Origin of the sequence: Halopseudomonas oceani (assembly GCF_963677335.1) — a bacterium.
GTDB lineage: Bacteria > Pseudomonadota > Gammaproteobacteria > Pseudomonadales > Pseudomonadaceae > Halopseudomonas > Halopseudomonas oceani.
This window is the reverse complement of the sequence record NZ_OY781932.1, coordinates 1,237,501-1,293,652: the sequence shown is the minus strand read 5'-3', so window position 1 is coordinate 1,293,652 and position 56,152 is coordinate 1,237,501. Positions and strand designations below refer to the sequence as shown.

The following is a 56,152-nucleotide window of genomic DNA, read 5'->3' as shown; positions in this document are numbered from 1 at the left end:
TTTTCATGAACCTTGTTGATGAAGTACTGCAGCATCTTTTCACAGACACTGAAATCGGCGATGACGCCATCCTTCATCGGGCGGATCGCCTGAATGTTGCCTGGGGTACGACCGAGCATGCGCTTGGCGTCGGTACCGACGGCCACGACACTTTTCTGATTGCCACTAGTGGTACGGATCGCGACCACAGACGGTTCGTCCAGTACAATACCGCGGTCCCGAACGTAAATAAGCGTGTTGGCTGTACCCAGATCGATGGACAGATCACTGGAAAACATGCCACGGATTTTTTTGAACATGCGTTGACTAGACCCCGAAGACGCGTGGGTTAATTGGAAAAAGTACGGATAAGCCACCTGCCCTGTACGCTGTTGGATTGGAAACTGGTGGCTAAAGGCCTTGATTGGCGGCCTTCTGCGCAGCGTCAGCAGGTGACTGATCGGTACTTCCAGAAGTGTCGCAACTCTAACAACGGCGGGGTTTTTGGGCAAGGCACGACTGTGGTAAATTCGCGCCTTTGCCCGCATTTTCCGTGGCGAACCACCAAACGGCGCCCGGCGCCAGCAGACGACCGGAAATCACCGGCAACATGGAGCACACGTACATGTCCCTGGATCGCACCGATGTGGAAAAGATCGCGCATCTGGCCCGAATAGCCCTCAGCGAAGACGACATCCCGGCAACCACTGCCAAACTCTCCGGCATTCTGGAGCTGATCGACAAGATGCAGGCGGTGGACACCAGCGCCGTCGCACCGCTCGCCCATCCGCTGGAAACCACCCAGCGCCTGCGCGCCGACGAGGTCACCGAACACAACCAGCGCGAGGCCTATCAGGCCATTGCGCCGGCCACCGAAGCGGGCCTGTACCTGGTTCCCAAGGTCATCGAATAATCCTGCCGCGCCCAGACAAGAGACATATCCATGCACGAGAAAACTCTGGCCGAACTGTCAAAGGCCTTGCAGAACAAGACGCTTTCCAGCGTCGAGCTGACTCAGCACTATCTCAAGCGCATCGAGCAGCTTGATGACCAGCTCAACAGCTACATCACCGTTACCGCCGAATCAGCCCTTGAGCAGGCCGCAGCAGCAGACGCCCGTATCGCTGCCGGCAACGCCACCGCGCTCACCGGCATCCCGCTGGCGCACAAGGACCTGTTCTGCACCCAGGGCCAACGCACCAGCTGCGGCTCGAAAATGCTCGACAACTTCGTTTCGCCGTACGAATCGACCGTCACCCAGCGTTTCCTCGACGCTGGCGCGGTAAGCCTCGGCAAGACCAACCTCGACGAATTCGCCATGGGCTCGTCCACCGAGTCCAGCTTCTACGGCCCGACCCGCAACCCGTGGGACACCGACCGGGTACCCGGCGGCTCCTCCGGCGGCTCTGCTGCCGCTGTTGCCGGCCGCCTGTGCGCTGCGGCAACCGGCACCGACACCGGCGGTTCAATCCGTCAGCCGGCCGGCTTCACGGCTCTGACCGGCCTGAAACCGACCTACGGACGGGTTTCGCGCTGGGGCATGGTCGCCTACGCGTCGAGCCTGGACCAGGGCGGCCCGATGGCCCGCACTGCCGAAGACTGCGCTCTGATGCTGCAAGTCATGGCCGGTTTCGACGCCAAGGACTCCACCAGCGTCGACCAACCGGTACCGGACTACAGCGCCAGCCTGAACGACTCCCTCAAGGGCCTGCGCATAGGCCTGCCGAAGGAATACTTCGCCGCCGGCCTGGACGCTGCGACCGCCGATGCCATCAGTGCTGCGGTCAAGCAATTCCAGGCGCTCGGCGCCGAGGTCAAGGAAATCAGCCTGCCGAACGCCGAGCTGGCGATTCCCGCCTACTATGTCATCGCCCCCGCTGAAGCCTCCTCCAACCTGTCACGCTTTGACGGCGTGCGCTTCGGCTACCGCTGCGACAACCCGGCCGACCTGACCGATCTGTACAAGCGTTCGCGTGCCGAAGGCTTCGGTGCCGAGGTTAAGCGCCGCATCATGGTCGGCACCTACGCGCTGTCGGCCGGTTACTACGATGCGTATTACCTGAAAGCGCAGAAGATCCGTCGCCTGATCAAGAACGACTTCATGGCCGCCTATGAGCAGGTCGATGTGATCCTCTGCCCGACCTCGCCGACCCCGGCGTTCAAGATCGGCGAGAAGATCGACGATCCCGTCAGCCTGTACCTGACCGACATCTACACCATTACCGCCAACCTGGCCGGGGTCCCGGGCGTCGCCCTGCCCGCCGGGTTCGCCAACGGTCTGCCGCTGGGCATGCAACTGCTGGGGCCCTACTTCAGCGAAGCCCGTCTGCTCAACATCGCGCACCAGTACCAGCAGGTTACCGACTGGCACCAGCGCGCTCCGGCCGGCTACTGAGAGGATTGACAGCAATGCAATGGGAAATCGTCATCGGGCTGGAAATCCACGCCCAGCTCACCACCGCGTCGAAGATCTTCTCCGGCAGCGCCACCACCTTCGGCGCCGAGCCCAACACTCAGGCCAGCCTGGTTGATCTGGGCATGCCGGGCACACTGCCGGTGCTCAACGCCCAAGCCGTGCGCAACGCGGTCAAGTTCGGCCTGGCGATCGACGCCGAGATCGGCATGACCAACGTTTTCGCGCGCAAGAACTACTTCTACCCGGACCTGCCCAAGGGCTACCAGACCAGCCAGATGGATCATCCGATCGTCGGCAAGGGCTATCTGGACATCACCCTGGAAGACGGGACCGTAAAACGCGTCGGCGTGACCCGCGCGCATCTGGAGGAAGATGCCGGCAAGAGCCTGCACGAAGACTTCCACGGCATGAGCGGCATCGACCTCAACCGCGCCGGCACCCCGCTGCTGGAGATCGTTTCCGAGCCGGACATGCGCAGCGCCAAGGAAGCCGTCGCCTACGCCAAGACCATCCACTCGCTGGTGCGTTATCTGGGCATCTGTGACGGCAACATGGCCGAAGGCTCCCTGCGCTGCGACTGCAACGTCTCGATCCGCCCCAAGGGCCAGGCCGAGTTCGGCACCCGCTGCGAGATCAAGAACGTCAACTCGTTCCGCTTTATCGAGAAGGCGATCAACACCGAAGTCCAGCGCCAGATCGAGCTGATCGAAGACGGCGGCAAGGTGGTACAGGAAACCCGCCTGTACGACCCGAATAAGGACGAAACCCGCTCCATGCGCAGCAAGGAAGAAGCCAACGATTACCGTTACTTCCCCTGCCCGGACCTGCTGCCGGTCGTGCTGGAGCCGAGCTTTATCGAGGAAGTCCGCGGCGAACTGCCGGAACTGCCGCAACAGAAGCGCGAGCGTTTCGAAAGCCAGTTCGGCCTGTCGACCTACGACGCCAGCGTGCTGTCTGCCAGCCGCGAACTGGCCGACTACTTCGAGCAGGTTCAGCAGACCTGCGGCGACGCCAAGCTGGCCGCCAACTGGGTGATGGGCGAGCTGTCCAGCCTGCTCAACAAGGAAGGCCTGGAGATCGAGCAGTCGCCGGTCAGTGCTACGCAACTCGGCGGTATGATCCTGCGCATCAAGGACAACACCATCAGCGGCAAGATCGCCAAGATGGTGTTCGAGGCACTGGCTGCCGGTGAAGGCGACTCTGCCGATGCGATCATCGAAGCCAAGGGACTCAAGCAGGTCACCGACAGCGGCGCCATCGAAGCCATGCTGGACGAGGTACTGGCAGCCAATGCCGCACAGGTCGAGCAGTATCGCGCGAGCGACGAAGCCAAGCGCGGCAAGATGTTCGGCTTCTTTGTCGGCCAGGCGATGAAAGCATCCAAAGGCAAAGCCAACCCGCAGCAGGTCAACGAACTGCTGCGTAAGAAACTGGAAGGCTGAACCTGAAAGCGGCGGAGCGGTCAGAGGTCGCTCCGCCCACTTTCCGGGAACTCGCCATGTTTCGCACGCTACTGATCGCACTGCTGGTGCAGCTGCCATTCAGTGCTCACGCCACCGAAGCACAGCTGCTCGGTGAGCCCGGCTGGACCCAGACCGGAAAGGCGTCCTACTACTCCTCCCGACTGCATGGCAGGCGCACCGCCAGCGGCGAACCCTACGACGAAACCGATCTCACCGCCGCGCATCCGGCGCTGCCGTTCGGCACCCTGGTGCAGGTCACCAACACCTACAACAATCGCGCAGTAGTCGTCCGTATCAACGACCGCGGCCCCTTCGTCGGCCATCGCATCATCGACGTTTCCCAGCGTGCAGCAGAGCAGCTTGGCATGGTTCGCGCCGGCAGTGCCCGGGTGCAGATCGAGGTCCTGGACCCGGACCAGCACAGCGAATAAGCGGAACCTTTGGCCCTGATGGCTATCCTGTATCAGGTAACGAGCGAAAACACTGACCGACATCGGCGCCCCGAGGTCCGCGTGTAGGCCAGCTGCTGCTCGCCAAAAAAACGGCCGATCAACCGACCGTTACACGCAGGACAAGGAGATCTGCATGACTGACGCCAAGCGTGGCTGGCAATCAACCGTACTGGTTCCCGTGTTTGCCCCTGCCGTGATTGTGACTCTGCTGCTGGTTATCGGCACCATCAGCAACCCCGAGCTGGCCGGCTCGCTGTTTTCGAGAACCCTGGCCTACATCACCGAAACCTTTGGCTGGTTCTACATGCTGGCGGTCGCCAGTTTTCTGCTGTTTGTGGTGCTGGTGGCCTGCAGCAGTTGGGGCAACATTCGCCTCGGACCGGACCACGCCGAGCCGCAATACAGCTTCCCGGCGTGGTTCGCGATGCTGTTCTCGGCCGGCTACGGGATCGCCCTGCTGTTCTTCGGCGTCGCCGAGCCGGTTACCCACTTCGCCAGCCCGCCTGCCGGCGCACCGGAAACCCTGGATGCGGCCAAACAGGCCATGCAGATTGCCTTCTTCCACTGGGGCTTTCATATCTGGGCGATCTACGGACTGGTCGGTCTGGTGCTGGCCTACTTTGCCTTCCGCCACGGCCTGCCCCTGTCCATGCGTTCGGCCCTCTACCCGCTAATTGGCGAGCGCATTCACGGCCCGATAGGCCACACGGTCGATGTGGTAGCGATTCTCGGCACCCTGTTCGGTATCGCCACGACGCTGGGGCTATCCGTCGCGCAGATCAACGCTGGGCTCAATTACCTGTGGCCGAGCATTCCGGTAGCCAGCAGCGTGCAAGTCGTGACCATCGCCGCCGTCACCGGTCTCGCCCTGTTCTCCGTGGTGGCCGGGCTGGACAAGGGGGTAAAGAACCTGTCGATCCTGAACATGGTGCTGGCGGTAACCCTGATGTTGTTCGTCTTTCTGGTCGGCCCATCCATCTTCATTCTCGAAGCCTTCCTGCAGAACACCGGTAGCTACCTGAACAACATTGTCGAGCGCACCTTCAACCTGCAGGCCTATACCCATAGCGACTGGATTGGCAACTGGACGCTGTTCATCTTCGGCTGGACCATTGCCTGGGCGCCCTTCGTCGGCCTGTTCATTGCCAAGATCAGCCGCGGCCGAACCATTCGCCAGTTTGTCTTCGGTGTCATGCTGGTGCCAACCATGTTCACCTTTCTCTGGTTCTCGGTTTTTGGCGATACCGCGCTGCACCTGATCATGAACGAGGGTTACACCAGCCTGATCAGCGAGGTCCAGGCAGATAAGGCGATTGCGCTGTTCAAGCTGTTCGAGCACTTGCCGTTAACCAGCATAGTGTCGTTCGTTACCGTGGTGCTGATCGTCACCTTCTTCGTCACCTCATCGGACTCCGGTTCGCTGGTGATCGACTCGCTGGCCTCCGGCGGCGTGCTGCAGACGCCGGTATGGCAGCGCGCCTTCTGGGCGATCCTGGAAGGCGTGGTTGCTGCGGTGTTGTTGATCGCCGGTGGCCTTGGCGCTCTGCAGACCATGACCATCGTTACCGCCCTGCCCTTCGCCATCATCATGATCATTGCGATGCTCGGCATGTGGCGCGCACTGGTCATCGAGGGCCACCGTGACGTCAGTCTGCTGCATCACATGCAGGTCAGCCGCTATAGCGACAACAGCCTGGCAGCCAACTGGAAAAAACGCCTGGCCAGCATCGTCCACTTCCCGGATCGCGCCGCGGTGGAAGGCTTCATCCATAATCGAGCGATGCCAGCCATGCAACGCCTGAGCGCGGCGCTGGCCGAGCAGGGTTGGCCGGCAGAGGCAGAACTGGATGCTGAGAACGGCCGCGCCTACCTGCAGATCAACAAGCCAGATCAGCTCGACTTCATCTACGAAATTCGCCTGCGCGAGTATCTGCGCCCCGACTTTGCCTACCCGGAGATGCGACGCACCGACAACGACGCCCAGCAGCATTATTACCGGGCTGAGGTTTTTCTGCGTCGCGGCGGCCAGACCTATGATGTCTACGGCTACGATGAGCAGGAGATCATCGGCGACACCCTCGACCACTTTGAAAAGTATCTGCACTTCCTGCACATATCTCCCGGCGTGCTGCCCTGGAACATGACCGAGCACGACGAAATGCTGCAACCCCCGCCGGCTTGAATGGCGAGCAAAAAAAAAACGGCGCATAAGCGCCGTTTTTTTTGCTGTTGAGCCTACTGCTGCAGCGTTTGCAAAATCATCGGATCCTGAAACACCCGGGTCAGAGCATCACTCATCACGTCGGTCACCAGCTTGGTATTGGTTTGCTGGTTCGGCGCATAACCAAAGCGCTGCTGCAGCGAGGACGTAAAGCGTCCCTGATAGTTGCGATTCATGTTGCTGGCTTCAGCAACGAAGGTGGCGCTGATATCGGCCTGGGTCACGTAAACCGAGTCCTTCGGCGACTGGTAGCTTAGCTCGGCCAGATTCAGGGTCAGGCTGTTGGCATTGGGTGACCCTTCAGGCACCACATTGAACCCCAACTGGCGTAACGCCTGCTCGACCTGCTGACGGATCGCCGGGAGCGCACTGTCGCTGATGGTAATGTTACTGGAGTCAGGGTAAATGCCTCCGCGCGTCCCCAATATCTTGTTCTGGCGGGTATCCTGCACCTTCACGCTGACCGGCTGCTGGCGGGCAACCGGGCTTAGCGGCTTGTTGATCTGAGGTTGCACCGTCAACTGCTGCGGACTGTGAGCACAGCCCACCAGAGCCGCGGCCATCATGGCCAGCAGCAACATGCCTGAACGCTTGAGCATAAGTACCTTACTCCTGCCGTCTGTCGGGATTGGAAAGGGAAACGTGGTCAGAGCCACCTTGGACAGGCGCAGCATACTCCGGTTCCGGAGGGGCCAACAGAGGGCGTTACGCCCTGTCATCAAGCTGACATGCCAATCAGCGATCCTGCGCGCAGATTCAACAAAGGAAGACTGTCATGATCGCCAGCCTGTTCAAGCGACGCCGCTGCTACGCCCAACTCAACGCACAGGGGATATGCGTTGCGCTATGGGAGCTGCCCAGACAGCCACAGCAAGGTCACTGGGTCGAGGTCAACGAGCTGCAACCTCGCTGGATTGGCAAGTCCCTGCCGACGGCAGCTCGCGTCAGCCGGCACGCTAACCGCACCGGCTGGAGAATGCTGCCCGCTTAACGGGCGCCAGCCGCTTCCAGTACTGCGACGTAGTCTTCGCCCTGGGCATGCTCACGCACAGTGGCCAGGAATGTACGACCATCAGCACCGACCGCGTTCAGGTCATGCCCAGCGGCCTTGAACATCACCAGAAAACGCTCGAAGTCTTCCACACGCAAGCCGCGATAGGCGCGCACCAGCAGATGCAGTTCAACCGATTCGTCGCTGTTATAGGGGCGTGCGTTCAGAAATACCGCAACCTGTTCATCGGTCATCGGCTCACCGATCACCTTCTGCTTGTCTTTACGCATGAAACTTCCTCAGAGAGTCCAGGGCGGGCATTGTAACCATCCCCCGGGCGTCTAACCAGTTCAGTACTCAGTCCGCGGCAGCAACCGGCTCGGAGTGCAGATCAGCCCAGATCAGACCATTGCCGTAGAAACGCCCCTGCACATAATCCGTCCCGGGGCTGTCGAGCATCTGGCGAATGGCTGGCAGCAAGGCTAGTGGATAGTTGATGACAAGCAGCGTACCGTCATCGACCAAACGCGCCCCGCGCTGCCCCCCAGTGCCCTCGGCAAACTGCAGACGCGCGCGACGGACCGGCGACCCAGTCAGCGTGCTGCGCCCCTCCAGCAGAATGGAAACGCTGGCCTGCGCGTCATTCGGGCGGGCGCCCGGACGCAATTCGCTACCAATGGTCAAGCTGTATCGCTGCACCTCGAACAATACCTGTTCGGGGCGATCCTGACGCTGTCCGTAGATATCTTCCGGCAGATATTCATCGTGCGGCAGCGAGACCTGCGCGGCCGCGAGCGGCAGTGCCAGCAACACACCCAATGTCAGCACAACCGCTCGACGCATCATGGTATCAATGCCCCTTGAGAGCAAAAATGCCGGCGGCGTTACGCCAGTATCCCTTGTAGTCGAGGCCGTAACCGAAGATATAGCGGTCCTCAACATCCAGGCCGGTAAAATCGGCACGCATGCCCGGATAGGCCTTGCGATCATGCTGCTTATCCAGCAGCACCGCAGTGTAGACATGTTCAGCGCCAGCATCACGGCAATACTCGACAATCGCAGCCAGCGTATGACCCTCATCCAGAATGTCGTCGATGATCAATACACTGCGGCCAACGAGCGAATGCTCGGCACGCGCTTTCCAGAACAGTTCACCGCCGGACAGCTTGTTGCGATAGCGAGTAGCGTGCAAATAGCCCACTTCCATCGGGAACGGCAGCTTCGGCAGCAACTTGCCACTGATGATCAGACCGCCATTCATCACGCTGTAGACAATCGGATTGCTGTCGGCCAGACGCTCGGTGATTTCGCTAGCCATGCTCTGCAGTGCGCCTTCGACGTCTGCCTCGGTGAACAGACAGTCGGCCTCTGCCATGACCTGTTTGATGTGATCCAGCTCTACCGCCATGCATGACCTCCGCCGGTCCCGGTATGGAAAAAAGGGGCGAAAAATACCCATGTCGTCGCGAAAGCACAAGTATAGAGGAGCTTTTCCGACAGACGAGCCCCTGCTGTCAACGTCTGGGCTGTGCCATAATTGCGGCGCCCTTCCACGCAAGAGAGAAGTTCCAGCATGAACGTCAAAGAAATCCGCCATCCATTGATTCGACACAAACTGGGGCTGATGCGCCGCAGCGATATCAGTACCAAGAATTTCCGTGAGCTCGCGCAGGAAGTCGCCGCGCTGCTGACGTATGAGGCAACCCAGGACATGGCGGTCGAAACCCACACCATCCAAGGCTGGTGCGGCGATGTGGACGTTGAAAAGCTGAGCGGCAAGAAGGTCACCGTGGTACCGATCCTGCGTGCCGGCCTCGGCATGCTCGACGGTGTGCTCAGCCTGGTGCCCAGCGCCAAGGTCAGCGTCATTGGCCTGGCCCGCAACGAAGAGACTCTGGAAGCCGACACCTATCTGGAAAAACTGGTCGGTGAACTCAATCAGCGCATGGCGCTGATCATCGATCCAATGCTGGCAACTGGCGGCTCCATGGTTGCCACCATCGACATGCTGAAAAAGGCGGGTGCCCGAGACATCCGCGCACTGGTGCTGGTCGCTGCCCCCGAGGGTATCCAGCGCGTCAACGACGCCCACCCCGACGTGCAGATCTATACCGCATCAGTCGATCAACGTCTGAATGAGCACGGCTACATCATTCCTGGTCTGGGCGACGCCGGCGACAAGATCTTTGGTACCAAGCAGAAGGATATCGAGTAATGGGAGGCGTTCACACCCACGGCTGGCGGACTGCGCTGGCTGGCTCGCAAATGCTGTTTGTGGCCTTCGGTGCGCTGGTGCTGATGCCGCTGATCACCGGCATGAACCCAAGCGTTGCGCTGTTCACCGCCGGTATCGGCACCCTGCTGTTCCAGTTCACCACCCGCCGGCAGATCCCGATCTTCCTGGCCTCCAGCTTCGCCTTCATCGCGCCAATCATGTACAGCAACCAGACCTGGGGGCTGCCCGCCACCCTCGGCGGCCTAGTCGCAGCTGGTGTGGTATACATCCTGCTCAGTCTGCTGATCCGCCTGCGGGGCCCCGGCTTCATTCAGCGCCTGCTGCCGCCAGTGGTGGTTGGTCCGGTAATTATGGTCATCGGCCTGGGACTGGCCTCGGTTGCCGTTAACATGGCGATGGGCAAAGCGGGTGATGGCAGCGCCCAGTTGGTCGAGTACAACACCGCCATTCTGATCGCCGGCGCCTCGCTGGTTACCACCATCGTGGTTGCCGTGTTTGCCAAGGGCATCTTCCGCCTGGTGCCGATTCTGGCTGGCGTACTGGTTGGCTACACCCTGTCCTGGCTGCTTGGCATCGTCGATTTCACCCAGGTGGCGCAGGCACCCTGGCTGGCCATGCCCGAATTCGTTACCCCGGAGTTCCAGCTGGCAGCAATCCTGTTCATGATCCCGGTCGCGATTGCACCCGCTATTGAGCATATCGGTGACGTACTGGCCATCGGTGGTGTAACCGGCAAGAACTATCTGGAAAAGCCCGGCTTGCAGAACACCCTGCTGGGCGACGGTATTGCCACCTCGGCAGCAGCCTTCTTCGGCGGCCCGCCGAACACCACCTACTCCGAAGTCACCGGTGCGGTCATGCTGACTCGCAACTTCAACCCCAACGTCATGATCTGGGCCGCCGTGTTTGCCATCATCCTGGCCTTCATCGACAAGTTTGGCGCCATTCTGTTGGGCATGCCGGTACCGGTCATGGGCGGCATTCTTTGCCTGCTGTTCGGTTCCATCGCGGTCGTCGGTCTCAACACGCTGGTGCGCCATCAGGTAGACCTGGCCCAGGCCCGCAACCTGTGCATCGTATCGGTGACGCTGGTATTCGGTATCGGCGGCATGGTTATTGGTAATGACAGCTTCAGCCTGCAGGGCATCAGTCTCTGCGGAGTCGTTGCCATCCTGCTCAACCTGATCCTGCCCAACGGTCAGGAAGCAGCACCGGCTGCTCACTGAGACCCGCTCAGCGACGCCAGCAGCGCTCGTCTGCTGGCGTCCTCTGGCCAAGCTGATTCAGGCTGTAGAACGCACAGACGTCCCCCTCCATCGCACTGCCAACCAAAGCCTTTGCCGTCAGTACAAACTGCTGCGACTGCCGTTGCACAGCCAACTGATAGACCGCCCTCCCCTGAGCCGGACTCTGCTGATGCAGGTTGCCAACCACGCCCTGATCATAACGCCCAGCAAGCGCATAATGGCGTTCCAGACGCTGTGCATTCTCCAACAGCAAACCACTGACCTCCACGCGCTGCGCCTTGCGCACATGCGCCAGATATGACGGGTAGGCAAGGCTCGCAAGCAGGCTGGCAATCACCAGTGCGATCAGCAGTTCAATCAGGGAAAAGCCCCTCACGCAGCTCATTGCAACTGCCGCCAGTGGATACGCACCAACTGGCAGCGACCTTTCGCCAGCAGCTCAGCCGAGCCAGTACTGCCTGCAACCTGATAGCGCTCCCCTTCGCAGCTCAAAGGCTGTTCCGCATGTTCCGCCACACCCGGCGCCAGCCTCAGCTCCGCTGGCAGCCCAACGTCCAGAGCAATACCCGCAACACGGGAGTCGTCACTATCCAACTGCCAGTCACCGTCGCTATCCAGTGTCGCTGCGGGTGGCATGACACCGTCGTCCAACGTCAGCATCATCAGCCAACCACGCACCGTCGGAAGGCACGGATCGCTTTCCTCAGCCAGCGGTGCCAGCGATGTGAAAACCACTCTCCCACCCTGTACCAGCGCTGGTTCAACCACCCGCTCCGAAGAACGAGCCCCTGCCGGTAGCGGCAGAAACCAGCCTGCTTGCCGACGCCAGTCCACCCGTAGCTCGGTCACCTGACGGCTGCTCGAATAGGGGCTCGGCAGCACCCGTTGCGCTTGCAGGTCACGGGGAGTGAGCGTCTGGCCAGGCTCGAGCAGCCGGTTACGCACCGCGTAGAATGCTTGTACTGCGGTACTGGTCGGATCACCTTGCGCCAATAGTCGCCCGCTGCCGAACAATAACAAGTCCGCCCGAGCCGCAGCGCTATAGTGCAGAACGGGAGCTGCCGTCAGCGGCTGTCCCGGCTCGGCCCTGAATAGAGGGGCCCCATCATTTGCCAGCCGCCACTGCAGCGGGTCCTCTGCCGACAGGTCAAATTGCCATAGCTGGCCATGCAAGTCCCCGGCATAGGCTGCAACCACCCGCCCGGAGGCATCCCGCTCCAGAGTCAGCGCAGACAAGCCGTTCCCCCTTTTCAGGTCTTGCCGGGCCGGCAGATCCAGTTGCAGCACCATATCCCCGCTGATGGCATCAACAACCAGCAGAGCAGCCTGCCCACTCGCGCTGCCGTAACCATTGCCAGTCAGCAGCAGGCTACGACCATCCTGCTCAAGGAGCCGTGGTTCGGCATAGATGTGGCCCAAGGCAGCCCAGCCAGGCTCACTGGCACTATGCTCCCAGAGTACCCCCGGCGCGGCCTCGCCCACAGCCTGGCCATACAGTCGCAGCATGAGCAGCCCGCGACCGCCGGCACCAAGACCTGTCGCAGCGAGTGTTCGCCACTGGCCGCCCTGCGCCAGGTCCGCCAGAGCAATACGCCCATCCACGCCCGCTCGATGCGCGAGACCAGACACATAATTCAAGGCCGCCCGCTCTAGTACCGTAGCTAGCAGGCTGCCGGGCAGATAGCTGAAGTGTCGCTTGCCCCCCGCACCGACCACATGGAAAAAACCGTCGTTACTGCCAAGCAGCATCAGGTCACCGAGCTGAGCGCGCTCGCGCCGATAGCGCTCATAGGTTTCGCTGTTCTGCTCGGCCAGCGCCGCTCCGGCTGGCAGCACGCGCGGTCCGAAACGCCCCAGATCTCCCAGCAAACGCTCGCGCGTGCGCAAGCCTGCAACAGAATCTCCACGCAGCCAGTCCAGCAACTGCGAGCCGCCGTCATGCTGACCCGGCAGCAAGACGGCCGCAGCGCGCTGTAGCGCCAGCTGTTGCTCTGTGCTCAACTGCGCAAGGGTATTCATATCAAGGGCCAGAGGCCCCGCGCCAGCCGAGGTATCGGCCAACCGCCAGGTTTGCATTGGGCCACGGGGAGCCCCCGGGGCAAACGCCTGATCGCTGGTCCAGCGCATCTGGGTTGGCTCACCGGTGTCATTGATGCCCCAGAGCTGCACTTCCCCACTGCCGTCCTGCGGATGCTGATAAACGCGCATCAACGCCGCTTCGTTACCGGTGAGCTGCAGCCCATCAAGGCGCCTGTCGAGCACCAGACGCGACGGCTCCAACTGATTCACCATACGTGTCAGCGCTGCGTCGAGCTGCTCGGCATCGTCGACCGTGCGATAGAGCCCGCCGCCAGCGCGCGCAGCCGCCTGCAACCGTGCGTCGTCAACACCAAAGCCAAGCACGTGAGTACGCACCTGCTGATAAGCGAAGGGGGCCTCATCCCAGCTCACGCCAGCCGCATCCAAACCGCCGGTGCGCAGATCCAGCGCGCCGGCAAAGCCGGCCATATCGTCGAGATAAAAGGTGCTACCCGGTTGCTGCATATCTTCGCCGCTCACGTCATTACTCGCGTCCTGATCCCAATCGGGCAGTTCAAACGGGTACTGCTGCAATGCAGGCTCCTGCTCTACCGAGGAAGGAAACTGGCTGTCGTAGGTCGGTAGGCCGTCGGTCACCACCAGCACTGCGCTGGGCTGACAGCGCCATTGCAGGGGACTAGGGTAAGTTGGCGTCCCCGGGTTGTAGAACGAGTCCATACCACGCAGATAGCGGCTAATCTCGTAATGGGTTTCAGCCAACGGGGTCCAGGTGTAGCGATCAGGATTAGTGCCTGTATCCGGTGCCAACTGATCCAGCGCCTGCTCAAGTCGTTGCAGATGCAGCTCTCCGGCCACACCCGGTGCAATTCCGGCAACGTCGACCAGCAACCGACCACCCGCAGTCTCCCGCGCAGCGCCGTACCCACGCGACGGATTGAAGCTGAACAGCCCAAAGCGAGTATTGCGTTGCCGATAGAGCAATCGCCGGATGGCCTCGCGGGCGACCTGCAGGCGACTCAGATCACCCACCGGGGTCATCGCCATGCTGCTTGAGCTGTCGAGCAGAATCACGACATTGGCTGGCACAGATGCCTGCGTCGCATAACCACTGCTCAGCGGTTCAAACCCGGCTGCCGACGCGCTAAGCAGCAAGCCGAAGCTGGCGACGAGATACCGCGAGTTAGTGCAGCGTATAGGCATAAGTAGCCTCCAGCAGCTGGCGACTGCGCCCCAGCCGCGCCTCTATCTGCACTCGGTAGAGCCGACTCTCGCCACTCGCGGCGAGTTGCGCCGGCGCAGGGCTGCGCCCTAGCCAGTCGACGCGATACCAAAGCTCCACCTCCCCCATTGACTGTCGTCGGTGCCAGCCGAAACCATCCTGCGCTGCATTCGACGCTGCCCACGCCGCGCACCGGGAGCCAAGGCATGGTTCATCGGGGACCACCAGCTCGCCCGACGCCAATTCCCCTTCAAGCGTGCGCAACACGCTTTCTGCGGCCTGAAAACAGCGCGTCGCCAGCAGCAGATTCGTCGCCTGTTGCTGCTGCAGACGTGCCGAGCTACTTGCCGCAAGCGCGCCAATCGTCACCACCAGCAGACCAATGAGCGTCACCGGCAGGATGCTGCCAGATTGCTGGTTATTCATCGCTCCCCCAGTCTGGCCGGTTGCGCACCTGTGTCACCTGCCGAAAGACTAGCGTTCGCATGCGCTCGCGGCCGGTATCCGCGGACCGGTCACTAAGCTCCAGCGCTATCCGCACGCTGCGCAGGCGCTCCTGTTCAGCTTCGTCGAGACCCGGCTGATAGCGACCAGATACGCCCGCCGCCGATGCGTCGGCGGCCAGCGCAAAACGTGGCTCGAAGCGAGTCACTCCCTCAATCAGCGTCTCGAAGTTGCCATTCCCATTGAGCCTGACCTGGACACGGTCATCCTGCTGGCGGTACTCAACCAGACGCAACGGCAGTAACCAGTCCCCCGGCATGACCGAAAGCGCCTGCTCGTCGGCGAGCCCCACCCGCTGCTGACAATCGCCCGCCAGTAGCCAGCGCGCACCGAAGTCAGCCGCGCGCATCGGCTGAGGCTCCTCAACCGCCACCTGCACCGGCAGGCCGGTAATCAACGTCAATACCCCCTGATCAAAACGCACCGGCTGGGCCAGATCTGCCGGCAAGCCCTGCGGTAACAGCCGCTGTAGGTCCAGACAGCCATAACTGCCGGCGGCGCGGATATCACGTGCCAGCCGCCCCAACAGATAACGGGCATCTTCCTGCTGTCGCGCGCTCAGCTGTTGCAGCAACCAGGCGTCCCGACTACCGCCTAAGTACTGCAGCAGCGCCAGCACCAGCGTCAGCCCCAGAAGCATGGCGACCATCAGCTCGACCAGGCCGAAGCCACGAAGTGGCGCCCTCACGCGCCACGTCCCAACCGCACCGAGACCACGAGCTCGTCCTCAGCGCTATCGTCCACGCGCGCCTGCGACCAGTTAAGCTGCACTCGCACTCGCCCGTCTTCAACGCTCACCTGAGCGCGCCCGTCTGGCAGATGGCAGGTTACAGCGACGGCAAAATCGGCCTGATCCTGCGCCAGCACGGAGAGGGAGTCGGAGGGTGCAGCGACGCAGTCACCAGCGACTGAGCCAGCGTAGGACGCTATTTGACTGGGGTTGGCACGCATTCGCTCCAACAGGTCGGTTGCAAGCAAACCGGCCTGGACGCGATATGCACTGTCCTGAGTAAAACGCAGGGCGTTGAGCTGCAAGGCCGCAGCACCCAATACGCCAAGGGCAACCAGCAGCAACGCAACCAGCACTTCAATAAGAGAAAAACCGCACTGCGGCCGCGCGGACACAGTGCGAAAGGGCAATGCCATGACGGCGGAATCCTTGTGCCAAATCCATTTGGCGGATTCGCCAGCCCCGTTGGGGCGCGGCGAACGTCATCCGTTGACGTTCACCAGCTTAGGTCGGCACGGCCTATGCGACTTCACCCGAACGGGTGGGCGTCGCGACCATGATGTGATGGCGATAACACTCAGTCAGCAGTTGACCTGACGCTGGGGAGCACCGGCGATGAAACTGCACAGGTTGGCCTCCAGTTGACCGACGATGCGCTGACGCGCCTCTCGACTCCCCCAGGCGCTATGCGGAGTGATGACCAGATTGGGCAAGGAGTCATCGAGCAAAGGGTTGCCCTCAGCTGGTGGCTCTGCGCTCAGCACATCGCAGGCAGCGCCCCCCAGATGGCCGCTACGCAACGCCGCCGCAAGGGCTGTTTCGTTGACCAGACCACCGCGCCCAGTATTGATCAGCAGGCTGCCCGCCTTCATCAGTGCCAACTGCTGGGCACCGATCAAGTCTCGGGTTTGCTCGGTCAGCGGGCAGTGCAGGCTGAGTACATCGATCTGCGGCAACAGCTCGGCCAACGCAGGGCGTCCAGCCTGCTCACGACCGGGCAAGGCGCCGACCAGAACCCGCATGCCAAACGCTTCGGCCAACCTGCCAACCGCCTGCCCCAACTCACCATAGCCGAGAATGCCCAGGGTACGACCCGACAGCTCGCCAATCGGATAGTCGAGCAAACAGAACTGACTGCTACGTTGCCAGGCTCCATCGCGTACCGCCTGGCGATAGGATTCAAAGCGGGTGATTAAAACCAGCATCAGCATCAACGTATGCTGGGCCACCGCCGGTGTGCCATAGGCCTGACAGTTGCAGACAACGACCCCCAGCTCGCGCGCCGCCTGCAGGTCGACGTTGTTGGTGCCGGTGGCCGCGATCAAGATCAGTTTCAACTGCGGATTGGCCTGCATCATGGCCCGATCAATCACCACCTTGTTGGTGATCGCCACCTGCTGCCCGGCGAGCCGCTCGAGGGCCTGCTCGGGCGTGGTACCTGGATAGCTGGTCAACGAAGCGCAGGCCGCTTCCAATGCGCGCAGATCGAGGTCGCCCAGATCCAGCGTCGCGCGATCAAGAAATACCGTAGAAAGAGAGTGCTGCATGCTGGTCTGTACCTGTCTGAAGACGCCTCAAGCGGTTAAAATCGGCCACCCAGAGGAGAATGTACATGTATTTGAATGAGTTTCTGCTGGTTGCACTGGTGCACCTGCTAGCGGTGATCAGTCCCGGTCCGGACTTTGCTGTGGTGATTCGCAATAGCGTCAGCGGAGGTCACCGCGTTGGCCTGTATACGGCTGTAGGGGTCGGTACCGGTATCTTCGTGCACGTTGCCTATTCACTGCTGGGCATTGGCTTGATTGTGTCGCAGTCAGTCTGGCTGTTCAATCTGATGAAGCTGCTGGCCGCCGCCTACCTGATCTACATTGGCGTTCGCGCGCTGCGGGCCCAGCCAGTATCTGCGGACCAACCGCTGACAACCGCCAGCCAGCTATCCGCCCGCCAGGCGTTCATTCAGGGTTTTATCACCAACGGTCTGAACCCAAAGGCGACACTGTTCTTTCTGTCACTGTTCACGGTCGTTATCAGCCACGACACCCCGCTACCGGTGCAAGCAGGCTATGGCGTCTACCTGGCCTTCGCGACGGGCGCCTGGTTCTCTCTGGTCGCGATGCTGTTTAGTCGAGATGCAGTAAGGCGCGCATTCAACCGCCTGGGTCACTGGTTTGACCGCCTGATGGGGGGCGTTCTGATTGGGCTGGGCCTGCACCTGGCACTGTCGCAGTGGCTGAAGCGCGGCTAACGCGCTTCATTATCACTCAGCTCAAGCCGCCGAGGGCGTCTCGCGCGCCCAGTTGGCCAGCACGTCGATCCACTGCGGCTGATCGTTCAGGCAAGGAATCAGCACCAGCTCTTCGCCACCCGCCGCAATGAACTGCTCACGGGCGCGGTCGCCAATCTCTTCCAGTGTCTCGATGCAGTCTGCAACGAATGCCGGACAGGCCACCAATAACCGCTTGACGCCTTGCGCCGCCAACTCATCGATGCGCGCCTCGGTATAGGGCTCAATCCACTTGTCACGTCCCAATCTGGACTGAAAGGCCTGCGACCATTGTTCTGCCCGCAACCCCAGCGCCGCGGTCAGCTCCCGGCTGACGTGACTGCAATGTGCCCGGTAGCAAGTAGCGGTCGCAGCAGATGCCTGCTCGCAACAATCGCCACTGGCCAGACAATGCGACCCGGTCGGGTCAGCCTTGCGCAGATGACGCTCAGGTAGACCGTGATAGCTCAGCAGCAGGTGATCAAAGCCCTGTTCCAGGTAAGGCTGCACCGACTGCGTCAGCGCAGCGATGTAGTCAGGTCGATTGTAAAATGCCGGTACCACATTCAGTTTGATGCCCAACTGATGCTTAGCGATCACCCGCCGCGCCTCTTCCACCGAAGTGGTAATCGTGCTGTCCGCATGCTGCGGGTACTGAGGCATGAAAAGAACCTCGCGCACGCCAGGCTGTTTCGCCAACGCCAGCAGCCCCTGCTCAATGGAAGGCTCACCGTAGCGCATCGCCAGCTCAACAGGCATATCAAGCTGCTGTTGCAAGGCCCGCTGGACCCGCCGGCTAATAACGACCAGAGGGGACCCCTCATCCCACCAGATTGATGCGTAAGCGTGGGCCGAAGCCTTGGGTCGCGTCGCCAGAATCAGGCTGACCAGCAGCCGCCGGGCGAGCCAGGGTAGATCGACAACATAGGGATCCATCAGGAACTGGTTCAGATAACGTTTCACATCAGCCACTTGCGTGCTGCTGGGCGAACCCAGATTAACCAGCAGTACCCCACGATCAGACATCAATTCACTCCAGCAAACAGAACAAGATCACTCCGCCTTCTGCAGAACATCCGCCAAGGCGGTCTCCAGATGACGAAAACGAAAACAGAAACCGGCTTCCTGGGCTCGCACCGGTGCTACCCGCTGTCCGACCAGCAGCAAGCGAGACATTTCCCCCAGTGCCAGCTTCAAAACCCCGCTTGGCACAGGCAAAAAGGCAGGCCGCTTCAACGCATGCGCCAAAGCAGCAGTAAATTCGCGATTGCTAACCGGGTTAGGCGAAGTACCGTTATACACGCCATGGCAGTCTGCTGACTCCACCAACCACTGCAACATCGCCTCGATATCTCGATGATGGATCCAGGACATATACTGGCGCCCGGAACCTAACCGCCCTCCCAGCCCCAACTTGAACGGCAGCCGCATGCGCTGCAAAAAACCACCGTTCGGCGATAGCACCAGACCGATGCGCAGAATGCACACCCGCATGCCGTAGGATGCCGCCCGCTTGGCCGCTTGCTCCCAGGCATCACACAGCGTGTGGGTATATTCTACCCGTCCAGGGCTTGCCTCAGTCAGCAGTTGCTCGCCACCATCGCCATACCAGCCGATTGCCGACGCACTGACCAACACCTGCGGACGCTGTTTCCTGCGACCAAGCCAGTGGACCAGCTCCTCGGTAAGCGTGACTCGGCTATCCCACAGCAACTCTTTCCGCGCCGCTGTCCAGTGCCTGTCGGCAACCGGTGCGCCGGCAAGGTTGATAACCGCATCAATCGTCTCGTCGTTCAGTTGGTCCAGACTGGAAACGCCACGCACTGCGTCACCGCACAACGCTGGCACCTGCGCTGGTCGCCGGCTCCAGACCGTCAGCTCGTGTCCGGCCTCCAGTAACTGGCGACACAGCGGCTGACCAATCACCCCGGTCGCCCCAGTCAGTAATATTCTCATCTCAGACCTCCCGGCCGCATACGAACCAACCTGCGCAACAACGCGGCCAGGCGCATGCCACTGAACACAGCCGACAGTGCGAAAAATACAGATCACTGTCGTCAACGAAGCCCCAATGCTATACAACTAAAAAAACTTGTACAGCCTTTTGCACACCTTTGCCTATCATTCGCCCCAGAAGCCATCATCAGGATCAACCATGTCCCTACCCTCCAGCGTAGCCATAATTGGCGCCGGCATGGCCGGCATCAGCGCCGCCCGCCAGCTGCACGAAGCCGGCGTTACCGTTGAACTGTTCGACAAGAGCCGCGGCACCGGCGGCCGTATGAGCAGCAAGCGGACCGAGTACGGCGAGTTCGACATCGGCACCCAGTACTTCACGGCGCGCCACAATGCATTCCGCTCAGAACTCGAGTCCTGGCGTGAGCAAGGCTGGGTGGCGCGGTGGCAACCCCGGCTGTGCCGGATTGACGAGCACGGTATCCATCCCTCCGAAGACGAGCAGCACCGTTATGTCGGTAGTCCACGCATGACGGCGCTGAGCCGCGGCCTGCTGGGCGGCTTGACGCTGCACGGGTCGGTGCGCATTACGCAGATCGACCGGCACGATCAGGAATGGATAATGGCTGACAGCGACGGCAACCAGTATGGCCCATTCACTCAGGTCGTCGTCGCCACCCCTGCGCCACAGGCAATCCCACTGCTAGCCGCAGCGCCGCAGCTGGCCCGCGCAGCCGAACAGGCCGCCATGGAGCCGGGCTGGGCGGTATCAATCAGTTTCAGCGAGCCGGTTGCCACAACCATAGACGCCGCTTTTGTGCGCAGCGGACCACTGGACTGGATTTGCGCCAACCACAGTAAACCCGGTCGCGCAGAGAACTGTAACTGGGTATTGCAGTCCACCCCGGAATGGGCTGCAGCGCATCTGGATACGCCCGCTGCCGAAGTAGCTGAGTTGCTGCTGCAGGCTCTGGGCAAGGCCTTGCAAACAGCGCTTCCCGCAACCCGGCTGTTGCAGGCCCACCGCTGGCTGTATGCGCGCCCGGCCCAAACCAGCGACTGGGGCGCGCTCGCTGCGCCGGATATAGGCCTGTATGCCTGTGGCGACTGGTGCCTCGGAGGCCGCCTGGAAGGCGCCTGGTTGAGCGGCCAGCAAGCAGCTCAGGCGGTACTGGGCCAGCTCTGAGCTCAGACCAAGCCGTTCGTCGAAGTGAACACTCTGACGGACGGCAAATAAACTTGTACAAAAATACCGAAATCACGCTTATCCTTGTACAACACAAACCAAGTTGTACAGGAGAAAGCCATGCATATCGCTTCCACCGCGCGCATTCCGGTCGGCATCAGTCAGTGCCTGGTCGGCGACCCTGTGCGATTCAACGCCGGTCACAAACACTCTCGTCTGTGTACCGAGCAGTTAGGTACCCTATTTGATCTGCGTCCGGTCTGTCCCGAGGTAGCCATTGGTCTGGGCACACCCCGCAAGGCCATTCGCCTAGCTGGAGACCCGGTAGCTCCGCGAGCCATCGGCACCAAAGACAATCAGCTGGATGTGACTGAGGCCCTGCAGTCCTATGCCGACGAAGTCAATGAGCGCAGCCAGGATCTCTGTGGCTTCATCTTCATGCAAAAGTCTCCGAGCTGCGGCATGGAGCGGGTCAAGGTATACGACCACAATGGCCACCCAGCCCCTGCCACCGGACAGGGGGTATTTGCTGCCCGCTTGATGCAGCACAACCCGCTGTTGCCGGTCGAGGAAGAGGGTCGCCTGCACGACCCCGTACTGCGTGAAAACTTCGTTACCCGAGTAATTGTCTACGCTGACTGGCAACAGTTGGTGAATGACGGGCTCAGTGCGAGCCGCCTGCTGGCGTTTCATGCCCGCCACAAGTACCTGCTAATGGCCCATCAGGCACCCAGCTACCGCCGCATGGGGCAGTTGCTGGCCAATCCGGGGAGAGGCGACGCCTTGCGAGAGACCGCTGCAGCGTATTTCAGTGAACTGATGACCGCCCTGCGCCGTCCGGCCAGCCGACGCGGCCACAGCAACGTCTTGCAACACGTTGCCGGCCATTTCAAGCGCGTCCTGAACCCACCGGAAAAAGCCGAGCTGCAGCAACTGATCAGCCGCTACCGCAGCGGCGTCGTGCCGCTGGTGGTACCCATCACCCTGCTCCAGCACCACCTGCTCCGCCATCCAGATCCCTATCTGCTGCAACAGGCCTACCTGCAGCCGCATCCGCCAGAGCTGAGCCTGCGTAACGCGATATAGCGCCACCAACAACCGGTGGACCGGGCGACCGATCCACTACAGGAGAGAGAGATTTGAGTAACAACGTGCAACTGTGCTGGCTCCGTGCCGATCTGCGCACCGCCGATAACCACGCCCTCTGGCATGCGCGCCAGCGCGGCCCGGTGGTCGCCGTGTTTATCGTCACGCCGAATGACTGGCACGCGCACGACGACGCTGCGATCAAGGTCGATTTCTGGAGACGTAATCTGATCGAGCTGGCCGCCACCCTGAACCACCGCAATATTCCACTGCAGTTGCTGCACGCCGACCACTGGAACGAGTGCCCTTCCCGCCTGCTAGAACTGGCTCGAGACCTAGGCGCCAGCGGCCTACACTTCAACGACGAGTACGGGTTGCATGAGCAACAGCGTGACGATGCGGTCAGCCGGGCCTTCTCCGACGCAGGCATCTCCTGTCAGCGCTACACCGACCAGCTGTTGTTTGCGCCCGGCAGCCTGACGACCCAGAGCGGCACCATGTACAAGGTGTACAGCCAGTTTCGCCGTCAAGCCTACCATCGCCTGCACCAGCACCTGCCTGCGGAGCTGCCACCACCGAACAGCCAAGAGCCGCTGGCACGCGCCAGCAGCTCCATTCCAGACCATTTCGACGGCTTCGCTCCCCCCACACCGGAACTGCAACAACTATGGCCCGCCGGAGAAGCCGCCGCGTCCGAGCGCCTGCAACGCTTCAGCAACCAGTTGCTGGCAGACTATGCCGACGACCGGGATAGGCCTGGTCTTGATGCGACCAGCCGGCTGTCAGCCTATCTGGCTGCCGGCGTATTGTCCCCCCGCCAGTGCCTGCACGCGGCGCTGCGGATGAACCAAGGCGAGTTCGATGGCGGCAATCCCGGCGCGGTCAGCTGGATCAATGAACTGCTCTGGCGTGAGTTTTACAAGCACATTCTGGTCTGCTATCCGCGGGTTTCCCGCCATCGCGCCTTCCGCCCCGAGACCGAAGCTGTTCAGTGGCGCAACGATCCTGAAGGGCTTGCCGCATGGCAGCAGGGACAAACCGGCATTCCACTGGTAGACGCCGCCATGCGTCAACTGCTCAACACCGGCTGGATGCACAACCGACTGCGTATGGTCAGCGCCATGTTCCTGACCAAAAACCTGCTGATCGACTGGCGCGAGGGCGAACGCTGGTTCATGCAACACTTGATCGATGGTGATCTGGCGGCCAACAACGGCGGCTGGCAGTGGAGCGCCTCGACCGGCACCGATGCAGCCCCCTACTTCCGCGTGTTCAACCCGGTCAGCCAGTCCGAGAAATTCGATCCGGACGGCAGTTTCATCCGGCGCTGGGTCCCGGAGCTGGCGCACCTTCCGGCCCGGCAGATTCATCTCCCCCCAACAGGCGACCTGTTCTCCGGTGGCAACTACCCCGCCCCCATCGTGGATCTGCGCAGCAGCCGCCAACGCGCTATTGACGCCTTCCGCAGCGCAGGAGAACCAGCATGATTGAACGTAGCAGCATCGAAGAGTTTGCTCGGCAGTTTGCCGCCATTGATCGCAACAATCTGCACTTGCTGGACCAGATCTACCATCCGGAAGTCCACTTCAGCGACCCGATGCACGATGTATTTGGCCTGGCCGCGCTCCACAGTTACTGCGCCAACCTCTACGAGAACGTGCTCGCGCTGCGCTTCGAGTTTACCCAGCTCAGTCCGATTGATCATGAACAGGCACTACTCTGCTGGACCATGACCTATCGGCACCCCAGGCTGGCCGGCGGCCAGGACATCCAGGTTCCAGGCGTCAGTCAGGTTTGGTTCCGCGAGGGCAAGGCGTACCGCCATATTGATCACTACGACGCCGGTACGCTGTTATACGAACACGTCCCGGTGCTCGGCAACCTGATCCGCTGGCTCAAGAGGCGACTGAAATGAACCTGCAACGCAGAATCTGGCTGACCGGCGCATCCAGCGGTATTGGCTTGGCGCTGGCTGAACTGCTGGCGGCCGAAGGTCATCGCCTGGCCTTGACCGCAAGACGCCGAGACCCGCTGCTGGCACTGGCGAGCCGTTACCCCGGTCAGGTACTGGTGATCACCGCGGACCTCACCGACCGCCATGCGGTACAGGAGGCGGCGGAGCGCATTGAGGCCATCTGGGGCGGACTGGACTGGGCCATCCTCAACGCCGGTGCCTGCGAATACATGGAGCTGCCAGCCTTCTCCGCCAGCCTGGTCGAGCGCGTGATGCAGGTGAACGTGCTGGCAACAGCTAACTGCATCGAAGCAGCCCTGCCGCTGCTGCGCCATGGCGAGCAACCGCGGCTGGTAGCCGTTGGCAGCAGCGTCACCTACCTGCCCCTGCCCCGTGCCGAGGCCTACGGCGCATCCAAGGCAGCGCTTCGCTACCTGATGCAGTCGCTGGAGCTGGACTTGGCTGATGAGGGCATCGCCACCACGCTGGTCAGTCCCGGCTTTGTCGAGACCCCAATGACGGCGAGCAATGACTTCCCCATGCCCATGCAGCTCACCAGCAAAAAGGCCGCACAACGCATTCTGATTGGCCTGGAGCGGGGACAGCGAGAAATACGTTTTCCCGGCCGCTTCATCTTTGTGCTGCGGCTACTGGCGGCACTGCCTGGCTGGCTTCGTGTCGCACTCACCCGGCGGCGACGAGAAGCCGCCCGGCAACAGGAGACCCACTGATGCGTATCGCGATTGTCGGTAGCGGCATTTCCGGTCTGGTCGCCGCTTATCTGCTGTCCCGGCGTCACGAGGTGACACTATTCGAGGCAGACGACCGCATCGGCGGCCACACGCACACCGTCGATGTTGAGGTAGACCGGCAGCACCATGCCATTGATACCGGCTTCATCGTCTTCAACGACTGGACCTACCCCAACTTCATTCGGCTGTTGGGGCGGCTTGGCGTGCCGTCGCAACCAACCGAGATGAGCTTTTCCGTCTGTGATCCGCGCAGCGGTCTGGAGTACAACGGCAACAACCTCAACACTCTGTTTGCTCAACGCAGCAACCTGCTGTCTCCCGGGTTTCTGCGCATGCTGGCCGACATCCTGCGCTTCAACCGTGAGACGATCGCAGAGCTGGAGGCCGGCGAGCTCGGAGGACAGCTGACCCTGGGCGACTATCTACGCCAGCGGCGTTACAGTCGGCGCTTCATTGACCACTACATCGTGCCCATGGGTTCGGCAATCTGGTCGATGTCGCTGCGCGATATGCTCGACTTCCCATTGGCGTTTTTCATCCGTTTCTTCAGCAATCACGGTTTGCTGTCCGTCAACGAGCGACCACAGTGGCGTGTCATCACGGGTGGCTCGCGCAGCTACGTGCCAGCCCTGACCGCGCCCTACGCCGACCGCATCCGACTCAACTGCCCAGTGCAACGCATTCGCCGCGACGACATCGGTGTAACCGTACTCAGCCGCCAGGGAGAGGAACGCTTCGACCGGGTCGTGATGGCCTGTCATAGCGATCAGGCACTGCCACTACTGGAACAACCGAGTGATGAAGAACAGGCAATCCTTGGCGCCATCCGCTACGCCGACAACGACGTGGTGCTGCACACCGACACCCGCCTGCTGCCACGGCGCCGACTGGCCTGGGCGAGCTGGAACTACCGTCTCGGAGGCGATCCGGAGCAACCGGCGGCCCTGACCTACAATATGAATATCCTGCAGGGCATCAATGCATCGCGCACGTTCTGTGTCAGCCTGAATCAAACTGACCAGATCGACCCGGCGCAGATTCTCGGCCGCTTCAGTTACGCCCACCCCCAGTTCAGCCTGGCTGCCAGCAACGCCCAGCAACAATGGAAAAACCTGCTGGGCAAGCGGCACACCTTCTTCTGCGGAGCCTGGTGGGCCAATGGCTTTCATGAGGACGGCGTGGTCAGCGCATTGCGGGTCGCCTCGCACTTTGGGGAAGCTCTCTAATGACGCTCAACAGCGCGCTATACAGCGGCTTGCTGCAGCATCGCAGGCACCAGCCGCGCGTTCATCAGTTCCGCTACCGCAGCAGCCTGCTACTGCTCGACCTGGACGAGCAGCAACAGGTGTTCGGACTCAGCCAACTCTGGTCCGGCCGTTGGTGGTCTCCCATGCGCTTTCGCGAAACCGATTACCTGCGCGCAGAACGCCAGCCCGAGGAGTCATTAAAGGCCTGTGCCCAGCGCCTGGTCAGGGAACAATTGCAACTTGAGATCGACGGTGCGGTGCAACTGCTGACCCAAATCCGCAGCTTCGGCATGCTGTTCAATCCGGCGTCCTTTTTCTATTGCTACGATCGCCACGGAGCACTGCGCGGCATCATCTGCGAAGTGACCAACACCCCCTGGGGTGAACACTTCTGCTACGTGCTGGAAGCCAACCCAAACGAACAACAGCAGAACTTCACCCTGCATAAACGCTTCCATGTTTCCCCGTTCCTGCCGCTGCAGGCCGACTATCACATGCGTTTCAGCCGTCCCGGCGAACGCGTACAAGTCCATATCGCGCATCAGCAAGGCGACCAGCGCCTGTTCGATGCCAGTCTCAGCCTGCAGCGCAAGCCGCTGAGCGCCCGCTTGCTGCGCCGCGAAGCACTCTCGTTTCCATTTATGGTGCTGCGCACTCTGACCGGCATCTACTGGCAGGCGCTGCGCCTACTGATCAAACGCATCCCGCTGTTCGACCATTCGCCCGCACGGCAATCGGTGGCAGCGCATCCACTGCGCCCCGTCAAGGAGTCCCGAGATGAAACCGAGCAGACCTGAACTGACCTGCAACAGTGACTACCGCGAGCGCGGCGGCTGGCTCCAACGACTATGCCGTAAGGCCGTGTTGCGCCAATTGAATGCGATTCAGCGCGGCACCCTGCACCTGCAAACCGACGATGAGGACCTGGTCTTTGGTCAGCCCGACAGCGACGGCCTGCACGCAGAGATTCGTCTGCACGACCCGGCTGCCTGGGTGCAGATCGCCTGCAACGGCAGCGTTGGCTCAGGCGAGGCCTACTTCAACGGCTACTGGAGTAGCCCCGACCCGACGGCGGTGACGCGCCTGTTTGTACGCAACCTGGACGTGCTTGATGCAATGGAAACCGGCCTTGCCCGGCTCGGCCAGCCCGCACTGAAATGGCTGCATCGGCTCAACCGCAACAGCCTCAAGGGATCCCGGCGCAACATCAGCGCCCACTATGACCTCGGCAACGAACTGTTCTCGCGCTTGCTGGACGAGACCATGATGTATTCGGCAGCGATTTTCCCGCCCGGCAGCGACGACTTGCATCAGGCCCAGCTAAACAAGCTGGAACGCATCTGTCGCAAGCTGGAACTTGGGCCGGACGACCATCTACTGGAGATCGGCACCGGCTGGGGCAGCATGGCGATCTACGCAGCAGAGAACTTTGGCTGCCGTGTCACCACCACCACACTATCGCAAGAACAGTACCACCACGCCGAAGAACGCATCCACGCCGCCGGACTGCAAGACCGCATCACCCTGCTGCTCAAGGACTACCGCGAGCTGGAAGGCCAGTTCGACAAGCTGGTCTCAATCGAAATGATCGAAGCGGTCGGTCACGAATACTTCGCCGCCTACTTCAAAGCCTGCGCCACCCTGCTCAAATCCGACGGGCTGATGCTCCTGCAGGCAATAACCATACGAGACCAGCGTTATGAGCAGGCTCGCCGCAGCGTCGACTTTATTCAGCGCTATATTTTCCCGGGCGGCTCACTGCCATCGGTCAGCCTGATCGGCGAATTGACCCGTCGGCATACCGACCTGGCGATGCTGCACATGGAAGACATCGGCCTGCACTACACTCGTACTCTGCGCCACTGGCACCACAACCTGCAGCGCTATCGTGGCGAGCTGGCGCAACTCGGGTATGATGACGCGTTTTTCCGGCTCTGGGAGTTCTACCTCTGCTACTGCGAAGGGGGCTTCCGCGAACGCGGCATCGGCACGGCGCAGATTCTGCTTGGCAAGCCCGACGCGCGCCCCGGAGAACACTTCTGCGCTTAGGAGACTGATATGCCTGACCGGCGACTGATCGCCAACGCCCTGATGTTCCAGCTCAGCTGGGTGGCTTGCGTGCTGGGCGGCAACAGCTACTGGCTGGTGATTCCGGTGATAGCCCTGCTGCTGCATTTTTTCTGGATCAGCAGTTGGGCTGCCGAGGGCAAGCTGGTGGTGTCGGTAATGCTGGCCGGCGCCGCGCTCGACTCATTTCTGCTGCAAATGGGCGTATTCACCTTCGTCGGCCAGGACAGTTTGGCTCCGCTCTGGCTGGTACTGCTGTGGGCCTTGCTCGGCACCACCCTCAATCATTGCCTGGCGTGGAGCGCCAAGCCAATATGGCGGGCATTGTTGCTCGGCGCCATCGGCGGCCCATTGAGTTATCTGGCCGGCGCAGAACTGGCGGGTGTGGGTCTGCCACTAGGTGAAAGCAATAGCGCGCTGCTGCTCGCGGCGATTTGGGCAGTGATGTTTCCGCTGCTGCACGGCTTTGCCCACCTGTACCGCGAGCAGTACCGGACCCAGCTGCTGGCCAGACGTCGCCAGGACGCCTGACCGCAGCCCTCAAAGCGGGTAACGGAAGTAAACTGCCGACTTGTTGATGCCCGAGTTAGGCTGTTTGATACCGGCGTTGGAGTAGTGGTACCAGCGCACACCAAGCTCGGCACCAGAGGTAAAGCGCAGGCCCGCACCAATGCGGTCCTCAAACTGGAATTTGGATCCCAGATCACGCCGATCAGCCAGGTCAGTCTCGGTGAACACTGCTGCCCCGATGCCGCCTTCCAGGAACGGAGTCACTCCGCCATTACCGGGAAAGTTAAGGGTGAACACAGGTGCCAGGCTGAAGGTGTCAGCGTCCAGCGCGCTCCAGTGGGTATAACCGGCATCCCAGAAGCCAGTCAGCACGGCGCCACCGCCATCGCTCTGCCACAGGGTACGGCCAAAATCGAACTGCACCCCAAGGCGCCACACATTGGTCGACTCGCTGCTGTCGCCGCCTTCCACGGTGACTCCATCCAGTGCATACACCGCCGGGCTAAGGGTCATGGCCGCAAACACGGTGCTGATGATCAAACCTGAACGTCTCATGGCGTCTTCTTCCTTATATGTTCAACAATCACCGTCAAATAGACAGTTATATAGCCGATAGTTCGCAAATTGCATCAAACCGGCAGCGTGTCCACATCACCCCGAGCGCCCCAAAGCACCGGCAGCACCGCCGCCATATGCTGCGGGTCGGCACTGGACCAGAAACGCTCCCGCCCCTCACCCGCAGCCACGACCGAACTCTCCAGCAGCCGTGCCTGGAGCTGACGGGCCACGGCCTCACCGGTATCCACCAGTTGGATGTCTTCCGGCAGCAGCTCACGCAGCAGGGGCTTGAGGAAAGGATAGTGCGTGCATCCCAGAATCACAGTGTCGCAGCCGGCCTGCATCAGCGGAGCCAGGTAGGTTTGCAGCAGAACCCGCACCTCCGGCCCCTGCAGATCGCCACGCTCGACACACTCCACCAGCCCGGGACAGGGCTGGGTCAACACCTGCACGTCGCGCGCAAACCGATCAAGCAAGGCGGCAAATTTGGCGCTCTGCAGCGTCCCCGTCGTTGCCAGCACACCGACCTTGCCGTTACGGGTTACCGCCGCCGCCGGCTTGACCGCGGGCTCCATACCGATGATCGGCATATCGAAAGTGCTGCGCAGTTCATTCACGGCCGCCGCAGTGGCCGTATTACAAGCCAGCACCAGCGCCCTGGCACCCTGCGCAATAAGAAACTCGGCGATTCGCATGCTCCGCTCGCGAATGGCTTCCGGTGGTTTCTCGCCATAGGGGACGTGACCGCTGTCTGCCACATAGAGCAAGTCTTCCCCGGGCAGCAGCCGGCGAATCTCACGCAGCACCGAAAGCCCACCCACCCCGGAGTCGAACACCCCGATAGGCGCACTCATGCGGCAAGTCCGCAGCAGCTGCAACCCGGGTCACGGCGCACCCGTAGTTCACGGAAACGGCTGTCGAGCGCATCAATCAGCAGCAGGCGGCCAACCAGCGGCTCGCCAAACCCCGCCAGCAACTTGAGCGCTTCCAGCGCCTGCAGACTGCCGACCAGCCCAACCAGCGGGCCGACTACACCCGCTTCACTGCAACTCAGCGCCTGCTCGTCGCCATCACCATACAGGCACTGATAGCAGGGACTGTCGTCACGGCGCGGATCAAACACACTGAGCTGGCCTTCGAGCCGAATCGCAGCGCCAGATACTAGCGGCTTGGCCAATTGCACACAGGCGGCATTCACCGCGTGGCGGGTGGCGAAGTTGTCGGAACAATCCAGCACCAGATCGACCTCGCCCACTGCGGCCAGCAAAGCATCGCCCACCAGTGCGACCGGCAGTGTGCGGCAAGTGATCTGCTGGTTGATCGCGGTGACCCGTTCAGCTGCAGAGGCGACCTTATCGCGACCGATGTCGGCTGCGTGATGAATGATCTGGCGCTGCAGGTTGGTCAGGTCGACCTGGTCAGAGTCGGCCAACACCAGCTCGCCGACACCCGCAGCAGCGAGATACAGCGCGACCGGCGAGCCCAGCCCGCCTACCCCAACAACCAGCACCCGGCTGTCCAGCAACCGCTGCTGACCTTCAATGTCAATCTGCGGCAGCAGAATCTGCCGGCTGTAGCGCAGCAGTTGCTGGTCATCCACGCCATTGTCCTCCGGTTACCCGCTGCTGGCCGCCAAGATCGCGCCAGCTCTGTACCTGCTCAAAGCCCTGCTCGCGCAGCAGCAGGGCAACCACATCGGCCTGCTGCCAACCGTGTTCGAACAGTAGCCAGCCCTCTGTATGCAGATGGCTCGGTGCCTGTTGCACCAACATACGGATGTCATCCAGCCCATCGACGCCGCTGACCAGCGCACTGCCCGGCTCAAAGCGCACATCGCCCTGCTGCAGATGAGGGTCGCTCTCGGCAATATAGGGCGGGTTGGAGACAATCAGATTAAAACGCTGCTCCGCCAGTTCGGAAAACCAGTCGCTACGCTGAAAAGTGACGTTGCTGACCTGCAGACGCCCGGCGTTGTGCTGGGCCAACGCGACCGCCTCGGTGACCCGGTCCACTCCGGTCAGTTGCCACTGCGGGCGCTCAACCGCCAGCGCCAGCGCAATCGCCCCGGTGCCTGTGCCCAGGTCCAGCACCTCGGCGGGTCCGGCAGGCCCCAGCTCCAGCGCCACTTCAACCAACCGCTCAGTATCCGGCCGCGGAATCAGCGTCGCTTCGCTGACTTCCAGCTGCAGACTCCAGAAGCCCTGTTCGCCGAGCAAATAGGCCACCGGCACGCCGCTGCGACGCTGGCTCAGCAGCGCTTGGAAGTGATGCACTTGCTCGGCATCAGGCTGACGCTCGGGCCAGGTGCGCAGATAGGTGCGGGGTTTGCCGATGGCGTGGCAGAGCAGCAGCTCGGCATCCAGTCGAGCGGTGTCCGAGTCCGGCAGTTCGGCGCTGGCCAGCAACTCGGCCAGGGTCGGCGTCATGCCGACTCCAGCGCCGCCAACTGATCGGCCTGATATTCGCGTAGCAGCGGCTCGATGACGTTGTCGAGGTTGCCAGCGATCACCTCGTCCAGGCTGTATAGCGTCAGGTTGATGCGGTGATCGGTCACCCGGCCCTGCGGGAAGTTATAGGTGCGGATCCGCTCTGAGCGGTCACCGGAGCCCACCAGCGAACGGCGAGTGTCAGACAGCTCCTTCTCCTGCGCCTCGCGCTGCTGGTTGACCAGCTTGGCCTGCAGCAGGCTCATTGCGCGAGCGCGGTTCTTGTGCTGTGAACGCTCATCCTGACACTCAACCACGATGCCAGTTGGCAGGTGGGTCAGGCGAATGGCCGAGTCGGTCTTGTTGACGTGCTGACCACCGGCACCGGAGGCGCGGTAAGTATCGACCCGCAGATCGGCTGGATTGATTTCGATCTCGGCCTGCTCGTCCATTTCCGGCAGGACCGCGACGGTACAGGCAGAGGTGTGGATCCGGCCCTGGGATTCCGTTTCCGGTACCCGCTGCACGCGGTGCGCGCCGGACTCGAATTTGAGTTTGGCGTAGACCGACTGGCCTTCGACCCGGGCGATCACCTCTTTATACCCGCCGTGCTCGCCAGCGTTTTCCGACAGCACCTCGACGCGCCAGCCCTGACGTTCGGCGTAGCGACTGTACATGCGGAACAGGTCACCGGAGAAAATCGCCGCCTCATCGCCGCCGGTACCGGCACGGATTTCGAGGAATACGTTGCGATCATCGTTGGGGTCCTTCGGCAGCAGCAGGCGATTGAGTTCCTCTTCCAGCTCGACCAGCTGCGCAGAGCCGCTCTCCAGGTCTTCTTCGGCCATGGCCCGCAGGTCAGGATCGCTGTCCTTCAACAGGCTACGTGCCTCGTCGATGTCCCCCTGGACCCGGCGCCACTGCTCATAGCACTTGACCGTGCCTTCCAGCTCGGCGTACTCCTTCGAGTAGCTACGGAAGCGATTCTGATCGCTGATGACCTCGGCGTCGCTGAGCAACGCCGACAGCTCCTCGAAACGTTCGCCAAGGGAGTCCAGCCGGTTCAACAGGGATGCTTTCATGAGTCGCCTTGTACCGTGGTATTGCTGTTGCCCGGCGCGTTGTCGCCCAGGGCAAAGAGTTCCTGCGCCAGCGCCAGCGCTTCTACCCGCCCCTGCGCCGTCATCTGTTTGAGCTGCACACTGGGTTCATGCAGCAACTTGTTGGTCAGCATGCGCGCCATCTCAGTCATCACCTGCTCGGGATTAGCACCGCGCTGCAGCTTGGCCAGCGCCTTCTGCAGTTCCTGATCGCGTGCCTGCTCGGCCTTCTGCCGATAGCTGCGGACAACATCCACCGCTGCAAGTGCACGCAAACGCTGCATGAACTCGCCGGTCCCCAGCTCGATCAGCCGTTCCGCTGCCTCGGCAGCCCCCTGGCGCGAGCGCAGGTTTTCCTCGATCACCTCGTGCAGGTCATCGACGGTATAGAGGTAGACATCAGCCAGACTGCCAACTTCCGGCTCGATGTCACGCGGTACGGCGATGTCGACCATGAACATCGGCTTGTGCCGGCGCTGTTTCAGTGCCCGTTCCACCGCGCCCTTGCCGAGAATCGGCAGCGGGCTGGCGGTAGAACTGATCACCACATCGCACTCGGCAAGAATGTCCTGAATCTGGGTCAACACGATGGCCTGCCCACCCAGCGGCTCGCTAAGCAGTTCGGCCCGCTGCAGGGTGCGATTGGCAACGATGATCCGGCCAACGCCTTGCTCAAACAGGTGGCGGGCGACCAGCGCGATGGTCTCGCCAGCGCCAATCAGTAACGCCGTACTACGGCGCAGGTCGGCAAAGATCTGACGGGCCAGACTGACTGCGGCAAAGGCGACTGATACCGGATTTTCGCCGATGGCGGTATCGGTGCGCACCTGCTTGGCCATATTGAACGTGCTCTGAAACAGCCTATCCAGATACGGCCCCAAGGTGCCGGCCGTGCGCGCGGTCTGCCAAGCATCCTTCATCTGCCCCAGAATCTGCGGCTCGCCCAGCACCATCGAGTCCAGCCCGGCGGCGACGCGCATCATGTGATTCACCGCGCCAGCGTCCTGATGCAAATAACTGGAACGGCGAACCTCGTCTGCGGTCATACCGTGGAAGCGGGCAACCCATTCGACCAGCCGCTCGGCATCAAGCTGATCCTGAGCGCAATAGAGCTCGGTGCGATTGCAGGTCGACAGAATGGCAACCTCGTCAGCACCGGCCTCGGCACGCAGACGTTGCAGTGCATCGGGCAGTTGCTCGGGTGAGAAAGACACGCGCTCGCGTACCTCAACCCCTGCGGTCCGATGATTGATGCCCAGTGCGATAAAACCCATGATGCCTCGTATTGCGAGAACGGAGCTGCTGCCAAAAACGTGCAATTGTCCTATGTTAGTTCAAGCCAATCAATCGCCGCATGGCCAACGGTCGTTCGGAGCACAGCGTCAGGATGCCGCGGTTACCCACGCAAAGCCCCGTACTGTGCTTGTCTCGGCGCCTGTGTCATGATGCCTCAACGCTATGCCAAGCGCTGCCATTCGCTGAGGCCAGCCCACCGTTTCGCACGAGATTTCCTATGAAGGGTATATTCAATCCGACCTTGCCTGCGCTGCTGAGCGCACTGATGCTTGGCGGCTGCAGCGCTCTGAATCAGGCCGATCTGCCGGCCGAACCAGCGCAGCCAGCAGCAGAGGCCAGCTCCGCAGCGGAGCCGACGGTCTATGGCCAATTCAGCCAGGACACCCTGTTTGACTTGCTGACCGCAGAGATAGCGGGTCAGCGCGACCGCTTCGACATCGCGCTCGACAACTACCTGAAACAGGCCCGCAGCACTCGCGATCCCGGAATCACCGAACGCGCCGTGCGCGTCGCGGAGTTTCTTGGCAATGAGCAGGCAGCAAACGAGATGACGGCCCTGTGGGTCGAAATCGCCCCTCAGGACCCGGAAGCACTGCGCTCGGCCGCTATTCATCTGGCTCGCGCCGGTCAGCATGAACAGGCAATGAGCATGATGCAGCGCGCTCTGGACCTGCACGGCGAAACCCATTTCGACTTTCTTGCCCTGGCCGCCGCACAGACCGATCCGCAGACCCGCAACGCCCTGCTGACCAGCCTCCGCCAAATGCAGGAACGCCACCCGGACAACGCACAACTGGTATTCGCCCGCGCCCTGCTACTGCAACAGGCAGATCGCCCGGAGCAGGCCCTGGAGTTGCTCGAAGAGCACCCACGCAGTAATGAGGTCGCCCCGATCATCCTGCTGCACAGCCGCCTGCTCGCCGAGCAAGACCCCAAACGCGCCGAGGCACTTCTCTATGACGGCCTGGAGCGCTTTCCCGGCGATGTCCGGCTGCGCCTGATGCTTGCCCGCCTACTAGTCAGTGACAGCAACTTCAAGGATGCCCGGGTGCAATACCAGAAACTTGCCGTCGACAACCCGGACGACGCCGACCTGCAGATGTCACTGGGCCTCATTGACCTCGAGCTGGGCGATGCAGAACAGGCGGTCATTCATCTGCAGCACACTCTGCAGCTGGCCCCCGGCAACAATACTGCGCGCTACCATCTCGGCAGCGCCTACCTGGCCGCCGGCCGTAGTGAAGACGCCATGCTGACCTGGCAGAGCATCGACAGCGGCACCGAGTTACTGACCTCGCGCGTGCAGATTGCCCAACTGCTATTGGAGCAGGACAGGATTACGGCGCTGCGGGCGCAGTTCCAGCAAGACCGCGACCAGCACCCGCAACACGGACTGACCCTGTTTCAGATAGAGATAGAGGCATTGCTTCCCGACCACCCGGAGCTTGCCATGGCTCAGGTCAGCACAGCCCTGCAGGCGTACCCGCAGGACAGCAGCCTGCTGTACAGCCGTGCGATGCTGCACGAACGCCTTGGTAATCTGCGCGGCGTCGAGCAAGACCTCAGCACCATCATAGAGCAGGACCCAAACAACGCGATGGCTCTGAACGCGCTGGGCTACACTCTGGCCGACCACAACGTTCAACTCGAGCGCGCCCTGTCGCTGATCACCCGTGCAGCCGAACTGTCGCCGGAGGACCCGGCAATCAAGGACAGCCTGGGCTGGGTTCACTTCCGCCTGGGCAATCTCGACCAGGCAGAGGCACTGCTGCGCGAAGCGTTTGAAGACTATCCGGATCAGGAAGTCGCCGCCCACCTCGGAGAGGTGCTCTGGCGCCAGGGTAGCAAGCGCGAAGCCCGCAAGGTCTGGCGCGAAGGATTGAAGCTGGACCCTGAAAGCGACCTTATTCCCTCAACCCGTGATCGCCTGGAAGCCGAATAAGCCATGCCCGCGCTGCGCCTGCCCCTTCTGTTTTGCCTGTTGCTGACCCTGACCGCCTGCGGCAGCCTGCATCAACGCGAAACCATCGAATTTGGTGGTGACCAGACCGCCTGGAAAAACCACCGAGCCACGCTGGAGCCGCTGGACCGCTGGATATTGCAGGGCAAGCTGGGAATCCGCAGCCCACAAGAGTCCGGCAGCGGAACACTGTTCTGGCTGCAGCGCCAGCGGTATTTCGATATCCGTCTGTCCGGCCCGCTGGGGCGCGGCGCAACCCGCATTCAGGGCGACCGTAACCAGACCACTCTGGAGGTAGCCGGCCACGCCCCGGTCAGCGCCAGCTCCGCAGAGGAGCTGGTCGCCCAGCAGATCGGCTGGCGTCTGCCGGTCGACCATCTGCTTTGGTGGGTACGCGGCCTGCCCGCACCAAACTCAACCAGCCGCCTGCAACTGGATAGCCATAGTCGACTCGGACGCCTGGAGCAGAGTGGCTGGACCATCGAATACAGTCGCTACCAACAGGTTGGCGACCTTGAACTGCCCCAGCGCCTGCAGATTTCCGGCCATGACCTGCTGCTGACGCTGGTGATCACCGAATGGAAACCTGGCATCAACGAATGACCACTGCAACGCTCAGCCTGCCGGCTCCGGCCAAACTGAATTTGTTTCTGCACATCACCAGCCGCCGCGACGACGGCTACCATAACCTGCAGACGCTGTTTCAGTTCCTCGACCATGGCGACACCCTACATTTCCGCCTGCGCAGCGACGGCCAGATCAGACTGTTGACCGACCTGCCCGGCGTTGCCGCTGACGACAACCTGATCATCCGTGCGGCCCGGATGCTCAAACAGGCCAGCGGCACACCACTCGGCGCCGATATCCAGCTGGACAAAACCCTGCCAATGGGTGGCGGCATCGGTGGCGGCAGCTCCGACGCAGCAACAACGCTGTTGGGGCTCAACACTCTGTGGAAGACTGACCTGAACCTCGACCAACTGGCTGAACTGGGCATCCGCTTGGGCGCCGACGTTCCTGTATTCGTCCGTGGCCATGCCGCCTGGGCCGAAGGTGTAGGCGAACAACTGACCCCGGTTGAACTGGATGAGCCCTGGTTTCTGGTAGTTGCACCAGACTGCCAGGTCAGTACTGCGGAAATTTTTTCCGATGAGAGGTTGACGCGAAACACATCGCCCATTACATTAGCGGCCTTCGTCGCAGGCGGTGGTCGGAATGACTGCTTGCCGGTCGTCACAACGCGTTACCCTGAAATTCGTAACACGTTGATCTTGCTAAACAAATATTGTGAGGCTAAGATGACCGGGACTGGCAGTTGCTTGTTTGGGGCCTTCCCAAACGAACGCGAAGCTGATAAAGTTCGCGCCCGGTTGCCAGCCACACTGCGAAGTTTTGTAGCAAGAGGTTGTAACGTTTCCCCGTTACACCGCGAACTGCAAAAGCAAGCATGACGGATGCAGCCGTGCATCCGGACAGATACAGGGGCGTCGCCAAGCGGTAAGGCAGCAGGTTTTGATCCTGCCATGCGTTGGTTCGAATCCAGCCGCCCCTGCCATTTTTCTCTCCGGCAGCAATCAAGTACAGAACAGTTCATGTCTGGCTGGTTGAGGCCATTTCGGCATTCCCGCAGACCTGAATTCTCCGCCTAGCCACTACCCACAAAAGGTATTGCTGCGTGTCCAAGATGATGGTTTTCACGGGGAACGCCAACCCCGATCTGGCACGGCGCGTCGTGCGTCAACTGCACATCCCCCTCGGCGACGCTACCGTCGGCCGCTTTAGCGACGGTGAAGTCAACGTCGAACTGAACGAGAATGTGCGCGGCAAGGACGTCTTCATCCTGCAGCCCACCTGCGCACCGACCAACGACAACCTGATGGAAATGGTAGTCATGGCCGACGCCCTGCGTCGCTCCTCCGCCTCCCGCATCACCGCGGTTGTCCCCTACTTCGGCTACGCCCGCCAGGATCGACGCCCACGCTCGGCCCGCGTTGCCATCAGCGCCAAGGTCGTCGCCGACATGCTTGACACCGTAGGCGTTGATCGCCTGCTCACCGTCGATCTGCACGCGGACCAGATCCAGGGCTTCTTCGACATTCCGGTCGACAACATCTATGGCTCGCCGGTACTGATCGACGACATCCAGGATCAACGCTTCGAAAATTTGATGATTGTATCGCCCGACATCGGCGGTGTTGTTCGCGCACGTGCCGTGGCCAAAAGCCTCGGCGTTGACCTGGCGATCATCGACAAACGTCGTCCAAAAGCCAATCAGTCTGAGGTGATGCACATCATCGGGGACGTTGAAGGTCGCACCTGCGTCCTGGTTGACGACATGGTCGATACCGCCGGCACCCTGTGCCATGCAGCCAAGGCCCTGAAGGACCATGGCGCAGCTCAGGTTTATGCCTATTGCACTCACCCGATCCTGTCGGGCAAGGCAATTGAGAACATTACCAATTCCGTGCTGGACGAGCTGGTGGTGACCAATACCATCCCGCTGGCCCCGCCCGCCGCTGCCTGCGAGCGCATTCGCCAGCTGGACATGGCTCCGATCGTGGCCGAAGCCATGCGCCGCATCAGCAATGAAGAATCCATCAGCGCGATGTTCCGTTAAGAAACGCGCGCTGATTTAACTGCCCGCGAGGGCATCACCTCTCGCCCGACGCGTTGGTCGCAAACGCCCGGGGGAATTAGCAAGGAGACTACAAATGGTCGACTTCACTCTGAATGCGAAAGCGCGTACCGACCTGGGGAAAGGTGCGAGCCGCCGCCTGCGTCGTAACGCTGATCTGGTTCCCGCCATCGTTTACGGTGGTGACAAGGCTCCTCAGAACGTTGCTCTGGAAGCACGCGAACTGAAGAAAGCCCTGGAAAACGAAGTTTTCTACTCCCACGTCATCAGCCTGTCCATCGACGGCAAGAAAGAAGACGTGCTGCTGAAAGCACTGCAGCGTCACCCGGCCAAGCCGATGATCATGCACGCTGACTTCCTGCGCGTTGTTGCAGGCCACGAAGTCACCGTCCACGTTCCGCTGCACTTCGTCAACGAAGACAGCTGCGCTGGCGTCAAGAAAGGCGGCATCATCTCCCACACCATGACTGAAGTGGAAGTACACTGCCTGCCGAAAGATCTGCCCGAGTCCATCGAAGTCGATATGGCTGCCGTTGAATTGGACCAGATCGTTCACCTGACTGACCTGAAACTGCCGAAAGGTGTTGCTATCACTGCTCTGGCTCAGGGCGCTGATCACGACCTGCCGGTTGCTAACGTCCACGCCGCTCGCGTTGCTGCTGCTGACGCGCCGGCTGCTGAAGGCGAGGAGTCCGCGGAGTAAGCTTCCGCACGACTCTGAAGAGGGCGCCCGTTGTGACGCAGGGAATCAAGTTGATTGCAGGACTGGGAAACCCAGGCCCGGAATACGAACTGACCCGCCACAACGCTGGCGCCCTTTTTATTGAACGTCTGGCCGCACGGCACAACACCAGCCTGCGTCCGGAGAGCAAGTTTTTTGGCCTGACGGCACGCATCAGCGTGAATGGTCAGGATGTTCGCCTGCTGATCCCAACTACCTACATGAACCGCAGCGGTCAGGCTGTTGCCGCGCTGGCGAGCTTCTATCGCATTGCACCCGAAGAAATTCTGATCGCCCACGACGAACTGGATCTGCCGCCGGGTGTGGTCAAGTGCAAGAAAGGTGGCGGACATGGCGGGCACAACGGTCTGCGCGACATTATCGCCAAACTGGGCAACAACAACGGTTTTCACCGCCTGCGACTCGGTATCGCCACCCTGGCCACAGCTCGCAGGTGACCGGCTTTGTACTGGGCCGAGCGCCCCGCGCCGAGCAGGACGCACTGGACGCCTGCATCGACGAGGCGATCAGCGAACTGCCGGGCATGGTCGACGGCAACTGGACCGCGGTCATGCAACGCCTGCACAGCTTCAAGGCCTGAATCTCATTACGCCGAACCATCGGCAGAGGACAACACCATGGGTTTTAACTGCGGCATCGTCGGACTGCCCAACGTCGGCAAATCCACTCTGTTCAACGCACTGACCAAAGCCGGTATCGGTGCCGAGAACTTCCCCTTCTGCACCATCGAGCCGAACAGCGGCGTGGTTCCCATGCCCGATGCCCGCCTGGATGCACTGGCCGCCATCGTCAAGCCCGAGCGCGTCATTCCGACCAGCATGGAGTTTGTCGACATCGCCGGCCTGGTAGAAGGCGCCTCCAAGGGTGAAGGTCTGGGCAACAAGTTCCTGGCAAACATCCGCGAAACCGACGCCATCGCCCACGTCGTGCGCTGCTTTGAAGACGAAAACGTCATCCACGTTTCCAACAGCGTCAACCCGCGCCGCGACATCGAGACCATCGATCTGGAACTGATCTTCGCCGACCTGGAAAGCTGCGAGAAACAGCTGCAGCGCGTTGCCCGCAACGCCAAGGGTGGCGACAAGGAAGCCCTGGCGCAGAAGGCGCTGCTCGAACAGCTGATTCCGCACTTTGAAGACGGCAAGCCCGCTCGCTCGCTACTGAAGAACCTGAGCCCGGAAGAGCGTCAACTGGCCAAGGGCTTCCACCTGCTTACCAACAAGCCGGTGATGTATATCGCCAACGTCTCCGAGGAAGGCTTCGAGAACAACCCGCATCTGGACGTGGTCCGCGAAATCGCCGCCGAAGAAGGCGCGGTCGTAGTTCCGGTCTGCAACAAGATCGAAGCTGAGATTGCCGAACTGGATGACGACGAGGAAAAGCAGATGTTCCTCGAAACCATGGGCATGGAAGAGCCGGGGCTGAACCGCGTGATCCGAGCCGGCTACGAACTGCTGGACCTGCAGACCTACTTCACCGCAGGCGTGAAGGAAGTACGGGCCTGGACCGTCAAGGTCGGAGCCACCGCGCCGCAGGCTGCGGCCGTAATCCATACCGACTTCGAGAAAGGCTTTATCCGCGCCGAAGTCGTCGCTTATAACGACTTCATTCAGTACAACGGCGAAAGCGGTGCCAAGGAAGCTGGCAAATGGCGTTTGGAAGGCAAGGAATACATCGTCAAGGACGGTGACGTGATGCACTTCCGCTTCAACGTCTGAGCTCTCTTGTGCAAACAGGCCCCGCACGCCTTGGCGTCCGGGGCTTTTTTGTTTTACTCGCTGACGAACTGCGGCTGACCGCCGACGAACACCTCTAGAACCTTGGTTGAACGCAGCGTTCCCGGCGCCACGGCATAGGGATTCCGGTCGACAATCTGCAGGTCCGCCCACTTGCCTACCTCGAGGCTTCCAGCCTGCCGTTCGATGCCCAATTGCCAGGCGCCATTAATTGTCATTGCCCGCAAAGCCTGTTTTACATCGATTGCCTGCGCAACATTCAGCGTCTGCCCGCTGGACGTTTTGCGCGTGATCGCGGTCTGCATCAAGCTGAAACCTTCGGTCGGGAACATCGGACTGTCCGCGTGCAGTGAAGGGTGCATCTGCAGCTCGAACGCACGACGCACCGGCAACACCTGCTGCGCCGCCCGACGGCCGATAATTGAGTCAGCCAGGGCATCGCCGTAATAGAGAATATGGTTGATATGAAAGCTGACGCTGACACCGCGCTCCGCCAGTGCAGGCATCAGGTCCGGAGGCAGCATGACCGAATGCTCCAGCCTAACCTGTCGCGTAACCGCATCAGATGGCAGGGCCTTGAGGATAGCCTGCGTCACCTGCCGATTGGACTCATCCCCCTGGCTATGGATTGCCACCTGCCAGCCCTGTGCCGTATAGCGCCGAATGCGCTCGACCAAGTCGTCCTGCACGATCATCCCGGCACCGTGACTACCCGGCTGGATACCAAGGGTCTTGCCAAGTGAGCTATCCAGATAGGGAACCGAGGTCAACATGCTGCCGGTGTAAGGTGAACCGTCGTGCCATAGCTTGACGCCGAGCACGCGAAAGTACGCCTCGTCATGATCCGGACGCTCCGGCAGGAACTTCAGCTCGCTGTCGACCAGATAGAAAAACTGTCGAATACGCGGATGAAAATCACGCAGGGCAACCAAACGCGCCATCCACGGCGGAAGGTTGTAGCCCAATGACGCAACCGAGGTAAAACCTTGGCTCAGGTAGCCGTCCAACGTGTCACCGTATCGCCCCACCAGCCCCAGCGGCGCACGCAGGCCATCGACAAAGGGTGCCATGGCCCGCGTTTCAGCAATGAAACCAGTGAATTCACCATTGGCATCACGCTCGTAGTACGACCCAAGACCAGGGTCAGGCGTTTCCGGCGTAATCCCTGCTTCCTTAAACGCCCTGGAGTTGGCCCACGCAGAGTGCAGCGTCTGGGAAATGAGCACGACCGGATTATCCGGCGCCAGTGTATCCAGCGCCTCACGCATCGGAACCTGCAGATCCGGTACCAGAATCGCATCCAGGCCGCCAGCATAAACCCATTCACCCGGGTCGGTGTCTGCTACGGCCTTTTTCAGCTCCGCCCACACCTGGGCATTGCTATGGTGGGTAAATCCAGACAAGTCATGCGCACCGCGAAACACCGCCGTTAGCGTCGGGTGCTCATGTGCAGCGACAAACCCCGGCAGCAGCGTCCGACCCTGCAGGTCAATCAGCCGGGTATCCGCCGTACGATGGGGCAGGACGTCAGCGGCACGCCCAACGGCAACAATCACCCCGTTCTTGACCGCCAGCGCCTCGACCACCTGGTCCTGATCATTGACGGTCAGAATAGGGCCGCCATAGAAAATCAGGTCCGACGCAGGTGGTCTGCCCAACCACCAGCTTCCAGCCGCCGCCAACAACACCAGCGCCGCCGTCCAGACTGCAAACCTGCGCATAAGCGCCACTCCCATTGGTCTTATTGTTTGTGACCATTCTAGAAGCAATACGCCAACATCACGCATGCCCTATGTGCCACTCTTAAGACATTACAACCTCGCCGACAAAGGCCGCGCCACGGTGATTACCGTGCCATAATTCGTCAATGCTTCGTCCTGCGGTGAGAATTCCATGCATCCAAGCAAGAAGACCCTGCTTGTTTCACTGTTAATAGCCGTGTTTGCCTACAGTCTGGTTGGAGTCCTGCTGCTGCCTGCCATAGTGCTGCACGTTGCCAATCAGCAGCTGCGCCAACTGGCGAACGTTCCCGCCAAACTGGAGCGTGTCGAGTTCAACCCGTTCAGCTTTGAACTCACTTTGTGGAACCTCCAGATCGGAGAAGAGGCAGCGCCAGAGATCGCCTTTCGGCGAGCCTATGCTGACCTGGAACTCGACAGCCTCTGGCGTGGGGCTGTACACCTGAGCAATGTCGAACTGGAACGCGCCCACATCGAGGCCCGCTTTGATGCCGAGGGGCAACTGAACCTGTTGCAGCTGTTCAAACTGCCGCCATCCGAACCACAGCAACAGGAGTCGAACACACAGCCCTTTCCGGTCATACTCGATCGCATCGCGCTGATCAAAAACAGCTTCAACTTCGAAGACCTGCGTCCCTCCGATACCGTCGAGTTCGCCTACGACGAGCTTTCGTTGGAGCTTTACAACCTGAGTACCCTGCCCGATAACAGCGGCGAAATGGTATTGACCGCCACCGGCCCCTACGGTGCCAGCCTGGATTGGAAAGGCGAGCTTAGCCTGGTTCCGCTGCGCTCCAACGGCCAGATCAGCGTGCAGGCGGCTGAGCTACAGACCATCTGGCCATATGTACGCGAACGGCTGCCGCTATTGCTACGCAGCGGCAAGCTCAACACCAGCACCAACTACCATATCGACCTTTCTGAGCAGACCGACGTACGCCTGAGCAATGCCGCCTTCGACCTCCAGGACCTGGTTATCGACAACGTCGAGAAACCGCTGCTCCGCATACCATCGCTGCATATCCGCGACGGGTCACTCGATCTCGCAACCCGGCAAGCACGCGTAGGCAACGTCCGCAGTGAAGGTCTGCAAGCCTGGGCCGCCCGTACCGAAGATGGTCAGCTCGACCTCCTGAGTCTGATGCCGGAGACCACCAGCAAGAAACCACCGGCCGCCGACGCAGCCACCGCCCTCGACGCCTCTGCCACGCCTGACGATAACAATGCCGCTGAAGATAACGCCGCCAGCGAAGGCGCAGACAATGCGCCGCAGCAACCAACGCCAGCTTGGCAAGTGCTGCTGGCCAACGCAGAGCTGACCGGATACCAACTGCATCTGCAGGACCGCCTGCCTGAAAACGACGTCAGCCTAGAACTGGCGCCGCTCAATCTGACCCTGAGTGACTTTGACAGCAGCGCTGCCGCCCCCTTTAAACTCAGCGTCGAAACAGGTGTGAACGGCACCGGTCACATCAGTGCCAGCGGCGAGGTCAACCTTCAGCCCGTCACCGCCGACTTCAACATCAGCACCCGCGATATCAGCTTGCAACTGACCAGAGCATATATCGAACCGCTGGTACACATTCAGCTGCGTAGCGGCCTGCTGGACAGTAACCTCAAGCTGCAGCTGCGCAGCACCTCGCCGCTTGATCTGGGCGTAACCGGTGATGCCAGCGTCGGTCAACTGCATATTGTCGACTCCGCTCGCAAGCGCGACCTGCTGAAGTGGCAAACCCTGAACGTTGCCGGCATCAACTATCAAGGCGACAGTCTCGGCATTGAACACATAACCCTGCAGCGCCCGTATGTTCGGTTCATCGTCAACGAAAACCTGACCACCAACTTCAGCGACCTGATCGTCAAGCAGCCGGGGCAGACACAAACCCAAGCGCAGACAGCAGACAAGCCACCGATGGCACTGCATATCGGTGGTATTTCGGTACGTGACGGCTCCGCCAACTTCGCTGATTTCAGCCTCACCCCCAACTTTTCCACCGCCATGGGACAACTCAACGGCCAGATAGGCACCATAGACAATCAGCGGCCGCTGGTTGCCGATGTTGACATCAGCGGCCGCGTCGACCGCTATGCGCCCGTTACTATCAAGGGCGGCCTCACACCGTTTGACCCGCTCAACAGCCTCGACATCGCGACCCGATTCCGCAACGTAGAACTGACCACACTGACCCCCTACTCCGGCAAGTTTGCCGGCTACCGCATCCGTAAGGGGCGCATGAATCTGGACCTTGAATACCGTATCCAGCAAGGTCAGTTGAACGCCCAGAACAAACTGCTACTGGAAGGTCTGCAACTGGGAGAGAAAGTAGATAGCCCGGACGCAGTCGACTTACCAGTCCGGCTAGCAGTTGCACTGCTCAAGGACACCAACGGCAATATCGACCTCTCGCTGCCGGTATCAGGTAACCTCAACGACCCGCAGTTCAGCGTCATGCCGATTGTCTGGCAAACCTTCCGTAACCTGCTGCTACGTGCCACTCAGGCACCGTTCAAGTTCATTGCGGGCCTCGTCTCCGGGAACGATCAGGACATCAGCCAAGTCGGCTTCGCAGCCGGCAGTGCCGAGCTGGATGGCGCTGCTCAGAACACTCTGGACACCCTTGCCAAGGCGCTAAATGAGCGGCCAGCCCTGATTCTGGAAATTGAAGGCCTCAGCACTATCAAGCAGGACGGTCCGCCATTGGCGGCGCAGCGGCTGGAAAGTGAGTACCAGCGATTGCAGTACCAGATACTGCAGAACAGCGGCAAGAAGCTGCCAGCCGATCCCAGTGAGCTAGTCGTCGACGAAGACGACAAGCCGGCTTTGCTGGAAGCCATCTACCGCACCCAGCTAAAGCGGCAGCCTCCCGCAGAATGGGCAGAGCTCGACAAGGAAGCACGCGAAGTCCAGCTGCGCCAAGCCGTCCTCGAGCACTGGAGCGCAAGCGAGCTGATGCTCCGGCGCCTCGCCCAGCTGCGAGCAGGCAACATTAAGGGGTACCTAGTAGATCGCGCCGGGCTGAATGCAGGGCGCGTTTTCCAAATCGACGTCAGCGTCAACCAAGACAGCAGCGCCGAGGGCGTCAGCGTGCCCATGCAGCTCGACAGCCGCTAGAACAAAATCGCCCGACCAGCCCCCTCAGGCAGGGCATGGTTAAACAATTGAAAAAGAAGATAAAAAAGTTATGCCAACAGGGTTGACAACAATTCCGCAGAAATGAATAATGCGCGCCTCGGATGGCTACATAGCTCAGTTGGTTAGAGCACAGCATTCATAATGCTGGTGTCCCAGGTTCAAGTCCCGGTGTAGCCACCAACCTTTTCAAAGGCTTAGCTTCGGCTAGGCCTTTTTTTATGTTTCAGCGTCTAACCTATCGTCGCCCTACAGCCTGCTGATCACGCCGTCGGCAATAATCTCTGTGGTGCGATCGGCAAAATCAACTGCACCCGCCTCGACCAGAAAGCCCTCAACCGCCGCATCCAGTCGCGCGGCCAGTTCTAGTTCTTGCCAGTGATATCTCAGCAGTAAGGCCGCGCTCAGCAGTGCCGCAATAGGGTTGGCCCGACCGGTTCCGACGATATCCGGTGCGCTGCCGTGTACCGGTTCGGCAAGGGCAATGCCCTGCCCCCAGTTGAGCGATGGCGCCATGCCAAGCCCACCTGACCAGTAACAGGCCAGATCGGACAGGATGTCGCCAAACAGGTTGGTAGTTGCCAGCACGTCGAAGCTATTCGGCGACTCGACCAGTTGCAGGGCCGCAACATCTACCAGCCGCTCGTCTACCTGAGTCTCCCAGCCATGCGCGGCGAGCACCTGACGACAGGTGTCGCGAAACAGTCCGCAGGTCAGCGGGAGCACATTGGCCTTGTGAGCCAGTGTCACCCTTTGGGCGCTTCGCTGCTCGGCCACCTCGACGATACGTGCAGCGAACTGCTCACATGCCGCTCTGCTGATCTGTCGCTCCGCGATGGCAATGTCTTCGCTCTCCATGTGCTCGCGACCGACATACAGCCCTTCGCTGTTCTCCCGCAGGATAAGCATGTCGATACCGCTGCGAGGCGAGATGACTGGCCAGCTGCGCACCGGGCGCAGGTTGCAGTGCAGGCCGAGCTGTTGGCGCAGGGTCAGAATGGCGCTGCGGTACCCTGCCACCTTGCGCGCCGGTGATGAGACAGCGCCAAACAGCCCGGCACCTGTCGCTCGCAATTGCTCCAGCGTGGCCTCCGGAACGGACGAGCCGCAGCGCTGAAAGCACTCCCATCCAGCATCCGCCGTCTGCGTCTGCAAGCCCGGTAGCAACCGCTGCAGCGCAGAAACAGCAACCGGTATAACCTCGTGACCAATCCCGTCGCCAGGAATAACACACAGCTGCATCAGGCTTTCCGTCCCTGCCAAGTCGCAAGCAACAAGCCGACAAACGTCAGCGCGCCGCCAGCCAGGTGATAGGCGTGCAAATGCTCGCCCAGCAGCAGAATGCCGAGCAACGAGGCGAATATCGGCATCAGATAGCTGAACAACGACGCTGTTGCCGGCCCGAGCACGCGCACGCCGTGGTTCCAGGCGGAGTAGGCAACCAGCGACGCCATAACGGCAGTGTAGCCAATCGCGCCGAATGCCTGAGGCGACCAGGGCATGCCACCGTGCGCATTCAACTCCCAGAGATAGAAGGGCAACAGCAGCGGCACACCGCACAGCAACATGGCCGCCAGCAAGGTAAACCCGGGCACCGGAACCGGCCAGCGCCGCAGCAGAACGGAGTACAGGCCCCAGGTGAGCACCGCCAGCACCATAATCAGGTCGCCCCGATTAAAGCCGATCTGTAGCAGTTGCCATGGCTTGCCGGCGCTGAGAATCAGCAACAAGCCGAGAAATGACAGTAATGTGCCAAGCAGCGTCAGCCGTGTCGGCCACTGCCGCAGTAATACGACAGACCAGATAAAGGCAGCGACCGGTAAGCCGGTGTTGACCAGCGTAATGTTGATCGCGGTGGTGCTTTGCGCGGCCAGGTACAGCAGAGTGTTGTAGGAGGAGATACTCAGCGCTGCAAGTATCGCGATCTGTTTCCAGTGCACTGAGAGCAGATCACGGTGCCGGTACAGGCTCGGCAAGGTGAATGGCAGCAACAACAGCAGCGCGGTCAACCAGCGCCAGAAGGACAGCCCGATTGGCGGTAACATCCCGGCACTGGCGCGCGCCACCAGTGCATTACCGGCCCAGGCCAGCGTGCAGATCACCAGGCCGGCAATGGCGCCGTTACGACGTGCGTTGGACATGGGGTCAATCGAGCAGCGAGCAGGCCATGACGAGCGCGTCTTCGCGCCCACCCACTGCCGGATAGTAGTTCTTGCGCCGACCAATCTCGTTAAAGCCGTAACGCTCGTATAGTCGCGCTGCACTCTGGTTGGATTCGCGCACTTCGAGGAACGTGACCTCGGCATCACGCGCCTTGGCCTGCTGCATCAAGTGATCAAGCAACGCCAGACCATAGCCGTTGCCCTGACTCTCGGGCTTGATGGTGATGTTGAGCAAATGCGACTCACCGGCGGCAGCCGACAGCACGCCGTGCCCAACCTGCTGCTGCCCGCTGTAGGCAAGCCAGCACTCATGCCCCGAACGAATACAGTCCAGGAAGATGCCGCGTGTCCAGGGATGGCTGAATGCCGCAAACTCGACCGCCAGCACCGCATCCAGATCTGACTCCTGCATGCGGCGAAAGGACAACGTACTCATGACTTCTCCTGCCAGCGCGATCGCACACGGCGTAACAACGTCCACAACGCCGCCTTCTCCTGCGGGCGTTTCAGCAGGCTGTCGAGGCTGGGCGCAAACCAGACCGGTGGCAGCCCCTCGACAGATTCCTCACAACCAAGCAATGCATCGGCCTGGGTAAGGTCAGTTTCAACCATCAGGGTATTCATCACACCAAAGCAGCCAACCGAAACGATCTGCTGTGACTCCAGCCGCGCCTGCAAAAAGGCCAGCAACCCGCGATTGGCCGCAGCAGCACTGCGGTCCAGCTGCGGGTTGCGATTGAGCGGCCAGCGGAAATCACCGACCAATGTCGGACGATCCGGGAGTTGTACCGCACGCAAAATGTCCTGCAACAGGATAAAGCCGGGCATCGCGCTTTCCAGCCCCGGCTCGGGCGTTTCAATCAGCAACATGCACGGACCGGATTGCCAGAGCTGCAGGTAGAACGCAGCGACCGGCTCCGCCGCGGGGCCTTTTTTCACCGGCTCGGGGACCGGCGTCGGCGGAGCAGGAACAGGAACAGGAGCTGGCGCGACTGTCGGTTTGACTGGCCTTGGCACCTCAACGCGCGGCGCGGTGGTGGCTCGCTCGACAGGCGCAGCAATACCCTCTGCTGCAGGCACCTCTGGCTCCGGCAACAGCAGCGCGGGCGCACGCGCAGGCACCGCCGCAAGAGGTTTTCGCGGCATCCAATTGGTAACGCCCAAGGCCTCCAGATAAGCGAGGCGAGTCGCTTCGAACATCAAACGTCCGCCGCTTGCGGATGAGCCCGATAAGCGCCTTCGCGCATCAGATTCAGCGCATTGATATACGCCTTGGCGGACGCCACAACGATGTCAGTATCAGCACCATTGCCATTAACAATGCGCCCGGCCTTCTCAAGCCTTACCGTTACCTCGCCCTGAGAGTCGGTACCCTGGGTAATCGCGTTGACCGAATACAGTTGAAGACTGGATTGCGAGCCAACAAGCTGCTCGATGGCCTTGAACGCCGCATCCACTGGGCCGGAGCCTTCTGAACTTGAGGTCTTCTCTTCACCGTCTACAGTCAACTGCACTGTCGCAACCGGAACCTCCCCCATACAGGAGGTCACATCCAAGTGAACAAGGCGAATGTGCTCTTCCACTTCGGTCAGAGTGTCGGTTACCAGGGCCTGCAGATCTTCGTCGAAAATCTCGTGCTTGCGGTCTGCCAGTTGCTTGAAACGGGCAAAGGCGGCATTCAGCGCCTCGCCGCTCAGCTCGATGCCCAGCTCTTCAAGCCGGGAACGGAAGGCGTTACGGCCCGACAGCTTGCCTAATGACAGCTTGTTGGTATGCCAACCAACCGACTGGGCGCTCATGATCTCGTAGGTTTCCCGATGCTTGAGTACACCGTCCTGATGGATGCCAGACTCGTGAGCAAAGGCGTTAGCCCCTACGATTGCTTTGTTCGGCTGCACCGGAAAGCCGGTGATACCGGAAACCAGACGCGACGCCGCGAGAATATTCTCCGTCTGAATGCGGGTCTCCACGTTGAGGAGGTCCTTGCGGGTTTTGATCGCCATAACGATCTCTTCCAGCGCAGCGTTACCGGCCCGCTCGCCAAGACCGTTGATGGTGCACTCGACCTGGCGCGCGCCTGCGGTTACCGCCGCCAGCGAGTTGGCGACAGCGAGTCCCAGGTCATTGTGGCAATGAACAGAGAAGATCGCCTTGTCGGCATTCGGCACCCGGGTGATGATCTGACCGATAGTGTCGGCAAACTGATGTGGAATGGCGTAGCCGACCGTATCGGGGATATTGATGGTGCGCGCCCCCGCGTCGATGGCCGCCTCGATGATACGGCAGAGGAAGTCGATCTCTGAGCGACCCGCGTCCTCGCAGGAAAACTCGACATCCGGGCAGAGATTGCGCGCACGTTTGACCGCACGGACCGCCTGCTCCACCACCTGATCCGGCGGCAAACGCAGCTTGTGTTGCATGTGAATCGGACTGGTAGCGATAAAGGTATGAATACGGCCAGCATTCGCACCGGCCAGCGCCTCGGCAGCACGGTCGATATCGGCATCCATGGCTCGGGACAGGCTGCACACCACACTGTCCTGAATGGTATCCGCGATCAGCTTGACCGCGTCGAAGTCGCCAGGACTGGCGATTGCAAAACCGGCCTCGATCACGTCGACGCGCAGCTTCTCCAGCGCCCGAGCGATACGCAGCTTCTCGTCCTTGGTCATGGACGCGCCGGGGCTCTGCTCCCCGTCACGCAGTGTGGTATCGAAGATGATTACCTGATTCTGTGTCATGCCTGCAGCCCTCTCCCGTGGTCACGTCATGGCGCTACCCTTAGTCAGTAACTATACCCGATCCACGCCCCTCAACGGGACGCCGACTAAGCGCTGTTTATTGCCTGCTAACACGAGAGTGCAGTTTGATTCCCCTGAACCACCCCGCCCCCTATGCTGCGAGGATGCCCAAATACAACAGTCGGTGCGCGCACATGGCCAACGCGCCGACAATAACAGGAGACTGGATGCATGTTTGATCGTCATTTTGCAGTATGGCCGGAGCAGGTACCCCGCGAGTTGGAGCTACCCGCAACCAACCTGTATCACAACATCACCGTCTCGGCACTGCGCTACCCGAAACACCCAGCCATCCATTATTACGGCAGCGATATCAGCTATCGCGAATTGCAGGATGAGACCGAGCGCTTGGCCGGTTACCTGCAAAAGGCGGGTGTGCAGTCTGGTGATCGGGTTCTGCTTTACATGCAGAACAGCCCACAGTACATCATCGGCTACTTCGCCATCCTTCGGGCAAATGCTGTGGTAGTGCCCGTCAACCCGATGAACCGCACCGCCGAGCTGGCCTATCTGATCGAAGACACCCAAGCCCCAGTCGCGCTATGTGCCCAGGAACTGAGCGAGTTTGTCGCCCCCCACATTGGCGAAGGCAGTCTGCGCGAGGTAATTGTCAGCGCCTACAGCGAGTACGTGAAGAACCCAACTGATCTGCCGCTGCCCGAAGCCGTTACAGAGCCGGCGACCGTCGATACAGCCAAAGGCGTAACTCGCTGGCAGGATGCGCTCAATGCACAGCTGCAGCCCGGCCCGCTGACCGCAGGACCGCAGGACCTGTGCGTCATTCCCTACAGCTCGGGCACAACCGGGAATCCCAAGGGCTGCGTGCACACCCATCACAGCGTGATGGCTACCACGGTGTATGGCGCAGCCTGGGTCAACACCCAGCACAGCTGCATTCACTTGGTATCAGTGCCGATGTTCCATGTGACCGGCATGCAATCGTGCATGAACTCGACGCTGTATGCCGGCGGTACACTGGTCGTCATGACCCGCTGGGACCGCAAGGTCGCCGCTACCCTGATCGAGCGCCTAAAAGTCAATACCTGGCGCAACATCTCGACCATGGTCGTCGACATGCTGTCCGACCCTGATATCGACAAGTACGACATCAGCTCACTCAAAGGCATCGGTGGCGGTGGCGCAGCCATGCCGGCGGCCGTCGCAGCCAAGTTACAGGAAAAGACGGGGCTGACCTATATGGAAGGCTACGGCCTATCGGAAACGATCTCTGCCACCCACGTTAACCCTCCGCAGGCATCCAAGGCACAATGCCTCGGCATTCCATTCATCGGTGTCGACTCACGCGTCATCGATGTGGAAACGCTCAAGGAAGTCGAACCCGGCGTAACCGGTGAGATCATCATGCGCGGCGAGCAGATCTTCCAGGGCTACTGGAACCGCCCGGACGCCACCGAAGAAGCCTTTGTCGAACTGGACGGTCATCGCTTCTTCCGCTCTGGCGATCTGGGCTACTACGATGAAGAGGGCTACTTCTTCCTCGTTGACCGGGTGAAACGCATGATCAACGCATCCGGTTTCAAGGTATGGCCTGCGGAAGTCGAGTCGCTGATGTACGCGCACCCTGCGATCCAGGAAGTCTGTGTCATCTCTACACCGCATGAGCGCCGTGGCGAAACGGTCAAGGCCGTAGTGGTCCTCGCGGCAGGCAAGGAGAACACCAGCGAACAGGACATCATCAGTTGGTGCCATGAAAATATGGCCGCCTACAAGTGCCCGCAGATGGTCTCCTTCGCCGACAGCATCCCCAAATCGCCAACAGGCAAGCTGATGTGGCGCCACCTGCAGGACCTGGAGTGGGGTCGCGCCTGACCGCCTCTGATCGCCGCCATAACAAAAGAGCGCCCTTGGGCGCTCTTTTGTTATGGCACTGAACAATCATCCCTTCGTCGCGACACCTTCATACAGAAATGTCATCGGTCGTGGCCCCTTGATGTAACCGGTTTCAATCTCTTCGATGGAAAAACCCGCATCACCTATCAATGCTGGGATATCCCTATCAAGGTGGCAACCGCCTGCGAATGGCTTCCACCAGGGAGTAAGGCGATGCTGCCACCGTTGGACGCCAGGCTCAGGAGCCAGCCCGTGTTCGCAAAACAACAGCTTTCCACTGTCACGCAGTACGCGGTGCATTTCCCGCAAGGCCGGCAACGGGTCGGCAATACTGCAGAGCGTAAAGGTCATGACGATAGTGTCGAAGCAACGGTCATCGGCGTGTATCCCCCGTACATCGACAGCCACCATGTCGACAGGGAAATCCACGTCAGCGCTGCGTCGCTGTGCCAACGCCTGCATCTGCGCGGCCGGATCCACCCCAACAAGTCGCGTAACCCTGGACGGGTCGTAGTAGCGCAGATTGAGTCCGGTACCAATACCAATCTCCAACACCTCACCCAACGCCTGGGGTACCAGTCGCGCCCGGCGTGCCATGACGTCCCCCATACTGCAGGCAGTATCGATCAACCTTGGCAGAACATAACGATCGTATAGCCCCATACTCCCTCCTCAGCGTCACTGCAGCTTAGCAGCCGGTAGGCGAAACAAAAGAGAATAAGCGGCAACATGAAAACGAGAGGGCCGGTGAAGATGGGCCGACTTCAGACCCGGCAACCTCCTGCGATCGAAGGCAATACTTTCCGACCGCACAAAGAAGAACACCCCGACCATATCTGATCGGGGTGTTCGGTATAGGCGCTTGACGATGACCTACTCTCACATGGGGAAGCCCCACACTACCATCGGCGATGCATCGTTTCACTTCTGAGTTCGGGATGGGATCAGGTGGTTCCAATGCTCTATAGTCGTCAAGCAATTTGTTGCTGCCCGCTAGGCGTGCAGCTTAAAAAGCTTGGATCTGTGACAGAAGCTAAGGTATTTGCAATCTCGCAAGTTCGCGAAGTTGTTTAAATCTGTTGGCTCGATAACACCAGATTGCTTGGGTGTTATATGGTCAAGCCACACGGGCAATTAGTATTGGTTAGCTCAACGCCTCACAGCGCTTACACACCCAACCTATCAACGTCGTAGTCTTCGACGGCCCTTTAGGGGAGTCAAGCTCCCGGTGAGATCTCATCTTGAGGCAAGTTTCCCGCTTAGATGCTTTCAGCGGTTATCTTTTCCGAACGTAGCTACCCGGCAATGCGTCTGGCGACACAACCGGAACACCAGAGGTTCGTCCAACCCGGTCCTCTCGTACTAAGGTCAGCCCCTCTCAAATCTCAAACGTCCACGGCAGATAGGGACCGAACTGTCTCACGACGTTCTAAACCCAGCTCGCGTACCACTTTAAATGGCGAACAGCCATACCCTTGGGACCGGCTTCAGCCCCAGGATGTGATGAGCCGACATCGAGGTGCCAAACACCGCCGTCGATATGAACTCTTGGGCGGTATCAGCCTGTTATCCCCGGAGTACCTTTTATCCGTTGAGCGATGGCCCTTCCATACAGAACCACCGGATCACTAAGACCTACTTTCGTACCTGCTCGACGTGTTGGTCTCGCAGTCAAGCGCGCTTTTGCCTTTATACTCTACGCACGATTTCCGACCGTGCTGAGCGCACCTTCGTACTCCTCCGTTACTCTTTGGGAGGAGACCGCCCCAGTCAAACTACCCACCATACACTGTCCTCGATCCGGATAACGGACCAGAGTTAGAACCTCAAAGTTGCCAGGGTGGTATTTCAAGGTTGGCTCCACGCAGACTAGCGTCCACGCTTCAAAGCCTCCCACCTATCCTACACAAACAAATTCAAAGTCCAGTGCAAAGCTATAGTAAAGGTTCACGGGGTCTTTCCGTCTAGCCGCGGATACACTGCATCTTCACAGCGATTTCAATTTCACTGAGTCTCGGGTGGAGACAGCGCCGCCATCATTACGCCATTCGTGCAGGTCGGAACTTACCCGACAAGGAATTTCGCTACCTTAGGACCGTTATAGTTACGGCCGCCGTTTACCGGGGCTTCGATCAAGAGCTTCGCCGAAGCTAACCCCATCAATTAACCTTCCGGCACCGGGCAGGCGTCACACCCTATACGTCCACTTTCGTGTTTGCAGAGTGCTATGTTTTTAATAAACAGTTGCAGCGGCCTGGTATCTTCGACCGACGTGGGCTTATGCAGTAAATGCTTCACCCTCATCGGCGCACCTTCTCCCGAAGTTACGGTGCCATTTTGCCTAGTTCCTTCACCCGAGTTCTCTCAAGCGCCTTGGTATTCTCTACCTGACCACCTGTGTCGGTTTGGGGTACGATTTCTAGTTACCTGAAGCTTAGAAGCTTTTCCTGGAAGCATGGCATCAACCACTTCGCGTTCTAAAGAACACTCGTCATCAGCTCTCGGCCTTAGTGACCCGGATTTACCTAAGTCACCAGCCTACAACCTTAAACACGGACAACCAACGCCGTGCTGGCCTAGCCTTCTCCGTCCCTCCATCGCAGTAACTAGAAGTACGGGAATATTAACCCGTTTCCCATCGACTACGCCTTTCGGCCTCGCCTTAGGGGTCGACTCACCCTGCGTCGATTAACGTTGCGCAGGAACCCTTGGTCTTCCGGCGAGGGAGTTTTTCACTCCCTTTGTCGTTACTCATGTCAGCATTCGCACTTCTGATACCTCCAGCCAACTTCTCAATTGACCTTCACAGGCTTACAGAACGCTCCTCTACCGCTCATCTTACGATGAACCCGTAGCTTCGGTGTATGGTTTGAGCCCCGTTACATCTTCCGCGCAGGCCGACTCGACTAGTGAGCTATTACGCTTTCTTTAAAGGATGGCTGCTTCTAAGCCAACCTCCTAGCTGTCTAAGCCTTCCCACATCGTTTCCCACTTAACCATAACTTTGGGACCTTAGCTGACGGTCTGGGTTGTTTCCCTTTTCACGACGGACGTTAGCACCCGCCGTGTGTCTCCCGTGCTGACACTCACTGGTATTCGGAGTTTGCATCGGTTTGGTAAGTCGGGATGACCCCCTAGCCGAAACAGTGCTCTACCCCCAGTGGTGATACACGAGGCGCTACCTAAATAGCTTTCGAGGAGAACCAGCTATCTCCGAGCTTGATTAGCCTTTCACTCCTATCCACAAGTCATCCGCTAACTTTTCAACGGTAGTCGGTTCGGTCCTCCAGTGCCTGTTACGGCACCTTCAACCTGCCCATGGATAGATCGCCCGGTTTCGGGTCTATACCCAGCGACTAAACGCCCTATTAAGACTCGGTTTCCCTACGCCTCCCCTAGACGGTTAAGCTCGCCACTGAATATAAGTCGCTGACCCATTATACAAAAGGTACGCAGTCACAGAACAAGTCTGCTCCCACTGCTTGTACGCATACGGT

General features: G+C 60.5%; 52 protein-coding genes, 2 tRNA genes, 2 rRNA genes and 1 pseudogene (2 of these 57 running past the window's edge). 29 read left to right on the top strand and 28 right to left on the bottom strand.

The features are described 5' to 3' along the window. Positions 1 to 299, bottom strand: partial view of a rod shape-determining protein gene (locus tag ACKPCU_RS06070; protein WP_104739015.1) — the 5' end (the start) only. Its footprint begins 742 nt before the window's first position; the window shows 299 of its 1,041 coding nt (coding positions 1-299); the start codon lies at positions 297 to 299; its stop codon lies off the left edge, out of view. A 305-nt stretch (positions 300 to 604) separates the two neighbouring features. Between ACKPCU_RS06070 and gatC the strand changes: the two genes are divergently transcribed. From gatC to ACKPCU_RS06045, 5 genes are all read left to right on the top strand, one after another. Continuing rightward, on the top strand, positions 605 to 892 hold the full coding sequence (gene gatC / locus ACKPCU_RS06065; RefSeq protein WP_104739014.1) for an Asp-tRNA(Asn)/Glu-tRNA(Gln) amidotransferase subunit GatC: 288 nt from the start codon (positions 605 to 607) through the stop codon (positions 890 to 892). 30 nt (positions 893 to 922) lie between these two features. Then, positions 923 to 2,374 (top strand): Asp-tRNA(Asn)/Glu-tRNA(Gln) amidotransferase subunit GatA, encoded by a 1,452-nt coding sequence (gene gatA / locus ACKPCU_RS06060; protein WP_321350679.1) that lies wholly within the window; start codon positions 923 to 925, stop codon positions 2,372 to 2,374. Positions 2,375 to 2,388: 14 nt separating this feature from the next. After that, on the top strand, positions 2,389 to 3,837 hold the full coding sequence (gene gatB / locus ACKPCU_RS06055) for an Asp-tRNA(Asn)/Glu-tRNA(Gln) amidotransferase subunit GatB (protein WP_104739012.1): 1,449 nt from the start codon (positions 2,389 to 2,391) through the stop codon (positions 3,835 to 3,837). 56 nt (positions 3,838 to 3,893) lie between these two features. Then, positions 3,894 to 4,289 carry a septal ring lytic transglycosylase RlpA family protein gene (locus ACKPCU_RS06050; RefSeq protein ID WP_321350678.1) on the top strand — a complete coding sequence of 132 codons (396 nt, stop codon included), beginning with the start codon at positions 3,894 to 3,896 and terminating at the stop codon, positions 4,287 to 4,289. Between the two features lie 154 nt (positions 4,290 to 4,443). Further along, positions 4,444 to 6,492, top strand: coding sequence for a BCCT family transporter (locus ACKPCU_RS06045; RefSeq protein WP_321350677.1), 2,049 nt, complete (start codon positions 4,444 to 4,446; stop codon positions 6,490 to 6,492). Positions 6,493 to 6,545: 53 nt separating this feature from the next. On the opposite strand, the gene ACKPCU_RS06040 is transcribed toward ACKPCU_RS06045, so the two are convergent. After that, positions 6,546 to 7,130: a YajG family lipoprotein gene (locus tag ACKPCU_RS06040; RefSeq protein ID WP_104739009.1), complete on the bottom strand. Its 585-nt coding sequence runs from the start codon at positions 7,128 to 7,130 to the stop codon at positions 6,546 to 6,548. A gap of 176 nt (positions 7,131 to 7,306) precedes the next feature. Between ACKPCU_RS06040 and ACKPCU_RS06035 the strand changes: the two genes are divergently transcribed. Then, complete coding sequence (locus tag ACKPCU_RS06035) at positions 7,307 to 7,522, top strand: hypothetical protein (protein ID WP_321350675.1); 216 nt, start codon at positions 7,307 to 7,309, stop codon at positions 7,520 to 7,522. Here the strand turns inward: ACKPCU_RS06035 and ACKPCU_RS06030 are convergent. The 3 genes from ACKPCU_RS06030 to ACKPCU_RS06020 all read right to left on the bottom strand — a co-directional run bounded on the left by ACKPCU_RS06030 (position 7,519) and on the right by ACKPCU_RS06020 (position 8,930). Then, positions 7,519 to 7,812, bottom strand: a complete 294-nt coding sequence (locus ACKPCU_RS06030; protein ID WP_104739007.1) for a PA4642 family protein — start codon at positions 7,810 to 7,812, stop codon at positions 7,519 to 7,521. The genes ACKPCU_RS06035 and ACKPCU_RS06030 overlap by 4 nt on opposite strands. Positions 7,813 to 7,879: 67 nt before the next feature. After that, positions 7,880 to 8,368, bottom strand: a complete 489-nt coding sequence (locus tag ACKPCU_RS06025; RefSeq protein ID WP_321350673.1) for a hypothetical protein — start codon at positions 8,366 to 8,368, stop codon at positions 7,880 to 7,882. Between the two features lie 4 nt (positions 8,369 to 8,372). Next, positions 8,373 to 8,930 (bottom strand): hypoxanthine-guanine phosphoribosyltransferase, encoded by a 558-nt coding sequence (locus ACKPCU_RS06020; protein ID WP_104739005.1) that lies wholly within the window; start codon positions 8,928 to 8,930, stop codon positions 8,373 to 8,375. Positions 8,931 to 9,095: 165 nt separating this feature from the next. Here ACKPCU_RS06020 and upp point away from each other — a divergent pair, with 165 nt between their 5' ends. After that, positions 9,096 to 9,737 carry a uracil phosphoribosyltransferase gene (upp, locus tag ACKPCU_RS06015; RefSeq protein WP_104739004.1) on the top strand — a complete coding sequence of 214 codons (642 nt, stop codon included), beginning with the start codon at positions 9,096 to 9,098 and terminating at the stop codon, positions 9,735 to 9,737. Further along, positions 9,737 to 10,984 carry a uracil-xanthine permease family protein gene (locus ACKPCU_RS06010; protein WP_321350671.1) on the top strand — a complete coding sequence of 416 codons (1,248 nt, stop codon included), beginning with the start codon at positions 9,737 to 9,739 and terminating at the stop codon, positions 10,982 to 10,984. Before upp ends, ACKPCU_RS06010 begins: the two co-directional genes overlap by 1 nt. A gap of 7 nt (positions 10,985 to 10,991) precedes the next feature. On the opposite strand, the gene ACKPCU_RS06005 is transcribed toward ACKPCU_RS06010, so the two are convergent. The 6 genes from ACKPCU_RS06005 to ACKPCU_RS05980 form a co-directional block, all read right to left on the bottom strand. Then, complete coding sequence (locus ACKPCU_RS06005) at positions 10,992 to 11,390, bottom strand: type IV pilin protein (protein WP_321350669.1); 399 nt, start codon at positions 11,388 to 11,390, stop codon at positions 10,992 to 10,994. Then, on the bottom strand, positions 11,387 to 14,245 hold the full coding sequence (locus tag ACKPCU_RS06000) for a PilC/PilY family type IV pilus protein (protein ID WP_321350667.1): 2,859 nt from the start codon (positions 14,243 to 14,245) through the stop codon (positions 11,387 to 11,389). The genes ACKPCU_RS06005 and ACKPCU_RS06000 overlap by 4 nt, the downstream gene beginning before the upstream one ends. Beyond that, on the bottom strand, positions 14,226 to 14,690 hold the full coding sequence (locus tag ACKPCU_RS05995) for a pilus assembly PilX family protein (RefSeq protein WP_321350665.1): 465 nt from the start codon (positions 14,688 to 14,690) through the stop codon (positions 14,226 to 14,228). Before ACKPCU_RS05995 ends, ACKPCU_RS06000 begins: the two co-directional genes overlap by 20 nt. Then, positions 14,683 to 15,456 (bottom strand): PilW family protein, encoded by a 774-nt coding sequence (locus tag ACKPCU_RS05990; protein ID WP_104738999.1) that lies wholly within the window; start codon positions 15,454 to 15,456, stop codon positions 14,683 to 14,685. Before ACKPCU_RS05990 ends, ACKPCU_RS05995 begins: the two co-directional genes overlap by 8 nt. After that, on the bottom strand, positions 15,453 to 15,914 hold the full coding sequence (pilV, locus tag ACKPCU_RS05985; protein WP_321350663.1) for a type IV pilus modification protein PilV: 462 nt from the start codon (positions 15,912 to 15,914) through the stop codon (positions 15,453 to 15,455). The genes ACKPCU_RS05990 and pilV overlap by 4 nt, the downstream gene beginning before the upstream one ends. Positions 15,915 to 16,079: 165 nt before the next feature. Continuing rightward, entirely contained in the window at positions 16,080 to 17,045 is a 966-nt protein-coding gene (locus tag ACKPCU_RS05980) for a 2-hydroxyacid dehydrogenase (RefSeq protein WP_321350660.1), read from the bottom strand. Positions 17,046 to 17,110: 65 nt separating this feature from the next. On the opposite strand from ACKPCU_RS05980, the gene ACKPCU_RS05975 reads away from it, so the two are divergent. Beyond that, positions 17,111 to 17,743, top strand: a complete 633-nt coding sequence (locus tag ACKPCU_RS05975; RefSeq protein WP_321350658.1) for a LysE family transporter — start codon at positions 17,111 to 17,113, stop codon at positions 17,741 to 17,743. Positions 17,744 to 17,764: 21 nt separating this feature from the next. Here the strand turns inward: ACKPCU_RS05975 and hemH are convergent, their stop codons facing one another. Beyond that, a complete protein-coding gene (hemH, locus tag ACKPCU_RS05970) occupies positions 17,765 to 18,787 on the bottom strand; it encodes a ferrochelatase (protein WP_321350656.1) in 1,023 nt (340 codons plus the stop codon). A 27-nt stretch (positions 18,788 to 18,814) separates the two neighbouring features. Continuing rightward, the gene (locus tag ACKPCU_RS05965) at positions 18,815 to 19,717 is read right to left on the bottom strand and encodes a TIGR01777 family oxidoreductase (protein ID WP_104738994.1); all 903 of its coding nucleotides are present in this window, start codon (positions 19,715 to 19,717) and stop codon (positions 18,815 to 18,817) included. A gap of 199 nt (positions 19,718 to 19,916) precedes the next feature. Here ACKPCU_RS05965 and ACKPCU_RS05960 point away from each other — a divergent pair, with 199 nt between their 5' ends. From ACKPCU_RS05960 to ACKPCU_RS05920, 9 genes are all read left to right on the top strand, one after another. Beyond that, positions 19,917 to 20,903 (top strand): NAD(P)/FAD-dependent oxidoreductase, encoded by a 987-nt coding sequence (locus ACKPCU_RS05960; protein WP_321350653.1) that lies wholly within the window; start codon positions 19,917 to 19,919, stop codon positions 20,901 to 20,903. A 120-nt stretch (positions 20,904 to 21,023) separates the two neighbouring features. Next, a complete protein-coding gene (locus tag ACKPCU_RS05955; RefSeq protein WP_321350651.1) occupies positions 21,024 to 21,989 on the top strand; it encodes a YbgA family protein in 966 nt (321 codons plus the stop codon). A gap of 65 nt (positions 21,990 to 22,054) precedes the next feature. Next, positions 22,055 to 23,476 (top strand): deoxyribodipyrimidine photo-lyase, encoded by a 1,422-nt coding sequence (phrB, locus tag ACKPCU_RS05950; RefSeq protein ID WP_321351751.1) that lies wholly within the window; start codon positions 22,055 to 22,057, stop codon positions 23,474 to 23,476. Further along, positions 23,473 to 23,904: a nuclear transport factor 2 family protein gene (locus ACKPCU_RS05945; RefSeq protein ID WP_321350649.1), complete on the top strand. Its 432-nt coding sequence runs from the start codon at positions 23,473 to 23,475 to the stop codon at positions 23,902 to 23,904. Before phrB ends, ACKPCU_RS05945 begins: the two co-directional genes overlap by 4 nt. After that, entirely contained in the window at positions 23,901 to 24,674 is a 774-nt protein-coding gene (locus ACKPCU_RS05940) for an SDR family NAD(P)-dependent oxidoreductase (RefSeq protein WP_321350646.1), read from the top strand. The genes ACKPCU_RS05945 and ACKPCU_RS05940 overlap by 4 nt, the downstream gene beginning before the upstream one ends. Continuing rightward, positions 24,674 to 25,921 (top strand): NAD(P)/FAD-dependent oxidoreductase, encoded by a 1,248-nt coding sequence (locus ACKPCU_RS05935; RefSeq protein WP_321350645.1) that lies wholly within the window; start codon positions 24,674 to 24,676, stop codon positions 25,919 to 25,921. Before ACKPCU_RS05940 ends, ACKPCU_RS05935 begins: the two co-directional genes overlap by 1 nt. Beyond that, complete coding sequence (locus tag ACKPCU_RS05930; protein ID WP_321350643.1) at positions 25,921 to 26,739, top strand: DUF1365 domain-containing protein; 819 nt, start codon at positions 25,921 to 25,923, stop codon at positions 26,737 to 26,739. The genes ACKPCU_RS05935 and ACKPCU_RS05930 overlap by 1 nt, the downstream gene beginning before the upstream one ends. Continuing rightward, entirely contained in the window at positions 26,720 to 27,991 is a 1,272-nt protein-coding gene (locus ACKPCU_RS05925) for a cyclopropane-fatty-acyl-phospholipid synthase family protein (RefSeq protein WP_321350641.1), read from the top strand. Before ACKPCU_RS05930 ends, ACKPCU_RS05925 begins: the two co-directional genes overlap by 20 nt. A 9-nt stretch (positions 27,992 to 28,000) precedes the next feature. Continuing rightward, positions 28,001 to 28,540 carry a DUF2878 domain-containing protein gene (locus tag ACKPCU_RS05920; RefSeq protein WP_321350639.1) on the top strand — a complete coding sequence of 180 codons (540 nt, stop codon included), beginning with the start codon at positions 28,001 to 28,003 and terminating at the stop codon, positions 28,538 to 28,540. A gap of 9 nt (positions 28,541 to 28,549) precedes the next feature. Here ACKPCU_RS05920 and ACKPCU_RS05915 read toward each other — a convergent pair whose 3' ends face one another. The 6 genes from ACKPCU_RS05915 to hemA all read right to left on the bottom strand — a co-directional run bounded on the left by ACKPCU_RS05915 (position 28,550) and on the right by hemA (position 33,877). Further along, positions 28,550 to 29,074 carry an acyloxyacyl hydrolase gene (locus ACKPCU_RS05915; protein ID WP_104738985.1) on the bottom strand — a complete coding sequence of 175 codons (525 nt, stop codon included), beginning with the start codon at positions 29,072 to 29,074 and terminating at the stop codon, positions 28,550 to 28,552. 74 nt (positions 29,075 to 29,148) lie between these two features. After that, positions 29,149 to 29,931 (bottom strand): glutamate racemase, encoded by a 783-nt coding sequence (gene murI, locus ACKPCU_RS05910; RefSeq protein ID WP_321350637.1) that lies wholly within the window; start codon positions 29,929 to 29,931, stop codon positions 29,149 to 29,151. Continuing rightward, the gene (moeB, locus tag ACKPCU_RS05905; RefSeq protein WP_321350635.1) at positions 29,928 to 30,677 is read right to left on the bottom strand and encodes a molybdopterin-synthase adenylyltransferase MoeB; all 750 of its coding nucleotides are present in this window, start codon (positions 30,675 to 30,677) and stop codon (positions 29,928 to 29,930) included. The genes murI and moeB overlap by 4 nt, the downstream gene beginning before the upstream one ends. Continuing rightward, complete coding sequence (gene prmC / locus ACKPCU_RS05900) at positions 30,670 to 31,503, bottom strand: peptide chain release factor N(5)-glutamine methyltransferase (protein ID WP_321350633.1); 834 nt, start codon at positions 31,501 to 31,503, stop codon at positions 30,670 to 30,672. The genes moeB and prmC overlap by 8 nt, the downstream gene beginning before the upstream one ends. Further along, complete coding sequence (prfA, locus tag ACKPCU_RS05895; protein ID WP_104738981.1) at positions 31,500 to 32,585, bottom strand: peptide chain release factor 1; 1,086 nt, start codon at positions 32,583 to 32,585, stop codon at positions 31,500 to 31,502. Before prfA ends, prmC begins: the two co-directional genes overlap by 4 nt. Beyond that, on the bottom strand, positions 32,582 to 33,877 hold the full coding sequence (gene hemA, locus ACKPCU_RS05890; protein ID WP_321350630.1) for a glutamyl-tRNA reductase: 1,296 nt from the start codon (positions 33,875 to 33,877) through the stop codon (positions 32,582 to 32,584). Before hemA ends, prfA begins: the two co-directional genes overlap by 4 nt. Before the next feature lie 239 nt (positions 33,878 to 34,116). Between hemA and ACKPCU_RS05885 the strand changes: the two genes are divergently transcribed. From ACKPCU_RS05885 to ychF, 8 genes and pseudogenes are all read left to right on the top strand, one after another. Further along, a complete protein-coding gene (locus ACKPCU_RS05885) occupies positions 34,117 to 35,841 on the top strand; it encodes a tetratricopeptide repeat protein (protein ID WP_321350628.1) in 1,725 nt (574 codons plus the stop codon). 3 nt (positions 35,842 to 35,844) lie between these two features. Continuing rightward, positions 35,845 to 36,462: a lipoprotein insertase outer membrane protein LolB gene (gene lolB / locus ACKPCU_RS05880; RefSeq protein WP_321350626.1), complete on the top strand. Its 618-nt coding sequence runs from the start codon at positions 35,845 to 35,847 to the stop codon at positions 36,460 to 36,462. After that, on the top strand, positions 36,438 to 37,310 hold the full coding sequence (ispE, locus tag ACKPCU_RS05875) for a 4-(cytidine 5'-diphospho)-2-C-methyl-D-erythritol kinase (protein WP_321350624.1): 873 nt from the start codon (positions 36,438 to 36,440) through the stop codon (positions 37,308 to 37,310). Before lolB ends, ispE begins: the two co-directional genes overlap by 25 nt. A 29-nt stretch (positions 37,311 to 37,339) precedes the next feature. Beyond that, positions 37,340 to 37,414, top strand: a tRNA-Gln gene (locus ACKPCU_RS05870). Between the two features lie 120 nt (positions 37,415 to 37,534). Further along, positions 37,535 to 38,476 (top strand): ribose-phosphate pyrophosphokinase, encoded by a 942-nt coding sequence (locus tag ACKPCU_RS05865; protein WP_321350622.1) that lies wholly within the window; start codon positions 37,535 to 37,537, stop codon positions 38,474 to 38,476. Between the two features lie 94 nt (positions 38,477 to 38,570). After that, positions 38,571 to 39,197: a 50S ribosomal protein L25/general stress protein Ctc gene (locus ACKPCU_RS05860; protein ID WP_321350620.1), complete on the top strand. Its 627-nt coding sequence runs from the start codon at positions 38,571 to 38,573 to the stop codon at positions 39,195 to 39,197. Positions 39,198 to 39,241: 44 nt separating this feature from the next. Continuing rightward, positions 39,242 to 39,816: pseudogene (pth, locus tag ACKPCU_RS05855) on the top strand (aminoacyl-tRNA hydrolase). A gap of 37 nt (positions 39,817 to 39,853) precedes the next feature. Then, entirely contained in the window at positions 39,854 to 40,954 is a 1,101-nt protein-coding gene (ychF, locus tag ACKPCU_RS05850; protein WP_104738974.1) for a redox-regulated ATPase YchF, read from the top strand. A gap of 53 nt (positions 40,955 to 41,007) precedes the next feature. On the opposite strand, the gene ACKPCU_RS05845 is transcribed toward ychF, so the two are convergent. Beyond that, positions 41,008 to 42,693: an amidohydrolase gene (locus ACKPCU_RS05845; RefSeq protein ID WP_321350616.1), complete on the bottom strand. Its 1,686-nt coding sequence runs from the start codon at positions 42,691 to 42,693 to the stop codon at positions 41,008 to 41,010. Between the two features lie 172 nt (positions 42,694 to 42,865). Here ACKPCU_RS05845 and ACKPCU_RS05840 point away from each other — a divergent pair, with 172 nt between their 5' ends. Both ACKPCU_RS05840 and ACKPCU_RS05835 read left to right on the top strand, forming a co-directional pair. Then, a complete protein-coding gene (locus ACKPCU_RS05840; protein WP_321350614.1) occupies positions 42,866 to 45,823 on the top strand; it encodes a DUF748 domain-containing protein in 2,958 nt (985 codons plus the stop codon). 124 nt (positions 45,824 to 45,947) lie between these two features. Further along, a tRNA-Met gene (locus ACKPCU_RS05835) sits at positions 45,948 to 46,024 on the top strand. A gap of 66 nt (positions 46,025 to 46,090) precedes the next feature. Here ACKPCU_RS05835 and ACKPCU_RS05830 read toward each other — a convergent pair. The 5 genes from ACKPCU_RS05830 to ACKPCU_RS05810 are packed head-to-tail and all read right to left on the bottom strand — an operon-like array spanning position 46,091 to position 50,744. Next, positions 46,091 to 47,083: an isocitrate/isopropylmalate family dehydrogenase gene (locus tag ACKPCU_RS05830; RefSeq protein WP_321350612.1), complete on the bottom strand. Its 993-nt coding sequence runs from the start codon at positions 47,081 to 47,083 to the stop codon at positions 46,091 to 46,093. Beyond that, a complete protein-coding gene (locus ACKPCU_RS05825) occupies positions 47,083 to 47,982 on the bottom strand; it encodes a DMT family transporter (protein ID WP_104738956.1) in 900 nt (299 codons plus the stop codon). The genes ACKPCU_RS05830 and ACKPCU_RS05825 overlap by 1 nt, the downstream gene beginning before the upstream one ends. Before the next feature lie 4 nt (positions 47,983 to 47,986). Continuing rightward, complete coding sequence (rimI, locus tag ACKPCU_RS05820; RefSeq protein ID WP_321350610.1) at positions 47,987 to 48,439, bottom strand: ribosomal protein S18-alanine N-acetyltransferase; 453 nt, start codon at positions 48,437 to 48,439, stop codon at positions 47,987 to 47,989. After that, positions 48,436 to 49,203, bottom strand: a complete 768-nt coding sequence (locus ACKPCU_RS05815; RefSeq protein WP_321350607.1) for an energy transducer TonB — start codon at positions 49,201 to 49,203, stop codon at positions 48,436 to 48,438. The genes rimI and ACKPCU_RS05815 overlap by 4 nt, the downstream gene beginning before the upstream one ends. Continuing rightward, positions 49,203 to 50,744: a 2-isopropylmalate synthase gene (locus ACKPCU_RS05810; RefSeq protein WP_104738953.1), complete on the bottom strand. Its 1,542-nt coding sequence runs from the start codon at positions 50,742 to 50,744 to the stop codon at positions 49,203 to 49,205. The genes ACKPCU_RS05815 and ACKPCU_RS05810 overlap by 1 nt, the downstream gene beginning before the upstream one ends. Positions 50,745 to 50,975: 231 nt before the next feature. On the opposite strand from ACKPCU_RS05810, the gene ACKPCU_RS05805 reads away from it, so the two are divergent. Further along, the gene (locus tag ACKPCU_RS05805) at positions 50,976 to 52,634 is read left to right on the top strand and encodes a long-chain-fatty-acid--CoA ligase (RefSeq protein WP_321350605.1); all 1,659 of its coding nucleotides are present in this window, start codon (positions 50,976 to 50,978) and stop codon (positions 52,632 to 52,634) included. A 66-nt stretch (positions 52,635 to 52,700) separates the two neighbouring features. Here the strand turns inward: ACKPCU_RS05805 and ACKPCU_RS05800 are convergent, their stop codons facing one another. The 3 genes from ACKPCU_RS05800 to ACKPCU_RS05790 all read right to left on the bottom strand — a co-directional run. Continuing rightward, complete coding sequence (locus ACKPCU_RS05800) at positions 52,701 to 53,318, bottom strand: class I SAM-dependent methyltransferase (protein ID WP_321350603.1); 618 nt, start codon at positions 53,316 to 53,318, stop codon at positions 52,701 to 52,703. Positions 53,319 to 53,515: 197 nt separating this feature from the next. Next, positions 53,516 to 53,631: ribosomal RNA gene (gene rrf, locus ACKPCU_RS05795) — 5S ribosomal RNA — on the bottom strand. A gap of 137 nt (positions 53,632 to 53,768) precedes the next feature. Continuing rightward, positions 53,769 to 56,152 (bottom strand): 23S ribosomal RNA (locus tag ACKPCU_RS05790) (it continues 505 nt past the right edge of the window).

Bases quoted from the DNA above. Each gene is read 5' to 3' on its own strand.
- ACKPCU_RS05915 (WP_104738985.1), bottom strand. From the start codon at position 29,074: ATGAGACGTTCAGGTTTGATCATCAGCACCGTGTTTGCGGCCATGACC.
- ACKPCU_RS05920 (WP_321350639.1), top strand. From the start codon at position 28,001: ATGCCTGACCGGCGACTGATCGCCAACGCCCTGATGTTCCAGCTCAGC.
- ACKPCU_RS05815 (WP_321350607.1), bottom strand. From the start codon at position 49,203: ATGTTCGAAGCGACTCGCCTCGCTTATCTGGAGGCCTTGGGCGTTACC.
- lolB (WP_321350626.1), top strand. From the start codon at position 35,845: ATGCCCGCGCTGCGCCTGCCCCTTCTGTTTTGCCTGTTGCTGACCCTG.
- rimI (WP_321350610.1), bottom strand. From the start codon at position 48,439: ATGAGTACGTTGTCCTTTCGCCGCATGCAGGAGTCAGATCTGGATGCG.
- ACKPCU_RS06010 (WP_321350671.1), top strand. From the start codon at position 9,737: ATGGGAGGCGTTCACACCCACGGCTGGCGGACTGCGCTGGCTGGCTCG.
- ACKPCU_RS05830 (WP_321350612.1), bottom strand. From the start codon at position 47,083: ATGCAGCTGTGTGTTATTCCTGGCGACGGGATTGGTCACGAGGTTATA.
- prmC (WP_321350633.1), bottom strand. From the start codon at position 31,503: ATGACGCCGACCCTGGCCGAGTTGCTGGCCAGCGCCGAACTGCCGGAC.
- ACKPCU_RS05885 (WP_321350628.1), top strand. From the start codon at position 34,117: ATGAAGGGTATATTCAATCCGACCTTGCCTGCGCTGCTGAGCGCACTG.
- pilV (WP_321350663.1), bottom strand. From the start codon at position 15,914: ATGGCATTGCCCTTTCGCACTGTGTCCGCGCGGCCGCAGTGCGGTTTT.
- hemH (WP_321350656.1), bottom strand. From the start codon at position 18,787: ATGTCTGATCGTGGGGTACTGCTGGTTAATCTGGGTTCGCCCAGCAGC.
- ACKPCU_RS05975 (WP_321350658.1), top strand. From the start codon at position 17,111: ATGTATTTGAATGAGTTTCTGCTGGTTGCACTGGTGCACCTGCTAGCG.
- gatC (WP_104739014.1), top strand. From the start codon at position 605: ATGTCCCTGGATCGCACCGATGTGGAAAAGATCGCGCATCTGGCCCGA.
- ispE (WP_321350624.1), top strand. From the start codon at position 36,438: ATGGAAACCTGGCATCAACGAATGACCACTGCAACGCTCAGCCTGCCG.
- ACKPCU_RS05925 (WP_321350641.1), top strand. From the start codon at position 26,720: ATGAAACCGAGCAGACCTGAACTGACCTGCAACAGTGACTACCGCGAG.
- ACKPCU_RS06030 (WP_104739007.1), bottom strand. From the start codon at position 7,812: ATGCGTAAAGACAAGCAGAAGGTGATCGGTGAGCCGATGACCGATGAA.
- ACKPCU_RS05995 (WP_321350665.1), bottom strand. From the start codon at position 14,690: ATGAATAACCAGCAATCTGGCAGCATCCTGCCGGTGACGCTCATTGGT.
- ACKPCU_RS05980 (WP_321350660.1), bottom strand. From the start codon at position 17,045: ATGCAGCACTCTCTTTCTACGGTATTTCTTGATCGCGCGACGCTGGAT.
- ACKPCU_RS06000 (WP_321350667.1), bottom strand. From the start codon at position 14,245: ATGCCTATACGCTGCACTAACTCGCGGTATCTCGTCGCCAGCTTCGGC.
- ACKPCU_RS05930 (WP_321350643.1), top strand. From the start codon at position 25,921: ATGACGCTCAACAGCGCGCTATACAGCGGCTTGCTGCAGCATCGCAGG.
- ACKPCU_RS05940 (WP_321350646.1), top strand. From the start codon at position 23,901: ATGAACCTGCAACGCAGAATCTGGCTGACCGGCGCATCCAGCGGTATT.
- ACKPCU_RS05845 (WP_321350616.1), bottom strand. From the start codon at position 42,693: ATGCGCAGGTTTGCAGTCTGGACGGCGGCGCTGGTGTTGTTGGCGGCG.
- ACKPCU_RS06025 (WP_321350673.1), bottom strand. From the start codon at position 8,368: ATGATGCGTCGAGCGGTTGTGCTGACATTGGGTGTGTTGCTGGCACTG.
- ACKPCU_RS06040 (WP_104739009.1), bottom strand. From the start codon at position 7,130: ATGCTCAAGCGTTCAGGCATGTTGCTGCTGGCCATGATGGCCGCGGCT.
- ACKPCU_RS05935 (WP_321350645.1), top strand. From the start codon at position 24,674: ATGCGTATCGCGATTGTCGGTAGCGGCATTTCCGGTCTGGTCGCCGCT.
- ACKPCU_RS05805 (WP_321350605.1), top strand. From the start codon at position 50,976: ATGTTTGATCGTCATTTTGCAGTATGGCCGGAGCAGGTACCCCGCGAG.
- ACKPCU_RS06005 (WP_321350669.1), bottom strand. From the start codon at position 11,390: ATGAGCTGCGTGAGGGGCTTTTCCCTGATTGAACTGCTGATCGCACTG.
- ACKPCU_RS05955 (WP_321350651.1), top strand. From the start codon at position 21,024: ATGCATATCGCTTCCACCGCGCGCATTCCGGTCGGCATCAGTCAGTGC.
- hemA (WP_321350630.1), bottom strand. From the start codon at position 33,877: ATGGGTTTTATCGCACTGGGCATCAATCATCGGACCGCAGGGGTTGAG.
- ACKPCU_RS05825 (WP_104738956.1), bottom strand. From the start codon at position 47,982: ATGTCCAACGCACGTCGTAACGGCGCCATTGCCGGCCTGGTGATCTGC.
- gatA (WP_321350679.1), top strand. From the start codon at position 923: ATGCACGAGAAAACTCTGGCCGAACTGTCAAAGGCCTTGCAGAACAAG.
- ACKPCU_RS05840 (WP_321350614.1), top strand. From the start codon at position 42,866: ATGCATCCAAGCAAGAAGACCCTGCTTGTTTCACTGTTAATAGCCGTG.
- ACKPCU_RS05860 (WP_321350620.1), top strand. From the start codon at position 38,571: ATGGTCGACTTCACTCTGAATGCGAAAGCGCGTACCGACCTGGGGAAA.
- ACKPCU_RS06020 (WP_104739005.1), bottom strand. From the start codon at position 8,930: ATGGCGGTAGAGCTGGATCACATCAAACAGGTCATGGCAGAGGCCGAC.
- ACKPCU_RS06035 (WP_321350675.1), top strand. From the start codon at position 7,307: ATGATCGCCAGCCTGTTCAAGCGACGCCGCTGCTACGCCCAACTCAAC.
- upp (WP_104739004.1), top strand. From the start codon at position 9,096: ATGAACGTCAAAGAAATCCGCCATCCATTGATTCGACACAAACTGGGG.
- prfA (WP_104738981.1), bottom strand. From the start codon at position 32,585: ATGAAAGCATCCCTGTTGAACCGGCTGGACTCCCTTGGCGAACGTTTC.
- gatB (WP_104739012.1), top strand. From the start codon at position 2,389: ATGCAATGGGAAATCGTCATCGGGCTGGAAATCCACGCCCAGCTCACC.
- ACKPCU_RS05960 (WP_321350653.1), top strand. From the start codon at position 19,917: ATGTCCCTACCCTCCAGCGTAGCCATAATTGGCGCCGGCATGGCCGGC.
- ACKPCU_RS06045 (WP_321350677.1), top strand. From the start codon at position 4,444: ATGACTGACGCCAAGCGTGGCTGGCAATCAACCGTACTGGTTCCCGTG.
- ychF (WP_104738974.1), top strand. From the start codon at position 39,854: ATGGGTTTTAACTGCGGCATCGTCGGACTGCCCAACGTCGGCAAATCC.
- ACKPCU_RS05810 (WP_104738953.1), bottom strand. From the start codon at position 50,744: ATGACACAGAATCAGGTAATCATCTTCGATACCACACTGCGTGACGGG.
- ACKPCU_RS06050 (WP_321350678.1), top strand. From the start codon at position 3,894: ATGTTTCGCACGCTACTGATCGCACTGCTGGTGCAGCTGCCATTCAGT.
- ACKPCU_RS05800 (WP_321350603.1), bottom strand. From the start codon at position 53,318: ATGGGGCTATACGATCGTTATGTTCTGCCAAGGTTGATCGATACTGCC.
- ACKPCU_RS05965 (WP_104738994.1), bottom strand. From the start codon at position 19,717: ATGAGAATATTACTGACTGGGGCGACCGGGGTGATTGGTCAGCCGCTG.
- ACKPCU_RS05945 (WP_321350649.1), top strand. From the start codon at position 23,473: ATGATTGAACGTAGCAGCATCGAAGAGTTTGCTCGGCAGTTTGCCGCC.
- murI (WP_321350637.1), bottom strand. From the start codon at position 29,931: ATGAGTGCGCCTATCGGGGTGTTCGACTCCGGGGTGGGTGGGCTTTCG.